This is a genomic window from Olsenella uli (assembly GCF_016900775.1).
Lineage (GTDB): Bacteria > Actinomycetota > Coriobacteriia > Coriobacteriales > Atopobiaceae > Thermophilibacter > Thermophilibacter uli_A.
This window is the reverse complement of sequence record NZ_JACJKN010000008.1, coordinates 1-57671: the sequence shown is the minus strand read 5'-3', so window position 1 is coordinate 57671 and position 57671 is coordinate 1. Positions and strand designations below refer to the sequence as shown.

Below are 57671 nucleotides of genomic sequence, written 5' to 3'. Positions count from 1 at the left end.
GCGGGGCGTGCCGCAATCGCGGGGAGACACGCCAGTCGTCGGGCGCTCTCCGGACGTCGCCGACATGGAGCTCGGCGGCGCTGGTATTATCCCTACGAGGGGATGATTGCCATTCACGATCACGTCGACATCGGTGGCGAGAGGCGAGCGCGCGGGCGGCGACACGCCCCGCGGGCGGCGGCATGGGGCGACTTTCTCCTCTGCGCGCTGCTCGGGTGGTGCGGCGCCCACAAGTTCCGCGAAGGCAAGCCTGGGATGGGCGTGCTCTATCTCCTGACCGGCGGCCTCTTCTTTGTTGGCTGGCTCTCTGACGCGGGGCGCTACTACCGGATAGCCGTTGGCCGGCCTGACCCGGCGGCCACGCGCGGGCATGCGGCGTCGCCGTCAATCCCCGGCGGGACGCGGCGCCTCCTTCCCGTGGACCCGCTCCCCGTCGTGCCGACGAACGCGTTTCTCTCCCCCGGCGAGCGCTGCCATCTCTGCTGCCCGGCCACCTACTATGAGATCAGGAACGAGGTCGTCCGGCAGACGGGGCGCCTCTCGGGAGGGGCGGGGCTCGTCGGAAACGGGCTTGCCTACGAGCTTGGACGGAACGTCCATCTGGACCCCGTTAGGAAGGACATCGCGATTCCCACGCCCGGCACGCTCTCCGTGACCGACCGCCGCATCGTCTTCTCCGGCGTCAGGCGCGCGTTTGACGAGCAGGTGACGGCGCTCTCCTCGATAACCCCCGTCGAGTGGGGCTTTGCGCTTCAGTTTGGCAGCCGCCAGCACATCCTCAGGCTTGACGAGGCGCGATACGCGCTCGACGTAATCGAGCGCGTGATGAACGGCCCGGTGCCGGACGTGCCCGCGCAGGCGGGAGCCGTCAAGCCGCTTGAGGTTGCGCGTGGCCGCGAGCGGCGGGAGTAGCGGCTCGGGCTCGGGCCGCCCGGTTTGGTGCGGGCGCCAGTATGAGTGACGCGTTTCGGACGGATGGGGCGCTTTTGCGGGCCGCATTCGGCCGGATTCTGTCACTCACGCGGCTCACGGATGAGTGGGATCCTAGCAGCTCGCGGTGAGGACCTCCCCCGGGGCGAGGTCCCAGAGGGCGCCGTAGAGCTCGTTGCCGAGGAGCCAGCCGCTCTCGGTGGGCGCGAGCCGACCGTTCTTCTCGGCCAGAAGGCCGCGGGAGAGGAGGTCGGCCAGCGCATCGTTGAGCCGCGCGCCGAGCAGGTCACGGGCGCGCGAGACGAGCGCGGGGTCCAGCCCGTCCACGAGGCGCGCCCCGAGCATGAGGTCCTCGGTCGCCGCCTGCGCCTCCGTCAGGAACTCGAGCGACGCGGAGAGGGCTGCCAGCCGCGGGTCCGCCGCCAGCTCGCGGCGGCCCGTCGTGACGGTGAGGCGCGCCCGCGCGGTCCCCTCGGGCGGCTTCGGCAGTTGCGGAGCAACCTCACGAAATCTCAAGTATTCCTTGAGGTTGAGCATGCTTGAGGCTCCGGTTCCCAGGCCGAGATATGACAGGCCCGTCCAGTAGGCAATGTTGTGTCGGCATCGCTTACCTGCGGCGGCGTAGCTCGCCACCTCATAGCGGGCCAAGCCAGAACCTTCAAGCATCACCTGAGCCTCGCTCATGCGGGCGGCCTGCACCTCGTCGGAGTTCCAGGGGCACGGGTCATCCGCATAGCGGCGGTCGAGCGCCGTCCCCTCCTCTATCTGGAGCGGGTAGGCACTCACGTGGCCCACGCCGAGCGCGAGCGCACCCTCGAGCGTCCTCCTCCAGCTCTCGTCCGTCTGGCCCGGCGTCGCGCACATGAGGTCGACCGAGACGTCCAGCCCGGACGCCACGGCCGCCGCCACGCGCCCCCGCGCGCACGCGGCGTCGTGCAGGCGGCCCAGCTCGGCGAGCTCGCCGTCGTCGAGGCTCTGGACGCCGACGGAGAGGCGTGTGGCCCCTGCCGCGCGAAGGGCGTCGATGACGCCGTCCGTGAGGGAGTCCGGGTTCGCCTCGCAGCTGAGCTCCGCTATCCCCGGCGCCACGGAGCGGACGGCGGAGACGAGCGAGCCCAGGTTCTTCTCGCCCAGAAGCGTAGGGGTGCCGCCGCCCACGTAGGCCGTCTCGCAGCCCTCGACGAGGCCGAGCGCGGCCGCCTCCGTGAGCTGTTCCTCAAGGGCGCGGGCGTACGCGGCCATGAGCGGGTCGCCCGCGGGCGTGGCCCACGAGGAGAAGTCACAGTACGCGCACTTGCGCGCGCAGAAGGGTATGTGCAGGTAGAGGGCTTTGGTCATAACGTATCCGTTACTGAACGAGTGCTCGATTTGCATCCCTTGACGTGGGTCATATTCCCATGCTATGGCACTGGCATCATCATTGTATCCGTGAAGCCGCACCCTAGGGCATCGCATACAATGGGGCAAAGCAGGGCGGCTGAGACGGGAGGGCTCATGCGCAAATCAGGGGAGTCTTTCTCGTCCCTACCCATGGCCGAGATAATCTACAGAGCCTTCCACCCCATCCTCAGCCCGGACGTTGAGTCCTCGCTCTCGCGAGTCGCCGCGCTCACCGACGAGATGCGGCGGACATGAGCGCCACGCACCGATGCCGAGCGCGACGCCCTTGCGGGGTACGACCGCGACTTCCTGAGCCGCTTTGCCTACCACACGACTGCCATCGAGGGCTCCATGCTCACGCCCCTTGAGACCGAGCTCGTCCTTGAGGGAGAGTTCATTCCCACTGACGACAAGAGCCTGCAGGACCTCTTCTCGGTACGCGGCGTCGCGGAGGGCTACGACTACGCCCTGAGGCAGCCCTCCGAGGGACGCGAGCTCAGTGTTGCCCTCATCCAAGACATACATGAGCGCACCGCGCTCGATTGCCGGCCGAGGACGCGCGGTGCGCTCAGAATGGGCCCCGTCTACATCCGCGGCTCGCGGACCGCGCCGGTTGCCGCCGTCGAGGTTCGCGATGACCTCAAGAGCCTCGTCTACGCATATCAGCATCATGACCTGCACCCCGTATGTGCAGCGCTTGCGTTCCACGCCCTCTTCGAGGCCATCCACCCCTTTCAGGACGGCAATGGGCGCACGGGCCGCACGCTGCTCAACTGCATGCTTGTCTCTGCCGGATACCCGCCCGTCGCCATCAAGCACGACGACAGGGTCGGCTATTACACGTCGCTCGAGGCGTGGCAGGCGGACGGAGACGCCAACCCGCTCGTCGCACTTGGCTGCGCGTCCGTCCTCGCCGAGTGCAAGGGTCGGATTGCCTGCGTGCGGGAGACCCGGGAGAACGAGTCGGCCGCGGCGGGGGCGCAGGCGGTTTCCTGACAGACTGCCCTGACACCTTTGTCATGCTTCAGCCGTTGCGGAATGTGGGGCTGTGGCAGAGTCCGGCCTGCCATAGCCCCCAAAACCGCAACGCTCCGAGGAGAACGACCAGTTGGCGACCGGCGGCGATTGCCATGACCCCAAATCAGACAAAGCCGGAACAACGAAAGCTGCCATAACCCCCGATGTCGCAACGGGCCGCGCCCCCGCCCGCCGCCGAGCGGGTTTCCTGACAAACTACCCTGACACCTTTGTCAGGTACGCGCGGACGTCGGCGGCGACGGCGAGGAACTCCTCGGCGGTGACGCAGCTCATGGCGGCGTTTCTCCAGCGGGCGGCGTCGGGCATGCCCTTGAAGTACCAGCCCGCGAGGCTGCGGGCGCGCTTGAGGTGGGCGCCGGTGGCCGCGAGCAGACGCACGTGGCACTCGAAGGCGGCGATCTTCTCGGATACGCTCGGCTCGTGGCCCGAGAAGACCCACGGGTTGCCGTAGGTCCCGCGCGCCACCATCACGGCGGAGGCGCCGGTCTCGTCGAGCGCGCGCAGCGCCGCCTCGTGGGAGAGGATGTCGCCGGACGCGATCACGGGCACGGAGACGGCGTCCGCCACGCGGTCGATGACGCCCCAGTCGGCCTCGCCGTGGTACATCTGCGTGGCAAAGCGGCCGTGCACGGCCACGGCGGCGGCGCCGGCGTCCTCCATCGCGCGCGCGAACTCGGGCGCGACCTCCTGCCCCGCGTAGCGGCCGCGGCGGATCTTCACCGTCACGGCAACGCCCGGGGCGCCCGCGCGGCACGCGCGCACGATGTCCGCTGCGAGCGCGGGGTCCTCCAGCAGCGCGGAGCCCTCGCCCTTCTTGGTGACCTTGGGCACCGGGCACGCCATGTTGACGTCGATGAGCGCGAGGCGCTCGCCCAGCCGCGCCGCCACGCGCTCCGCGGACTCGCGGAAGAGCTCCGGCTTGGAGCCAAAGAGCTGCACGGCCACGTCCGGCTCCGCCGGGTCCGGGTCCACGAGCTCCCAGCTCTTCTCGCCGTAGTGGAGGCCGGCGCAGGAGACCATCTCGGAGTAGGCCAGCGCAGCGCCACCCGCGCGCGCCATGAGGCGGTACGCCGCGTCGGAGACGCCGGCCATCGGCGCCATGAGCAGCCTGCCCGAGAGGCGCTCCGCGAGAGAGACTTGCCTAAAAGGGGCCTGTCCCCTTTTAGGCATGTCGAGAGCGGCGGCGGGTGCGTAGGCGGCCAGGACCTCGGCGGCCGTCACTGGTCGTCCACCTTGAGGACGGCGAGGAACGCCTCCTGCGGCACCTCCACCGAGCCGATCTGCTTCATGCGCTTCTTGCCCTCCTTCTGCTTCTCCAGGAGCTTGCGCTTGCGCGAGATGTCGCCGCCGTAGCACTTGGCCAGCACGTCCTTGCGCACGGCCTTGACGGTGCTGCGGGCGATGATCTTGTTGCCGATGGCGCCCTGGATGGGCACCTCGAACTGCTGGCGCGGGATGATCTCCTTGAGCTTGTCGCAGAGGCCGCGGGCCATGGCGTAGGCCTTGTCGCGGTGCACGATGAAGCTGAGGGCGTCCACCTCATCGCCGGAGAGCAGGATGTCGAGCTTCACCAGGTCGCTCGGGCGGTAGTCGGAGAACTCGTAGTCCAGGCTCGCGTAGCCCTTGGTGCGGCTCTTGAGCTGGTCGAAGAAGTCCAGGATGAGCTCTGCCAGCGGAATGTCAAAGTGCATCTCAACGGACTTCTGGGAGAGGTAGACCATGTCCTGCGTGATGCCGCGGTGCTCGATGGCGAGCTGCATGACGGCGCCCGTGTACTCGGGCGGCACGATGACCTTGGCCTTGAGGTAGGGCTCCTCGATGCGCTCGATGCGCGTGGCGTCGGGCAGGTCCTGGGGGCTCCTCACCTCCAGCATCTCGCCGTCGGTCTTGTAGACGTGATAGTCCACCGAGGGCGAGGTGGCAATGAGCCCCAGGCCAAACTCGCGCTCCAGGCGCTCCTTGACGACCTCCATGTGGAGCAGGCCCAGAAAGCCCACGCGGAAGCCAAAGCCCAGGGCCACCGAGGTCTCGGGGCTCCAGGTGAGCGAGGGGTCGTTCACGCGGAGCTTCTCCAGGGCGTCGCGCAGGTTCTCGTAGTCCTTGTTGTCTATGGGGAAGATGCCGGTGTAGACCATCGGCTTGGCCTCGCGGTAGCCCGGCAGCGCCTCGGCGCAGGGGCGCGCGGCGTAGGTGAGCGTGTCGCCCACGCGCACGGCCTCGGGGTCCTTGAGGCCCGTGACCACGAAGCCGACCTCGCCCACGCCGAGCTCGTCCACGAGCTGCTCGGCCGGCCGCTTGACGCCCACGCCGTCCGCGAGAAAGCCGATCCCCGCCTGCATCATGGTGAGCCGGTCGCCCTTGCGGACGTGGCCGTCAAAGACGCGCACCGTGGCCACGACGCCGCGGTACTCGTCGAAGTAGGAGTCCAGGATGAGGGCCTTGAGCGGGGCGTCGTAGTCGCCCCTGGGGGGCGAGACCAGAAACACGATGGCCTCGAGCAGCTCGTGGATGCCCTCGCCCGTCTTGCCGGAGACGCAGACGGCGTCCTCGGCCGGGATGGCCAGCTCGTCCTCGATCTCCTGGCGCACGCGCTCGGGCTCCGCGCTTGGCAGGTCGATCTTGTTGATGGCCGGCACGATGTCCAGGTTGGCGTTCATCGCGAGGTTGGCGTTGGAGACGGTCTGCGCCTCCACGCCCTGCGTGGCGTCCACCACCAGCACCGCGCCCTCGCACGCCGCGAGGCTGCGGGAGACCTCGTAGGTGAAGTCCACGTGGCCCGGCGTGTCGATGAGGTTGAACTGGTAGGTCTCGCCGTCGTCGGCGTCATAGGTCACGCGGACGGCGTTGGACTTGATCGTGATGCCGCGCTCCCGCTCGATGTCCATCGTGTCCAGCAGCTGGGCCTCCATGTCGCGCTCCTCCACCGTGTGGGTGAGCTCGAGGATGCGGTCCGAGATGGTCGACTTGCCGTGGTCGATGTGCGCAACGATCGAGAAGTTGCGGATATGTGAGGTATCGTTAGTAGACATGAAGTGAATGATAGCGAACTCCCGGGCGATATGCTATATTCATCGGGTTGACCTCGCCGTGTCTCAGCACAGAGGCCTCACATAGTTAAGAACCGAAAGGAACTGCACGTGGCTAACATCAAGTCTCAGAAGAAGCGCATCATCACCGCTGAGAAGGCGCGTCAGCGCAACCGCGCGGTCCGCTCCGAGCTCAAGACCGCCGTCAAGAAGGTCCGCCTTGCTGTCGAGGCCAAGGACGCCGAGGCCGCCCAGGACGCCGCCAACAAGGCCGGCCGCCTGCTCGACAAGGCCGCTTCCAAGGGCATCATCCACAAGAACCAGGCCGCTCAGCGCAAGAGCGGCGTGCAGAAGCTCGTGAACACCATCAAGTAGCTTCTCCCTCATAGATCGTGCGAGCGGACCCGGGGTGCTGCCCGGGTCCGCTTTTTTCGTGCCGAGAAGGACCCGCTGCTTGCCGGTTCTTCTCGCCGCGCCCTCCCCGAGTGACAGCCTTCGGCCGGACGGGGCCCTTCCGGGGGCCTCATACGTTCGAAATCTGTCACTCGCCCGGCGGGGAGACCCAGAGGCGAGAAAAACGACGGCCCCCGGCCCGCCCCCGCGTGCAAAACGCCGCCCGCCGCCGCCAGGCCGCCGCCCGCGAAGTCGCCCCGGCGGCCGCGCCCCCTGCCACCTGCGGCGTCAGCGACGCGTCAGGGGCCGGGAAGACACCGCGGGCCGCCCCTCCCCTATCATCCCCGCTAAGGCGGAGAGGAGGGGCCGTGTGGCAGATCGTGGACCGTGAGATTGACATTTTCCTGCGGGAGGCGGAGCGGCGCGGCGCGTGCCTCGAGTCGTTCCCGGGGAGGCTCCATCGCGCGCTCGAGCGCCGCGTGGAGTCTGGCGAGCCCCTCTCCCCGCTCCCGCGGCTGTACGCGCGGGCAGAATCCTGGCGCTCCCTCGCCCGGAGCGAGCGGACGCTCTTCATGATGCGCGCCCTCCACGAGCTCCACCCGGACTGGGTGTTCTGCGGGACCTCCGCGGCCGTCGCCCACGGCCTCAGCGTGTCAAACCACCTCCAGACGCCCATCCAAATAGCCACGCCGTCGGGCGCGCGCAGCTATCACGGCGGGAGGGTCGTGGGGCTCCACGTCCGCGGCGAGGGCGCGACCACCGCGTCGGGCATTCCCGTGACAGGGCCGGAGCGCACGGTCTTCGACTGCGCGCGGCGGCTCAGCTTTTCCGAGGGGCTCGCGGTCGCCGACTCCTGTCTTCGCCTGGGCCTTCTTGGCGCCGACGAGCTGGTCTCGTACGTCGAGTCCATGGGCCCGCACTTCCGAGGGTTCCGGCAGGCGATAAGGACGGTCTCGTTTGCCGACCCGCGCCCGGAGAGCGGTGGCGAGTCAACCGCACGGGCGACCATGTACGAGCTGGGGTTTGCGATGCCCGACCTGCAGGTGCCCCTCCGCGACCCCATGAGCCCCGGCCGCGCCCTCCGCGTCGACTTCATGTGGGTGCTGCCCGACGGAACCGTCATCATCGGGGAGCTCGACGGCGGCGAGAAGGTCAGAAACCCGCTCATCAACGGCGGCAGCCCGCTCGTGGCGCTGCGACGCGAGCGGCGGCGCGAGTCCCGCATCACCATCGACCTGCCGAAGATCATCCGCTTCTCCCCCGAGGAGGTCGGCGACCTGTACGAGTTCAACCGCCTGCTCGAGACCTTCGGCGTGCCGCGCGACCACGAGCCGCTCGTCGACATCCCGGACGGCCCGGTCTGCGAGCTCGTTCCCCTTGAGGCATACGGGCTCGCATGAGCCGACCGCACTCGACCCCCGCGCAAAGTGACGGCTTTTGACCGAACGAGCGCCCCTGGAGGCTCCCATCCGTTCGAAACGGGCCACTCCGGCCGGAGGGGCGGCCGCGGCAACCGAGGCCCCAACGGCGGTCCGTCAGCCGAGTGACGGATTCTGGCCGGACGAGGCCCCCTCAGGGCCCCCGTTTGTTCGAAAGCTGTCACTCGCGGGAGGCACTCGCGCACGGCATTCGCGACAGGCCATGCCTTAACCGAACGCCCCCGCACGAAAGAGGGGTGCCCGGCGCATGGCAGTGACCGAGCACCCCCGAAAGGAGGAAGCGCTATCCAGGCGGCGCGGGCGCGCCGCGAAGCGACGCTACGAGAGCGACGCCTTGTACTCCGCGGGGATGTCCTTGACGTCCTTGTAGGTCTCGAGGGCCTTCTCGACGGTCATGCCGTCGGCGATGGCGTCCTTGCGGCAGGCGTTGACGGCCTGAATCTCCTTCATGCGCGGACCGGTGAGCTTGTAGCCCTTCATGGCGATGAGGGTGAGAATCCACGCGACGATGGGGATGATGCAGAAGAGGACGATCGTGAGCACGTTCATGCCCTCCATGTAGGGGGTGTCGGTGTCAGGCAGCGTGGCGAGGCCCACTGCGGTGATGGCGATGCCGACGACGGTCGTGGAAAGCGAGCTCACGAGCTTGTCAACGAAGGAGAAGAGCGTGCCCACGACGCCGGGCGCATAGTTGCCGGAGCGGAACATCTCGTAGTCGGAGACGTCGGCGACCATCGGGATGGCCATGTCGGCGGTGGAGTAGTACGCGCCGTAGCCCAGGCCGTAGAGCACGATAAAGATGAGGGTGTACGCGTTGAGCGTGAGGTGGAAGCCGCCCTCGGTGCTCCAGAGCGAGAGGCCAAACGCCGGATCGTTGGGGTTCCACATGCCAAGCAGCACGACGACGCCGATGTAGCAGATGAGAGCGACCGAGGTGAAGGTGACGAGCGTCTTCTTCTGGCCGAACTTCTGGCTGATGCGCAGGCCACCGATGAAGAACGGGGCGGAGAACACGTAGCCCATCACGTACATGGGCAGGTAGAACTGGTTGTAGTCGCCCATCATGCAGGCATAGAGCAGGACGCCGACAGTGGTGTTGGTGGCGACGGCGAAGGCGAACTTGGTGCCGGATGCCGCGACCATGAGGCGCTGGAGCTCCTTGTTGCCCTTGACGATCTCGACGTAGTCCTTGATCTTGAGCTGGGTCTTCTCGCCCTCGGACTCGCCGAAGCCCCAGTACTCCTTGCGGTCCTTGCCGGCAATGCCGATGACCGCGAGCGCGGTGAGGGCGGCGGAGAGAATGATGACAAGCGGGATGAGGAAGTTGAAGAAGGCCTCGGTGCCAAAGCCGACCTGGCCGCCCACGATGGAGGCGGTCGCCATGGTCACGCCCATGCCCACGAGCGAGGCGATGGTGTTGAACATCGTGAACGTCGGACGCTGGTTAGGATCGTTGGTGAGGCAGGTCTGGCCGGAGCGCGTGCAGGAGGTCTGCATGGCGTAGCCGACCATGAGAAGCATGTAGCAGAGGGTATAGCCCACGTACCGCAGCAGCTCCATGTCGGCGGGGATGAGGCGCGTGCCGTAGAAGAGCAGCAGCGACGAGACGGCCATGACCACGTTACCGAGGATGATGAACGGGCGGAACTTGCCGATCTTGGTCTCGGTACGGTCGATGAAGACTCCGATGAACGGGTCAATCACGGCGTCGAAGATGCGCGTGACCGTGACCATCGTGGTGGCGAAGGCCAGGAGCAGGCCCAGGACGCCGTTGGCGTAATACGCGATGTAGTTCATGAGGAGGACGTAGTACACGTTCGTCGCGCCGTTGTTGAACGGGAACAGGACGAGCTGGTACATCTTCGCCCGGTTTGTCGCGCCCGCACCGTGGTGCTGCGGCGCCTGAGCATTCTTCTCTGCCATACACTCTCCCCTATGTTGCGGCCCTTCTTTGGGGCTTCTCGCCCCTCTAACTGATATATCAGTTTAGCGTGAACAAGGCGCCGAATTCCCCAGAATCGGGCCTCTTCCGCGAGCGGCGCAAACGGCGGCGTGGGTGGTTCGGGCCGGGCGCGCCGGCGCGCGGGCGGAGCCATGCGCAGGCGCAATGTACAGAAGCTTTGGCCCTCCCACGCGGACATCAGGCGAAATGCCGTAGGAATAGGGAAACTTCTGTACTTTGCGCATCGGGCGGCCGCGAGCCGAGAAGAACGGTAGCGCGCGGCGCTCCAAAAAGGGCCCCGCGGGCGAGAAGCACCCGCGGGGCCCAGGGCGTCTGCCGACCGGCGACCGTGCGCCGGCCATGAAGACGCTAGCGACGCTTGAAGGTGGGCATGAAGCCGGCCACGGTGAGCAGCACGGCAGAGACCACCATGCAGCCCGCGGAGGCCGCGGCCGCATAGAACATGCTCCAGCCGGTGGTGTCGCCCGAGTTCCAGGAGAAGATCGCCGAGATGTTGAGGGCTCGGGACGCGACGACCTGGATTCCGGCATACGCCAGGATGAAGATGGCGACGCCCAGGGCGAGCAGGGACACGATGCCGGGGCCCTTGTCGGCGGGCTTGGCGTCGAGCGCGATCGAGACCACGACGAGCGCGATCGCGACGACCGAGAGAACGAGGTAGACGGGCATGTTGGGGAACTCGTAGCCAACGCCCATGCTGCCGCTCACGACCATGGCGACGATGCCGACGACGGCGAGCACCAGGGCGACGGCCTCGATGAAGAAGCCGATCCCCTTCTTAGCGGTAGTGGTGGACATCCCCCTACGCCTCCTTACTCTTCTTGGAGCTCATGGCCGCAGAGGCGGCGGCGCCGACGGCGAGCAGGCCGAACGCGGCGGCGGCCCCGATGTACGCGCCGCGCCACCAGGTGAACTGCGGCTCCATGTGCGTGGTGCTGTTGTAGCGGTTGGTGAGGTTGGACTGGGTCATGGCGTACAGGATCATGTGCGCGGACTCCTTGACGGCCTTCTGAACCGTGGCGTCGCCCTTGACCTTGTCCACGCCGATGGAGACGCCGTCGATCTGGTTGGCGAAGGTCGAGCAGTTCTCGAGCGTGGTGGAGTCATAGAAGCCGGAGATGCCGCGGGTGTCGAAGCAGGTGGTGCCGGAGACCAGGACGGCCGCCCAGAGGTCGGTGTCGTCGTAGATGTCCGTGACAGCGTAGCCGCGGAAGCCCCACTCGTTCTTGAGGATGTCGGTCATGAGGCCGGTGGAGCAGGTGCACTCGATCGGGCCGATCTTGGAGAACGACGTCATGAGGCCCGTCATGTTGGCGTTGCGGTCCTCGGTGTCGTAGTCGGTGGCCTCGAAGGCGATCTGCCAGCCGCGCAGCTCGCCCTCGCGGGCCTGCTGCTCGGTCATGTACGGCGCCACGCCGGAGCGGTTGGTCTCCTGGTCGTTGAAGGCGAAGTGCTTCGGCGACGCGATGAGGCCGTACTCGAGGGCGCCCATCGAGTACTCCATGGCGGTGTTGCCGCAGAGCACGGGGTCCTCGGAGTAGTACTCGCCGTTGCGGCCGTTGTACTGCTGACGGTGGATGTTGAGGCCCGGGCCCCAGAGCATCGCGATGCCGGTGAACAGCGACTCCTCGCCCATGAACTGGCCCATCTCGAAGTAGAGGGAGTTGTTGAACGAGGCGGCGGTCAGGGGCGCGTTGCCGAAGACCGCGCCGTTCCAGGCGCCGTTGGGGTCGTCAGCGCCGATGGTCCACGGGGCGTTGGAGTCCTGCGTGGCGTTGAGGGCGATGACGATGCCGTTGCCGGCGTTCTCGGTGAGGTAGTGCTCCTGCAGGCCGATCGACTCGACGCCGGGGATGGAGGGGCCGCCGAAGGTGGCGAGGTAGAGCGCCTCCTCGAGGGTCATCTTGTCGAGCAGCTCGTTCCAGGCGGGGTCGTCATAGGTCTTGCCGGCCATGTCCCAGATCATGAGGTCGGAGTCGGCGCCCCAGGTGATGCCGGAGAGGTCGTCGTCGGTCTTGACGTCGTAGTAGTGGCCGTTGAGGTAGTCGATGAGCTGCTCGTTCTCGAGCGTCATGTCGGCGTACTCGACAGGCCAGGTGCCCTCCCAGTCGGAGCGGGAGAGGTAGGTGACCTCGCCGGGCTGGAAGTAGTTCCAGTCGGCCGTCTCGAGGTGGTTGGAGACCTGCGCACCGTTCTTGGAGATCGAGAGCGCGGTGCGGGGCACCTCGGCGTCGGTGATGGCCATGGTCCAGACCTTGGCGGCGTCGCCGGTGCCGGCCAGTCGGGAGGCGTCGACGCCCTGGGCGAGAAGGACGTTGTTCACGGCCTCGTGCGCGCCGTTGCCGAGCGCGAAGTAATAGGTGCCTGGGTCGATGACGTAGGTGCCCTCGGTGCCGTCCTCGTTCTCGTGGGAGCTGTCCCAGCTCGCGATGTACTGGAGGTCGACCTTCACGGAGACCTGCTGGGAGGCGCCGGGCTCGAGCTCGTCGGTCTTCTCGAAGTTGAGGAGCTGGATCGCGGACTTCTCCACGCCGCCCGCGGTGTAGGGGGCCTGGCCCCAGATCTCGACGATGGACTTGCCCGCCGTGTCGCCGGTGTTGGTGACGTTGACGTTGAAGGTCACGTAGGCGGTGGTGGCGCCGTTGTCGAGCGTGGTCAGCTCGAGCTCGGGCTCGCCGACCGGCTCCTGGCTGAAGGTGGTGTAGGAGAGGCCGTAGCCGAACGGGTAGACCATCTCGTCGGCGTAGTTCCACGTGTCGCCCGCGGTGGCGCCAGCGGCCGAGGTCGCGTTGCCCAGGCCCATGACCTGGTCGAAGTAGCGGGTCTCGTAGTACTTGTACCCGACGTAGATGCCCTCGCACTCGATGAGGTAGTTCGAGGACAGGTCGCCGAACATGCCGCCCTTGCGGGTGAGGATGTCGGAGTTGGCGTAGTGGTAGTCGCCCATGTTCTGCATGGCGGGGGCGCTCATGTTGTGCGTGGCGTAGGTGTCCGTGAGGGCGCCCGAGGGGCTCACCTTGCCGCTCAGCACGTCGGCGACGCCGAGCATGCCGTAGCAGCCCGGGAAGCCGATCCACAGGATGGCGGAGACGTCCGGGTCGTCCGCGAGGTCCTTGATCTCGACCGCGTTGGCGGTGTTGAGGATCACCACGACGTTGCCGGAGCACTCCTTGGCGAGGTCGATCGCGGCGCGCTCGTTGTCGGTGAGCTGAAGCGGCTCGTCGACGCCGAGGCCGGCCACGACGCTGCCGGGCAGGTAGTCGATCGACTCGGCGGACGGGCGGGAGATGACCACGATCGCGGCGTCGCCGTACTCGGCGAAGCTCGAGCGGAAGTCGCCGTTGACGCCCTCGATGTCGGCGACGCCGGGCTCCTTCGGGTCGTACTCGGTAACCGTCATCTCGCACGTGGCGTGCGGGAAGGACTCCCCGAGCGCCTCATAGGCGTCGACCATCGTGGGGTTGACGTTGAAGCCGGCGCCGTCGAAGTCGAACTCGTCGCCCGACCAGCTGGAGATGGTCGGTGCGATCGCGCCCGTGCTGCGGTCGACGTTGGTGGTGATGGTGTTGGCGAAGTCGGTCTTGCTCTGGGTGAGCGCCTGCTCGAGCGTGATGCAGGGGCCGAAGAGCTTGAGGCCGAAGCTCGAGCCGAGCATGGGCATGTGGGACCTGATGCCGAGCAGGGTCACGTTGGAGCCCTCGGCGATCGGCAGGCCGCGCCCCTCCTCGGAGCTGTTCTTCAGCAGGACCGCGCCCTCGGCCGCCTGCTTGCGGTTGAGGTCGATGGCCTTCTGGATGAGGGCGTGGGAGTTGCCCGTGCCGTCCTCGTTCAGAACCTCGTCGGAGGGCTTGAACGCCTCGTAAAGGGGCTCGTTCTCCGTGCTCTCGGACGTGAGCTTCTCGCTCTGGGTGCCGAGGTTGGTGTCGAGCGTGGAGGCGAACTGCTCCATGACGCCACCCGCGCCCACGGCGACGGAGGCGCCGAGCGCGCCGAGGCCGAACAGGCCGCGACGTGTCACCAGCGTCTTGGGACGAGCTTCGTTGCTCATGAGAGATCCCCCCTCTGTGCGCTTTCCCTTACGTCGTGCATGTACCTTCCCTTCCTTTCTCTGCGTGCGTTCGCGTTGCATGCGCTCCGCGTCCTGCACGGGGTCCCCTTTCCCTCCGCAGGGCGGCCGGAAACTGATATATCAGTCTAACCGCAAATCCTTCACAGGGACAGGAGACAATCTCCGCAAAACCCGCCAACGGACGGTTCTTCTCGCCCTACGGTAGGTTTAGGCCCGACGTCCTTCTCGCCCGGGGCGAGGCAGGGGCGCGCGGGCCTCCCCTCCCCCGGGGCTCCCCTCCGGGTGCGTACACCTCGCCTCCGGGTACGTACGGGATTCAAAGTTTGATGTTCTTCTCGCACCGCCGCCTACCTGCGGGTTTATCAGGAGTGCGGCGTCCACGGCCCCCCGCGGGGTGTACGTACCCGGAGGGGGCGCGTACGTACCCGGAAGGGGCGGCTACCGAGAAGAACGGCAACGCCCCGACGCGCGCGGCGCCGGGGCGTTGCCGGGAAGGATGGACGGGGGTGGCCTACTCGTTGTCCGCCCAGTTGGACTTCTGGGTGCTCTTCTTCTGGAGCACGTAGTCGGGGTTGGGCGTGTCGACGCGGCGGATAGTGCCGGAGTCAGAGAGCTGGCCGGACGTGACCTCGATGCTGTTCTCGCCCTTCTTGAGCGGGACGAAGAACGTGAAGACGTGCGGGTTCTTGGGGTCCTCGCGACGGGTCTCCAGCTTGGAGCCGTTGACGAAGAGCGTGACCTCCTTCTGGTTGGAGTAGACCTTGACGCTCGTGGCCTCCTCGGCGCGGTCGACGTAGCGCTTGCCGCACAGGTGCACGAAGGGCTCGCTGCTCCACCAGGCCTTGTAGATGTAGAAGGAGTCCTTCTTGGTCTTTCGGTCGAAGGTGATGAGGCCCTTGTGGTTCATGCCTGGCTCGCCGCCCTGGTCGCGCGCGTCGGCGGCGAAGTCGAACATGTTCCAGACGTGCGTTGCCCACAGGTACGGGTGCTTGGCGAAGAACTTGAGCATGTACTCGTGGTAGACGCACTGGTACTCCTCGGTGTGGTCGTTGCGGCGCGGCCGCGAGGAGTGGAGGTTGGGCATGGCCTCGCAGCCGTACTCCGACATGCCGATGACGCGGTTGGGGTGCACGAGGCGGAAGAAGCCGAACCAGAGGTCGTTGAGGAAGAGGCCCGGCACGTACCAGCCGAGGTAGAGATTCCAGCTCACGACGTCGGTCACGAACGCGGACTTGTTGAAGGGCCCGCACATGGCGTAGCAGGCGAGCGTGGTGAAGCGGGTGGGATCGAGCTTGTGGCAGAGCTCGTCGAGGACGCGGTGGTTGTCAAGCATGTCCGCCTTGTCCTTGGTGGAGATGGTGATCTCGTTGGAGACGCCCCAGCACACGATCGAGGGGTGGTTGTAGCTCTGGGTGATGAGCTCGGTCATCTGCGAGATGGTGTTCTCGCGGCCGTTGGGCATGTGCTCGGAGATGTAGGGGATCTCCGCCCACACCACGATGCCGGCCTCGTCGCAGAGGTCGTAGAAGAACTGGGCCTGCTGGTAGTGCGCGAGGCGCAGCGTGTTGGCGCCGATCTCGCGGATGAGGGCCATGTCCTCGCGGTGCTCCTTTTCCGTGAGGGCGTTGCCGAGCGCCTTGCGGTCCTGGTGGCGGCACACGCCGCGGAGGGGGTAGCTGCGGCCGTTGAGGAAGAAGCCGCCCTTGGCGTCGTAGGAGAAGCTGCGCACGCCGAAGCGCGTGGAGACCTCGTCCACCACGGTGCCGGCGACGACGAGCTCGCAGCGGGCGGTGTAGAGGTACGGGTCGTCGAGGCCGTCCCAGCGGTGCGCGCCGGGCAGCGCCACGGTGACGTCGGTGCCGGTCGCGGTGCCCACCGTGGCGCCGGAGGCGTCGACGAGGGTCACGCGGACCTCGGCGGAGGCGGCCTCAGGCCCGTCCACCCAGGTCTGCACGCGCACGTCCGCGTCCTTCTCGCCGTCGGAGATCTTGGGCGTGACGGCGATGCCGGAGCCGCCGTGGTAGTCGAGCGAGAAGTGCGTGGCGTCGGCAACGAGCAGGCGCACGTCGCGGTAGATGCCGCCGTAGAAGGTGAAGTCGGCCTTCTGGGGGTAGACGCGGTCGTTCTTGGAGTTGTCAACGTGGACGAGCAGGCCGTTGTCGCCGGGCTTCACGAGCTCGGTGACGTTGGTGCGGAAGGTGGAGTAGCCGCCGTCGTGGTGGCAGCACGCGATGCCGTTGACCTCGACGTCCGCCGTGGCGTTGACGCCCTCGAACTCGAGGTAGACGACCTGCCTCTTGGGGTCGAACGCCGGGACCGTGAAGCGGCGCTCGTAGGCGCAGGTCCCGCGCCAGTAGTCGTTGCCGCCGTCCTGGCCGTCAAGGTTGTTCCAGGTGTGCGGGACGTCCACCGTGATCGGGGCGTCCCCCGGCTTGGTGAAGGTCCAGCCCGCGTTCAGGTTCGTATACGTGCGCATGCTCCCTCTTTCCTCGGCTCCCCGCCGCTCCAGTACGGCACTTCCAACTGATATATCAGTCTAGCGCATAACGGGGCCATGGCGTCGGCGCGCCCCCTGACCGGCCGCATTTCCCGTCCCAGCGGAGGGCGGGGCGCCGTGTCTCGGAGCCCGCCCGCGGGCCGCCCTCCCCCATCGCACGGAAGCTCGGCCACCCGCCTGCGGGCGAGCCTGCCCCTTGCGGCGGATGGCCGAGTCGCTGCGTTGTGTGGCGCGCCGGCACCTGGGGGCGCGACGCGTGGCGAGAGGGGCGCGCGGCGCTACCGCACCGTGGCCACGATGCCCATGGCCTCGCGGCAGAGTCGCTCGACCTCGTCGAAGCGGCCCTCCTTGATGAGGTTGGCCTTGACCATCCAGGTGCCGCCGCAGGCGATCACGTGAGGGCTCGCGAGGAACTCAGCCACGTTGGCCGGCGAGACGCCGCCCGTCGGCATGAAGCGGTGCCCCACGAAGGGCGCGGCGAGCGCGTTGATGGTGGAGAGGCCGCCGTACTGCGCGGCCGGGAAGAACTTGGTCACGTGGATGCCGAGCTTGCGGGCGGCGATGACCTCGGTGGGAGTGACGCAGGCCGGGAAGACCGGGAGCTCGCGCTCCATGCAGTGGCGGACAACCTCCTCGTCGAAGCCCGGGCTCACGATGAACTCGGCGCCCGCCTCGACGGCCTCGTCGACCTGATCGACGGAGAGCACGGTGCCCGCGCCCACCGCCATGTCCGGGTGCGCGGCGCGCATGGCGCGGATGGAGTCGGCCGCGGCGGCCGTGCGGAACGTCACCTCGGCCGAGGGCATCCCGCCGGCGACGAGCGCGTCGGCGAGCGGCTTGGCGTCGGCGGCGTCGTCCAGGACGACGACCGGGATGATCGCGAGCCTCTCGACCTTCTCGTAGTAGCTGTCCATGTACATGGGCTCCCCCTCACGTCTGCGAATTGGGGACAGTCCCCAATTTACATAATAGTTTGATATCAATCATATCTGCGAATCGGGGACTGTCCCCAATTCGCAGGCTAGCGCTTGACGTCAGCGCCGCTGGCCATGAAGTCGGTGACCTCGGCGGCCGTGAAGCGGTTGGCGTCGCCCGCCACGCTGTGCTTGAGCACGCTCGCCGCGGCCGCGAACTCGATGGCGTCGGCAGGCGCCATCTCGGCGAGAAGCCCGTGGAGCACGCCGCCGGCGAAGGCGTCGCCGCCGCCCACGCGGTCGACGATGGGCTCCACGTGCCAGGTGCGGGAGCGCGCGAGCGATCCCGCGGCGCCCGTGCCGTCGGCCGTGTAGAGGTAGCCGGTGAGGTCGTTCGAGCTGCTCGAGTGCGCGACGCGCCGCGTGCAGTAGATGGCGCGGACGCCCGGATGGGCGGCGACGAGCGCATCGTAGGCCGCGACCATGGCCTCCTCGCTCCAGGGCGTGCGCGCAAGGCCGAGGGCGCTCTGGACGTCGCCCCAGCTCGCGGCGAGGTAGGTGACGTAGGGCAGGACGTCGCGGAAGGCGTCCATGCACTCGTCCCACGTCCAGAGCTTGCCCCGGAAGTTGACGTCGTAGCTCACGGGGATGCCGCGCTCGGCCGCGGCGCGCACGAGCTCGAGCGTGAGCGCGCGCCAGGACGCGGAGAGCGCCGGGCAGATGCCCGTCACGTGGAAGAGCCCCACGCCCGAGAAGAGCTCGTCGACGTCCCATTCGCAGGACGCCATCGTCGCGAACGAGGAGCCGGCGCGGTCGTAGACGGCGACCGACCCGCGATTGGCGGTGCCGATCTCGAGGTAGTAGGTGCCGAGGCGCGCCCCGCCGCGCAGGACCTGCGAGGTGTCGACGCCGTTTCTGTGGAGGTGGCGCACCACCGCGTCGCCGAGCGGGTTCTCCGGCACCTTCGTGGCGAAGGTGGCCTCGTGCCCGAAGTTGGCGAGCGAGATGGCGACGTTGGCCTCCGCCCCGCCGTAGTGCGCGTCGAAGGACGCGGCGTCCGCCAGGCGCATCCCGCCGCCCACGGAGAGGCGGCACATGATCTCGCCGAGCGACAGGACCCTCCCGCTGCCCGTCACATCATCAGCCATGGTATCTCCTTGCCCCGTGATATATCACTAATGAGAACAGTGTATCCGCCGTGCGGCGGCCGCGCCACGGCCGTCCAGCGAGCGGCTTCGCAATTCGACGGGCGGCGGAGGCGGCCGGGCGCCGCCGCCCGGAACCCCGGCCCCCGAAATGCGTCGCCTGCGCCCCGCAACGCCACCGTGCGGGGCGCAGGCGACGCTTCCCGGAGCAGAAACGTCGCCGGGGCCCCGCAGATCCGCTCCGCGGGGCCCCGGCGACGAAGGGCGGGCGTCAGGTCGCCGGGCGCGCCTACTCGAAGAAGCCGAAGTAGTCGTGCGCGTTGTTGTAGCAGATGTCCTCAATGAGGCCGCCGAGGTAGGCCTCGTCCTCGGGGAGCCGGCCCATCTCGACCCACTCGCCGACGGTGTGGCAGAGCACGCGGCGGAAGTACTCGTGGCGCGGGTAGCTGAGGAAGCTCCGGGAGTCCGTGAGCATGCCGGTGAAGTTGGCGAGCAGGCTCTCCTGGGCGTACATCGTGAGCTGGCTCTTCATGCCCGCGAAGTGGTCGAAGAACCACCAGGCGCAGCCGAGCTGCAGGCGCTGGCGGCAGCCGCCCTGGAAGGACTGGATGAGCGTGGCGATGCCCATGTACTGGGACTCGTCAAGCGTGTAGATGATCGTCTTGGGCAGGGCGTCGGCGCTGTTGGCGGCGTCGAGGAGCAGGGCGAGCTGCCCCACAAGGCCCGGCTGGTCGCCGGCGGAGTCAAAGCCGGCGTCGGCGCCGAGCGCGGCGAAGCCGCGGGAGTTGGCGTTGCGGAAGACGTTGGCGTGCAGCTGGAGCGTCCAGCCGTGGCGCTCGTACTCGCCCATGAGGAAGAGCGTGAGCGCGCTCTGGTAGGCGTCCACCTCGGCCTTGCTCGGGGCCTCGCCCGCAAGGGCGCGCGCCACGATGCCGGCCACCTCGTCCTCGGTGGCGCCGGCGTAGAAGAACGAGTTCATGCCGTGGTCCGCGAGGCGGCCGCCGACCTCGTGGAAGTAGGCCACGCGCTGGGCGGCGGCGGCCTTCAGGCTCGCCCAGTCGGTGACGGCCACGCCAGAGACGTCCGCGAGGCGGCCGATGTAGGCGGCGAAGTCAGGCTTGTCGATGCCCATGAGGCCGTCGGGGCGGAAGGTCGGCAGGACCTTGAAGCCGTTCTCGGCCTCCTCGGCGGCGAGCAGCTTGTGCCAGGCGAGGTCGCTCGCCGGGTCGTCGGTGGTGCAGACGCAGCGCACGTCGAAGGCGCGGATGAGGCCCTTGGCGGAGAAGTCCGCCTCGGCGATGCGCTCGCCCGCGCGCCGCCAGATCTCCTCGGCGTTGGCGCGGCAGATCGTGAGGTCGATCCCGAAGGCGCGGCGCAGCTCCAGGTGGCTCCACTCGTAGAGCGGGTTGCCGGGCGCGCGCTCGATGGTGTCCACGTAGGCGAGGAACTTCTCGTAGGGCTCGCCGTCGCCGGTGATGAGGCGCTCGGGCGTCCCGTTGGCGCGCATGAGGCGCCACTTGTAGTGGTCGCCGGCGCCGTTGTCGCAGATCCAGAGCTGGGCGAGGTCCGAGAAGTGCACGTCCTCGTAGATCTGGCGCGGGTCGAGGTGGCAGTGGTAGTCGATGATCGGCATCTTCTCCGCGTGGTCGTGGAAGAGCCTCCTGGCCCACTCGGTGGTCAGCAGAAAGTCATCGTTCAGAAGCATGGAAGAATCCCCTTTCGCCCAGAACCCAGAGGGTGGGAATCGCGCGGGAGCAACCGAGAAGGGCGCTTGAGCCACCAGCCCCGCCGTCGCATATGTCCCGCGCGAGTTCTTTGCGAAGCAAAGCTGTCCGAGCGCGGGATCATATGCGGCGGCGGGGCCGAGAGGACCTACGCGCCCTTCTCGATGGCCTCCCACATTCCGTTGATGTAGGCGATGCCGAGCGCGCGGTCGTAGAGGCCGTAGCCCGGGCGTCCCGTCTCGCCCCAGATCATGCGGCCGTGGTCGGGCCTCATGTAGCCCGTGAAGCCGTTGTCGTGCAGGGCCCTCATCATCTTGTACATGTCGAGCGAGCCGCAGGGGCTGGGGTGCGGCGCCTCGTAGAAGTCCTTGTTGCCGGGCTCGTCGGGGTTGATGTACTTGATGTTGCGCATGTGCACGAAGTGGATGCGGCCGCGGCGGGTGAACTCGGCGAGGATGGAGTAGATGTCGTTGCCGGGCTCCTCGGCGATCGAGCCGCAGCACAGGGTGATGCCGTTGTAGGGCGTGTCCACCGCGGTGCAGAGCCAGTCGAGGTCCTCGCGGTTCTTGATGATGCGCGGCAGGCCAAAGAGCGAGTAGGGCGGGTCGTCCGGGTGGATGGCCATCTTGACGTCGCACTCCTCGCAGGTGGGCATGATGGCCTCGAGGAAGTAGACGAGGTTCTCGCGCAGCTTGTCGTCGTCGATGTCCTTGTAGGCGTCGAGGAGGGCCCGCACCTGCGCCAGGCGCTCCGGCTCCCAGCCGGGCAGCGTGAAGTCGCCCGAGCCGTTGGCCACGCGGTCGATGATGACCTGCGGGTCGTCGGGGATGTTCGCCTTGACGAAGGCGAGCGTGCGCGAGCCGTCGGGCAGGACATAGTCGAGGTCGGACTTCACCCAGTCGAAGACCGGCATGAAGTTGTAGCAGATGACCTTGACGCCCTCGGCGGCGAGGTTGCGGATCGTCTCCTTGTAGTTCTCGATGTGCTCGTCGCGCTTCTCGGTGCCGATCTTGATGTCGTCGGAGACGTTCACCGACTCGATGACCTTGAGCGTGAGCCCGTGGGCCTCGACCATCTCGCGCAGCTCGTGGATGCGCTCGCGCGGCCAGACCTCGCCTGCGGGGATGTCGAAGAGCGTGCCGACGATGCCCTTGCAGCCGGGGATCTGGCTGATCTCTTCGAGCGTGATCTTCTCCTCGTTGGGGCCGTACCAGCGGAAGGTGAGCTCCATGTCCCTCTCCTCTCTCTCCGGGCCCGTGCCCGGCTCTGGGTTGTCTAGCCGACGTAGCGCGCGATGGTGGCGGCCACGGCGCCGGGGCCGGCGTTGAGCTCGGCGAACATGCCCTCGATCTTCTCGCCGAGGCCGGCCTCGTAGAGGTCGAGCGAGAAGATCTCGGCGTTGGACAGGATGGGGCTCAGCGCCTCGTGGATCTTGGCGGGGTCGGTCTCGCCGAGCGAGATGCCGGAGAGCTGGGCCCTGAGGTCGGCGAGCAGCGGGTCGGGGCTCGGCTCGAAGGCCTCTCCCCTATCGTCGACGGCGAGCAGGTAGCGCATCCACCCCGCGATCACGAGCGGGATCGCCACGAGCCCGGAGACGTCACGCCCCGCCTCGAGGTAGGCGTTCAGGGTGTGGCCATAGCGGATGGGCACCTTCTGCGAGGTGTCGGCCGCGATGCGCTGCGGTGCGTCGGGCAGGCTCTTGTTGGGCAGGCGCTCGGCGAGCAGCTCGTCGATGAAGGTCTTGGGGTCGATGACCTTGGGGTCCACGACCACGGGCAGGTCCTCGTCGTAGCCGAGCCTCCTGATGAGCGCCACGAGGTCCGGGTTCTCCATCTCCTGCCAGATGCGGGTGTAGCCGAGCAGGCAGCCGTAGACGGCCAGGCACGTGTGCAGCGGGTTCAGGCAGGCGGTGACCTTCATGGTATCGGCGCGCTCGGCGGTTTCGCGGTCGCACATGATCACGCCGCCCTCCTCGAGGGCCGGCCGGCCGTTGGGGAACGAGTCCTCGATGACGAGGTAGTGGGCCGCCTCGGTGTTGGCGAAGCCGGCGAAGGTCGGGCCGGAGGTCGTGATGAGGTCGAGGTCCTCCCAGCCCTGCTCGCGCAGGGCGGCCTCGGTCTCGGGCGAGGGGTTGGGGGTGATGCGGTCGATCATCGACCAGGGGAAGCTCACGCGCGACTCGTCCGAGACGTAGTCCACGAAGTCCTGCGTGACGTGGCCGTGCTCGAGCCAGCCGCGGGCGATCGTGAGGATGGCCTCCTGGAAGCGGCGGCCGTTCTGCGAGAAGTTGTCGGTGGAGACCATGGCGATGGGCGCCGCGCCCGCCTCGAAGCGGTCGACGAGCAGCGCGCAGACGATGCCCATGGAGCTCGCGGCGTGCGCGGGGCCGGCCTCGATCTCGGCGGCCACGTAGGGCAGCAGCTTGCCGGAGGCGTTGGTGAGGCCGTAGCCCTTCTCCGTGATGGTGAAGGTGACCAGCTGGAGGTCGGGGCTCTCGAAGTAGCGGCGCGCGAGGGCGTAGTCGGTCGGGCGGTCGGCGTTGGCGAAGATGGCGCCGGCCGTGACGGCGAGCACGCGCTCGTCGAGCGTGCCGTCGGCGTTCATGACGACCTGCAGGATGTTGTTGTCATAGGGGGCGTAGACCTCGTCGATCGTGAACGGGCGGAAGGTCTCCGCCACCACGACGCCGCGGGAGAGCAGCCCCTTGTCCGCGAGGTCCTGCGCGATCTGGGCGTGGAAGGCGCGGTAGAGGTTGCCGCCGCCGAAGTGCATCCACACCGGCTGCTCGGCGCCCGCCTTGCGCAGGGCGTCGACGTCGCACTGGGGCAGGCGCACCCCCTTGCCCTCGAGCTCGTCGCGGCTCTCCTGCCAGTTCTTGAGTGTTGCCATGTACTCCTCCGTCCTTCTCGCCCGCGCCCGCGCGAGCGCGGTGCCGCAGGCCCCTTCGGTTCCCCCTAAACTGATATATTAGTTTGAGCGCCCCTCCAACTCAACCGGCGAGACGCGAGGTTTTGCGGGGAATCCGCCAGCGGTCGGTATTCGGCTTTGAGTGTCCGGAGGGCCTGGAGATTGCGTCGCGCTCGCGAATCGGACGGCCGGCGCGCGCGCCAACCCGTAAAATAAGACATTGCCTGACACCACGAGAAGCAAAGCGAGAAGGACGAGCATGCACGAGAAGGACACCCCCACCCTGCAGACCCAGGCCTACGAGGCCCTGCGGCGCGCGCTCGTGTTCTCGCGCTACAAGCCCGGGGAGCGCCTCGTGCCCAAGCGCCTCTGCGAGGAGCTCGGGCTCGGCCGCACGCCCGTGCGCGAGGCGCTCGTGCTCCTCCAGCAGCAGGGGCTCGTGAACACGGTGCCCCAGAGCGGCACCTACGTCTCCAAGATCGACATGCGCTCCTGCGAGGACGCGCGCTTCGCCCGCGAGTGCCTCGAGCGGCAGGTCGTCATCGAGTGCTGCGCCAAGGCCACCAAGGCCGACATCGCCGGCATCGACGCCATCATCGCGCAGCAGGAGGACGCCGTCGAGGCCGCCGACGAGCTCGCGTTCTTCGAGTCGGACAACCTCATGCACGAGACCTTCTTCGTCATCGCGGACCGCGCGCCGCTCTGGGACTGGCTCAACATGACCAACGTCCACTACGAGCGCTTCCGCTGGCTCGCGGTGCTGACCTCGGGCGTGGAGTGGGACGTCGTCATGGACCAGCACCACAAGATCCGCGACGCCATCGCCGCGCACGACACCAACGAGGCGTCCTACCTCACCTCGCGCCACCTGCGCAAGGCGCACATCGACTACCACCCCATCTCGGTCTCCCACCCGGAGTACTTCACGGAGAGCTAGCGCCGCCCGGCAGGAAGGGCGAGAAGAACGTCGCCGGGGCCCCGCAGGCTGGCTGCGCGGGGCCCCGGCGACGTTTTTTGCGCCGAGGTCTGTCGCCTCGGCGCCGCGCAGGCGCGCTGCGGGGGTCTGGCGACGATCCGGGAAGACGGGGTGTCGGGACGGCCCCGCGGGGCGCACTGCGGGGGTCTGGCGACAGTTTAGGCGGGCGGAACGTCGGAATGGCCCCGCAGGCTGATTGTGCGGTGGACTGGCGACGGTTCCGGCTGGCGAAACGTCGGGACGGCCCCGCGGAGAGAGGGTGCGGGGCCGTCCCGACGTTCTTCTCGCCCCGCGGAATCAGGCGGCGCCGCAGACGCGCGCGATGAGGGCGGGCATGACCTCGTCCGCCTCCACGCCGCTCTTGAGGGCGCGCTCGGCCTCGGCGCAGGCGCCGAGCAGGCGCTCGAGCTCGCCGTCGGCGAAGGCGCGCGCCCAGCGGCCGTGGTTTCTCACCTGCCAGTCCTGCTTCTTGAGCTCGGCGGCGAGCGCGTGGGCCTGCCCGCGCGCGGCGAGCGAGCGGGCGCAGACGAGCTCGCGCAGGCGGCCCGCCACGAGCGAGAGCAGCCCGAGCGCCGAGCCGTCCAGCAGCCGGTAGAGCGCGAGGGCGCGATGGGCGTCCCGGGCGGAGAGCCGGTCGAGGAACTCCCAGGGCTTGACCTCGGCCACGCGGGCGACGTTGGCCTCCACGAAGGGGGAGGTGATCGTCCCCGAGCCGCCGAGCAGCGCGGCGAGGGTCGCGACCTGCGTGTCGAGCATCGTCGTGGACTCGCCGACCCGCGCCACGAGCTCGCGCGCCGCATCGGGCGCGATGGAGACGCCGTGGGCCGCCGCGAGCTTCTGCACGTAGGGCGGCAGGTCGCGGCCCTTCTTGGCCGCGCAGTCGATCACCGTGCGGGGGCCGACCTTGGCGACGGCCTTGTAGAGGCGCGTGGTCCTTGCGAGCGTCGTGGCCACGAGCGCGAGCGTGCAGCTCGGGTTGGGGTTGTCGAGGTAGCCCACGACGGCCTCAGAGACGGGCTTGGGGAGCTTCTCGGCGTTCTCGATGACGACGACGCGGCGCTCGCCGCCCATCGGCAGCGTGTTGAGCGAGGCGAGCACGCCCACCGGCTCGAGGTCGCCCGGGGCGACGAGCTCCTCCAGGTTGAAGGCCGCGAAGGGCCCGTCCACGCGGGCCTTGAGGCGGGCGAGCGCCTGCTTGCGCTTGAGCTCGTCCGGCCCCACGATGAGGTAGGCCGCCAGAAGCGCGGGCTTGTCTGCCATCTTCTCCTCCCCTCGCGGCTAGAGCAGCCGCGCGTAGTCCTGAAGCGCGTGGAAGACGCGGGCGACCTCGACCGTGCCCGTATCGTCATTGACGCCGTAGAGCGCGACGTAGCTCCCGAACCCGGCCCTGCGGTAGCCGCCCGCGGCGAGCCTGCCTTCGCTAACGCGCGGGTACATCTCCGGGAACTGCGCCAGGTTGCCCGTCACGCGCTCGAGGCCGTCCAGGAAGCCCCGCGCGGCCGTCTGGTTCTGGAGCTCATGCAGCAGGTAGGAAGCGATCTGCTCCTTGTCCCGCCGGGCCGCATTGGCAAAGATAACATCATAGGCCATAGCGCTCACGCGTCCTTCGTATCGACTCGCGGGCGTCCACGACCCTACCCGCGCGGATGTCCTCCTCCGCCTCGTCAACGAGGCGGTAGAGCTCGGCGCGGGCGCGCTCCACGCGCATCGCGTCGAGCACCTCCATGGACATGGCCGCGAAGGCCTCGCGCCCGTTGCGGGTCACGATGACGGGCTCCGGCGACTCCTCGACGATCCGCGCGAACTCGACGGTGTTCTTGATCTCCTTGATGGGCACGCACCTTGGCATTTCACACCCCCTTTGGGCCACGATTGTGGCCCCTAGTGTAGCACTCATGGCATGCCTCCCTTCTGACAGGTGACAACCGGCCCGGACTCCCCCGGCTCGACCGTCACGTCCCCGCATTCGATGGTGCACAGGAAGAGCGACCCCGCCCCCTCGAGGGCCTCCACGCAGGCCGGGTCGGGGTGCCCGTAGGAGTTTCCCTCCCCCGCGCTCGCCACGCTCACCTCCGGGTCCAGCGCCCGGGCGGTCTCCATGCCGACGGAGGCGGCCGAGCCGTGATGGCCCACCTTGAGGAGGTCGACGTCGCCCACGTCGCCGCGCGCGAGGGCGGCCGACGTCTCGGGCTCCTCGGCATCCGCGGCGAGAAGCGCCGTGAGCTCGCGCCCGCCGTCGCGGAAGGCGACCAGGAGCTCGAGCGAGCCCTCGTTGCCGGAGCCGTCGGCCGGCTCGAGGGGCGAGACCACCTCGAGCGAGAAGCGCCCGACGGCGAGCGCGTCCCCGTGGCCGACCCACTCCACCGGCAGGCCGCCCGCCGCCGCGCCCGGCTCCGCCCCCTCGCCCACGATGACGCGGCCCACCGAGACGGCGCCGAGGACGTCAGCGAGGCCGCCGGCGTGGTCGTCGTGGAGATGCGTGAGCAGGACGGCGTCGAGGTGCGTGACGCCGGCGCGCGCGAGGGCGGCCACCACGGCGTCGCCGGGGCCGGTGTCCACGAGCAGCGACGCGGCGCCGTCCGTCACGAGGATCGCGTCGCCCTGCCCCACGTCCATGACCACGACGCGGGCCGGGGCGAGCAGGCGCCAGCGCAGGAGCCACGCGAGTGCGGCCGCCACGGCAAGCCCGAGGGCGGCGGCGATCGCCCGGCGCGAGGCGCGGGGCCACCAGACGAGCAGCGCCCCGGACGCGGCCAGCATGGCCGCGAGCGCCGGCCCCTCCTCCACGCTCACCGCCACGCTCGCGAGCGGGAGCCCGCCGAGCAGGCCGACGAGACGCACGATGGCCCCTCCCAGCGCGTCGGCCGCGAGGAGCGCGGGCGCCTGCAGGGCGGGCGCCCAGGCGAGGCACGCGGCGACGAGCCCCGCGCCGAGAAACGGCGTGAAGAGCGGGGCGAGAAGGACGTTGGCGAGCGGCGCCACGAGCGAGAGCTGGGAGAACGCGGCGCAGGTGAGCGGCATCGTGACCGCCTGGGAGACGAGCGTGAGGGCGAGCGCGTCTGTAGCCTCCGAGCCCAGGCGGCAGAGCGCCGCGCGGGCGCGCGCGGGCAGGGCCGCGGGGAGGCGCGGCGCGGGGAGAAGGACGCGCACGAGGTAGCGTGCGTAGCCGCCGAGCGCGCAGATGCCGCAGACGCAGGCAACGGACAGCAGGTAGCCGAGCTGGCCCGTGACGCCGGGGTCGGCGAGCGCCATCGCGAGGGACGCCAGGCTCACCGAGGAGAGCGGGTGGGCGCGCCTCCCCAGGAGGCGCGCGAGCGCGGCCACGAGCGACATGGCCCACGAGCGGACGGCCGAGGCGGGCGCCCCGCAGAACGCGACGAAGAGCCCCGTGAGGGCGAGCAGGGCCGCGGCGCGCCCGGCGGGCCCCAGGCGAAAGCGCCCGAGCGGGGCCGCCACGAGCGCGCAGACGAGCGCGAGGTGACCGCCCGAGACGGCGACGAGGTGCGAGACGCCGCAGCGCGCGAACGCGTCGTCGAGGCCGCGCTCGGAGATGGCCGCCATCGAGCCGCAGACGCTGCCCGCGAGCAGAGCGCGCTCGTCCGAGGAGCCCGCGTCGAGGCTCGCGAGGACCGCGGAGCGAAGGGCCAGGACGGCACCCGAGAGCCCGCCCGCCGGCTCCGCCGAGAGGGCGCGGACCGCGCGCACGGTGCCGCAGATCCCCTGCGCGCGCGAGGAGGCGCCCCAGTCGTCGTCCCCGTTCGGCTCGAAGCGGCCGACGCAGGAGAGGCGCGTCCCCTGCTCGAGTGGCTCGTCCGCGAGCAGCCAGACCTCGCCCGCGGGCCCGCCCGCGCACGAGGCCACCGCACGCCCGCGCCACGCGTTCGCCCCGCGCGACATGTCCCCGACGAGGCGCAGCTCCCACGACGAGACGGAGCTCGTCGAGAGGGCCTGGGCGAGCGCGGCCTGGCGGGAGAGCTCGGCCGCGCAGGAGAGGCCCGAGGCCGCGAGCGACGCGAGGAGCACCGCCGCGAGCGGCAGGGCGAGCGCGGCGCGCCCCGGGCGGGCCAGCGCGAGCGCGAGGGCGGCGAGCACCGCCGACGCGGCGGCGAGCGCGGCGGCGCCCGGCGCGAGGGCGAGGGCCGCGCGCTCGGCGGCGAGCGCGGCGAGCAGGGCCCAGAGCGCGTGGGGAAGCGCCGGGCGCGGCGGCAGGGCGACCGACTCAGACACAGACGAGTCCCTCGAGCTTCTCGAACTTCTTCTCCCCGATCCCCGAGACCCGCATGAGGTCCTCGGGCGACGAGAAGGGCCCGTTCTTCTCGCGATCCTCGAGGATGGCGCGCGCCGTCGCCTCGCCGACGCCGGGAAGCTCGTCGAGCTCCTCGAGCGTGGCGGTGTTGAGGTTCACGAGGCCGCCCGCCCCCTCGCCCGCGCCCGGCGCGGAGGGCGCGGGCGAGGGCTGGGACTCGCCTGCGAGCGGCACGTGGACCTTCTCTCCGTCCGAGAGGGGCGCGGCGAGGTTGAGCCCGGAGGTGTCCGCCCCCTCCGCGAGGCCGCCCGCGGCCATGATGGCGTCGTTCACGCGCGGGGAGCCGGGAAGCTCGTAGACCCCCGGCGCGCCCACGGCCCCGTCGACGTGCACCACCACGACCCCCTCCGCGGTGGCCTCCCCCTCGGCCGGGGCCGCGGGGCCCTCCTCGCCGGGCGCCTCCCCGCCCTCGGCCGGGACCTCCTGCCGCGCGGCCGCGGCCCCCTCGTCGCGCGCGACCTCGACGCCGCCCATGGTCGAGAGGCCGAGGGCGGCGGCCCCTCCGGCAGCGAGCAGCGCGATGACGAGCGCCACCGCTGCCGCGCGCCGCCCCGTCACGCCGTACCGCGTCGCCAGCCTCCCGAGCGCGCCCGGGCCCCTCCGATGATTCCTCTGCGCCATTCCGCATCGCCTCCCGCATCCAGCGTGGCACCCCTCGGTCGTTCCGGGCGCGGGATGGGCGAACTTCTCGCCAGGGCGCGCGCACGAAGCTGACGCGTCGCTGACGAAAAGGCGGCACGCCCCAGCTCAAAGGGGGCGTGCCGCTACAGGGTTTGATATGAGGTCGCCCTTTGGGGGCGCCGCTCGCGGGACGGGGGCCTACCGCTCGCCGCCCATCCAGGGGGAGAGCTCGCCATGGTGCTCGCGCAGGCCTCCCTTGGGCGCGTGATACGAGGGGCACTGCGTGAAATCACGCCACTCGACGTCCCTCACGAGGCCCTCCACCATGGCCTCGTGGTCGAAGGACTCCCAGGCCTCGAGGACCTGCTCGAGGCGGGCGTGGGTCTCCGGGCGGCGCGGCATGAAGAGCGTGCAGCAGTCGGGCGCGGTCTGGCACGAGATGTCGTAGGTCCCGATCTCCTGCGAGCGGGCGATGATCTCCTGCTTGTCCGAGCCGATGAGCGGGCGGAGCACGGGCATGGTGACGGCCTCGTTCACCGCGGCGATGTTGTCGAGCGTCTGGGAGGCCACCTGCCCCAGCGACTCGCCGGTGACGAGCGCCTTTGCGCCCTCGAGGCGCGCGATGCGCTCGGCGACCTGCATCATGACGCGACGGTACATGATGATGCGCAGGCCCTGGGGCACCGCGAGCGAGATCTCGCGCTGGCGCTCGCCGAAGGGCACCACGTAGAGGCGGCCGACGATGCCTGCGGGCGCGAGCGCCTCGACGACGTCCTGGCAGAGCCACTCGCTCGTGTCCGAGGTCATGGGGCGGCCCGAGAAGTGCACGGGCACGCAGGTGGCGCCGCGGCGGCCCACCATCCAGGTGGCCACGGGCGAGTCGAACCCGCTCGAGAGCAGGGTCACGACCTTGCCGGCGGTGCCCACGGGAAGGCCGCCCACGCCAGGCGCGGAGGCCGCGTAGACGTAGGTGGAGCCCTGGACCACGTGGACGACGACCGTGACGTCGGGGGTGTGGACGTCGACCTTCTTCTCGGGGAAGGCCTCGCAGAGGGCGGCCCCCACGAGGCGGTTCATGTCAAGGCTGTGGAGCTCGTAGGTCGTCGACGAGCGGCGGGCGTGGACCTTGAAGCTCCCGAACTCCCCCGCCTCGCCGAGGGCGCGGATGGCCGCGGCCGTGTACTCGCCCGCGTCGAGGCCGCACTTGTAGGCGAGCGAGACGCGCGCCACGCCGGGCACGCGCCGGATGGCGGCGGCGAGCTCCTCGCTCGCGCGCCCGTCGGCGACCTCGACCACGAGGTGGCCGGACACGCGCGCGATCCTCGAGGGCTCGAAGGCCCTGAGCGCCCGGTGGAGGTTCGTGACGAGCTGGTTCTCGAAGGTCGAGCGGTTCTTGCCCTTGAGGCCGATCTCGTGGTAGTGGACGAGGCAGAGTCTCTCCGTCATGGGACTCCTACAGGGCGATCGTGTTGGCGCCCCGGATGTCCTCGTCGAAGTCCTCCTTGACGAAGCTCAGGGTGCCGTCCTCGATCTCCTGCATGGCAACGGACACGGGGTCCTTGCCCGAGACGACGGTCGTGATGTCGTCGAAGTCCTGGATGGCGGTCACGCGCAGGTGCTGGCCGCGCACCATGTTGTTGATGTCGCAGGCGCGCTTGGACGCGATCGAGCAGAGCAGGAAGGGGTTGTGCTCGGTCTTCTCGAGCAGGGCGTCAATCTCGGGCTTGGTCACAGACATCGTTCGTGGGACCTCCGTTTGTCTCAAAGCGTTCAATAACACTGGCGAGCTCGGCCACGGCGCGCTCGAGGTCGTCGTTGACGACGCGCGCGTCATAGTCGCCGGCGCGCGCCATCTCGCTGCGGGCGTTGGCGAGGCGGCGCTCAACGGACGCCTCGTCCTCGGTCCCGCGGCCGCGCAGGCGGCGCTCGAGCTCGTCCATGCTGGGCGGCTCGATGAAGACGAGGACGGCGTCGGGGTGGGCAGCGCGCACGCTCATACCGCCCTGCACGTCTATCTCCAGCACGACCGAGCGGCCCTCGGCGAGCAGCCGCTCGGCCTCGCTCCTGAGCGTGCCGTAGCGGTGCCCGTGCACCCAGGCCCACTCGAGGAACTCGCCCGCCTCGACGCGGCGCTCGAACTCGTCGTCATCGAGGAAGTAGTAGGACACACCGTCCTTCTCGCCCGGTCGTGGCTCCCTCGTCGTGGCAGAGACCGTCAGGCCCAGGCGCGGGAGCCTCTCGCGAAGGAGCGAGACGAGCGTTCCCTTGCCCACGCCTGACGGTCCGGATACGACGAAGAGCCTGGCTCTCCTCGCCACCTACTTGGAGAGAGCCTCGACGAGCTGCTCGCGCTGGCGGGCGCCAAGGCCCTTGACGCGACGGGTGGCGGAGATGCCGAGCTCGTCCATGATCTTGGAGGCCTTGGCCTTGCCGTAGCCGGGGAGCGACTCGATGAGGGTGGAGACCTTCATGCGGCTGGCGATGGGGTCGTCGGAGTCGAGGACGTCCTCGAGGGCGACCTTGCCGCTCTTGATCTTCTCGCGGAGCTCGGCGCGCTCGTGACGAGCCTGGGCGGCCTTCTCGAGAGCGGCCTTGCGCTGCTCGTCGGTAAGCTGGGGTAGAGCCATGTGTTCCTCCATTTCAATCCGTTGAGCCGCAGGGCACCGCCCGACGGCTTCGCAAGAAACTAGTGTGCCCATTTAGCTCCGCTTTTGCAAGCCTTCTTCACCAAAGGTGCAGGTCAGAGGGCAGACCTTCACACGAACGCCGCGCGGGCGACGGGAGGGCCCTCAGCAAAAGCGCAGCTCAGGGGCTCCGCGGTCCCTACGCCATCAGCTCGGCGCAGATGGCGTCGAAGGCGGCCACGGGGTCCTCGGCGGCCGTGATGGGGCGGCCGATGACGAGCTTGGACGCGCCCGCCGCGATCGCGGCGGCCGGCGTGGCGATGCGCTTCTGGTCGCCCACCTCGGCGCCCGCCGGGCGCACGCCCGGGGTGACGATCAGGGCATCCGGGCCGAGAAGCGCGCGCATCTCGGCGGCCTCCTGCGGCGAGCAGACGATGCCGTCGGCGCCGGACCCGTAGGCGAGGCTCGCGAGGCGCGCCACCTCCTCGGCGACCGGCGACTCCACGCCGATCTCGGCGAGCGCCGCCTGGTCCATGCTCGTGAGCACGGAGATGGCCACGAGGCGCGTGCGCTCGCCGCCGCGCAGCTCGGCCGCCTCCTCGGCGCCCTTGCGCGCCGCGGCGATCATGGCCGAGGAGCCCAGGCCGTGGATGGAGAGGATGTCCGCGCCCGTGAGGGACGCCGCGCGCACGGCTCCCTGCACCTGGAACGGGATGTCGTGGACCTTGAGGTCGAGAAAGACGCGCAGGCCGCGCTCGCGCATGGCGTCCACGATGGCGGGGCCCTCCGCGTAGAAGAGCGTCATGCCCACCTTGACCCACGTGGCCTTGCCCGCGAGCGCGTCAGCCAGCTCGAAGGCGCGCTCCTTGGAGCAGTCCAGCGCGATGATGACCTTGTCGCTTGCCTCTTCGTACGTCAGCATTCGAAGGCTCCAATCAGCTCGTTGATGTCCGTGACGCCCTGCTCGGCGGCCCAGGCGGCGAGGCCGTCCACGATGTCTGCCGCGCAGGCGGGGTCGTAGAAGTTGGCGGTGCCCACCGTGACCGAGGTGGCGCCGGCGAGGATCATCTCGGCCGCGTCCTGCCACGTGGCGATGCCGCCCACGCCGTTGATGGGGATCTTGACGGCCTGCGCCGCCTCCCAGACCATGCGCACGGCGATGGCGTGGATGGCGGGGCCGGAGACGCCGCCCGTGGGCTTGGAGAGGCGGCTCCTGCGCGTGCGCACGTCGATGGACATGCCGTTGATGGTGTTGATGAGGGAGAGGGCGTCCGCGCCCTCGGCCTCGCAGGCGCGCGCGACCTCCGGCACGCGGACCGGGGCCATCTTGACGAGCAGCGGTCGCTTGACGCGCGGGCGCACCGCGCGCACGACCTCGGCGGCGCTCTCGGGCGTGCCGCCGACGAGGGCGCCGCCGCGGGCGATGTTGGGGCAGGAGATGTTCATCTCCACGCCGCTCGCCCACGGGCAGAGCTCCTCGATGAGCTCGACGGCCGCCACGTACTCCTCGACCGCGTGGCCGGCGGCCTGCACGATGACACGGCAGCCGCGCCCCTCGAGCCCGGCGAGGTACTCGCCGTAGCTCTCGACCATCCCGCGGACGCCGGGGTTGGCAAGCCCCACCGTGTTCATCATGCCGCTCGGCACCTCGCACATACGGGGCGCGGGGTTTCCGGGCCAGGGCTCGGCCGAGCAGCCCTTGAGGGTGATCGCGCCGAGGCGCGCCACGTCGAAGAAGTCCTCGAAGACCGAGCCGAAGGCGAAGGTGCCCGACGCGGTGTTGACGGGGTTCTGCATGCGCACGCCGCCGAGGTCGACCGCCATGCTCACGTCCCGGGCGCCCAGGTTCTTCTCGCCCATTACCACGCCACCTCCTCGGCGTCGAAGACGGGTCCGTCCTTGCAGCAGGACTTGTAGGTGCCGTCGGCCATGGCCACGTTGCAGGTGCCGCACGCCCCAAAGCCGCAGCACATCATGCGCTCCATGGAGACGCGGCACGCCACGCCCGCCTCATGGCAGATCCGGGCCACGCCGGCCATCATGACCTCGGGGCCGCAGGCGTAGACGACGTCGTAGTCGCCTGCGGCGAGAAGGTCGGCGAGGGCGTCGGTGGTGAAGCCGCGACGCCCCGCGCTCCCGTCGTCGGTGGTCACGGCGACGGTGCCGGCGCCGAGGCCCGCGAGCGCCTCCGCGCCCCAGAGCCTGCCGGCGGTCTGCGCGCCCACGACGGCGTCGAAGGCCACGCCCGAGGCGGCGAGCATGCGGGCGCAGGCCACGACGGGCGTGACGCCCACGCCGCCGGCCACGACGCACGCGCGCCGGGCGCCCTCGACCGCGGGCCACGGGTTGCCGCAGGGCCCGACGGCCGTGGAGCGCTCCCCCGCCGCCATCTCGGAGAGGCGGCGCGTGCCGTCGCCCACGACGGCGTAGACGATCTCCACGGTCCCGGCCGCGGCGTCCGCGCAGCTGAAGGACAGCGGGATCCGCAGGACCTGGCTCGCGTCGCCGGGCACGTGAATGTTCACGAACTGGCCCGGTCTGAGCGCGGAGGCGAGCTCGGGCGCGGAGAGGACGATGCGCACGAGCCCGTCCGCCACGGGCTCGTTGGAGACGACGGAGAAGTCGTGGACGGCGAGCCCGGCGCTCATCGCAGGACCCTTCTGACCGGGGTGACCTCGCCGTTCGTGAGCGTGTGGCGGCCGGCGACGAAGACGTCGCACGCGGCGCCCGTGAGGGTCTTGCCGAGCCACGCGGAGTTCTTGGAGCGGCTCTGGAGCCAGTCCTCGGTGACCGTGACCTCGGCCGCCGGGTCGATGAGCGTGAGGTCGGCGGTGCTTCCGGCCTCCACGCGGACCTCCGGCAGGCGCAGGCAAGCGCGCGGGTTCACGGCCATGACCTCGACGAGACGCGACCAGCTCATCGTGCCCGGCAGCACGAGGTTGGTGAGCATGAGCGGCAGCGACGTCTCGAGGCCCACGATGCCGAAGAAGGCGATCTCCCACTCGCAGTCCTTCTCGTGCGGGGCGTGCGGGGCGTGGTCGGTCACGATGCAGTCAATCGAGCCGTCGAGGATGCCCTCGCGCAGGGCCGCGGCGTCGGCGGCGGTGCGCAGCGGCGGGTTCATCTTGAGGTTGGTGTCGTAGGCGTCGGTGATGTCGTCCTCGCAGAGGAACAGGTGGTGCGGGGCCACCTCGCAGGTCACGGGCAGGCCCTCGGCCTTGGCGGCGCGGACGAGCTCGAGGCCCTTCCCGGTGGAGATGTGGGCGATGTGCAGGGCGCAGCCGGTCATGCGGCAGAGCTCGATGTCGCGGTAGATCTCGAGCTCCTCGCCGAGCGCGGGCCAGCCGAACATGCCGAGGCGCGTGCTCGCGCGGCCCTCGTTGATGACGCCGTGCGTGGTGAGCGACTCCACCTCGCAGTGCGCGGAGACGACCTTGTCGAACTGGCTCACGTACTCCATGCAGGTGCGCATCATGCCGGCGCTCTGAACGCCGTGGCCGTCGTCTGAGAAGGCGACCGCACCCTCCACGACCATGTCGCCGATCTCCGCGAGCGTCTGGCCCTTCTCGCCCACCGTGAGCGCGCCGATGGGGCGCACGTGGCAGAGGCCGGCGTGGCGCGAGCGGTCGATCTGGTAGCGGACCTCGGCGCCGTTGTCGGTGACGGGATCGGTGTTGGGCATCGTGGCCACGTCGGTGAAGCCGCCGTGCGTGGCCGCGCGGGCGCCGGTCTCGATGGTCTCCTTGTACTCGAAGCCGGGGTCGCGGAAGTGCACGTGCATGTCGACGAGGCCGGGCACGAGGTACTTGCCGGCGGCGTCGATGACCTCCGCGCCCGCGGGCGCCTCGAGGCACTCCCCCACCGCGGCGATCTTCTCGCCCTCGATGAGCACGTCGCGGACGTCGTCGAGGCCCACCTGGGGGTCGACGACGTGGGCACCCTTAAGCAGAAACGCCATTGTTCTCTCCTCCCAGAAGCAGGTACATCTCGGCCATGCGCGTGAGGACGCCGGCGTTCACCTGGTCGAGGATGCGCGAGCGCGCGCAGTCGGCCACGTCGGCGTTGATCTCCATGCCGCGGTTCATGGGACCGGGGTGGCAGATGATGGCCTCGGGCTTCATGCGGTCCACGCGCGCCATGTCGAGGCCCCAGAGGCGGTTGTACTCGCGGCGGGACGGAATGGCCGCGCCCTCCATGCGCTCGAGCTGGACGCGCAGCATGTAGACGACGTCCATCTCCGGGATGACGGCGTCGAGGTCGGCCGTCTGGGGCACGCCGTAGTAGTCGGGGTCGTCCACCTGGAAGGTGGGCGGGCCCACGAGCGTGACGTCGGCGCCCATGGTCTTGAGCGCGGGCACGAGGCTGCCGCAGACGCGGCTGTGGGAGAGGTCGCCCACGATGGCGACCTTGAGGCCGTCGAGGTGGCCGAAGTTCTCCCGGATGGTGTAGAGGTCGAGCATCGCCTGGGTGGGGTGCTGGTGCTTGCCGTCGCCGGCGTTGATGACGATGGCGTCGGTGTGCTCGGTGATCTTCTGCGGCGTGCCGGCGAGCTTGGCGCGGCAGATGAACATGTCGACGTTCATGGCGTCGATGGTCTCGATGGTGTCGGCCAGGCTCTCGCCCTTGACCACGGAGGACGTGGCGCCGCCCATGGAGAGGGAGTCGGCCGAGAGGCGCTTCTCGGCGAGCTCGAAGGAGCTCTTGGTGCGCGTGGACGGCTCGAGGAAGAGGTTCACGATCGTGCGGCCGCGAAGCGCGGGGACCTTCTTGATCGCGCGCTTGTTGACCTCGGAGAACGAGCGCGCCGTGTCGAGGATCTGCGTGATGTCGTCGGCAGTGAGGCTCGTCGTGTCGATCAGGTGCTTGACGGACAGCATGTGCGGGGCACCTCCTGTGCTACTCGGTGGGCTTGGTCCAGATGGAGACCGAGTTGGTCTCGTCGTACGGGGCGATGGTTACGCGGACGTCCTCCTCGTGCGAGGACGGGACGTTCTTGCCCACGTAGTCGGCGCGGATGGGGAGCTCGCGGTGCCCGCGGTCGATCATGACGGCGAGCTGCACGGTCCTCGGGCGGCCGAGGTCGATGAGCGCGTCGAGGGCGGCGCGGATGGTGCGGCCGGTGTAGAGGACGTCGTCCACGAGGATGATGTCACGGTCGTCGACGCCGAAGGGGATGTCGGTGCCAAACTCCACGGGCGCAATCTTGCGGCGGACGTCGTCGCGGTAGAAGCTCACGTCGAGCGTGCCCACGGGCGGGCGCGTCCCCTCGATCTTCTCGATCTCGTCGGCGAGCAGCGGCGCGAGCGCGGCGCCGCGGCGCACGATGCCCACGAGCGCGATGCCCTCGGCCCCCTCGTTCTTCTCGATGATCTCGTGGGCGATGCGGGTGAGCGCGCGGCTCATGGCCTGCTCGTCCATAATCTGGGCCTTGAGCTGTGGCTGTTCCATGGGACTCCCTTCTCACAAAAAGACGCCCTGCCGTATGCCGGCACGAGCGTCGAGATAAGGCTATGAGAGCGTCCCCGGGAGGACCTGACCTTGCTGGCGTCTCGCACCGGCTTAAAGAATCCCCCACAGTGTACACCATTCGGCCGCGCCGGGGCGCTGCCGCGCGGACCTCCTACCCGAACTGCCGCTCGTACGCCTCGACGACCTCCTCGACGGGACCGTCCATCCGCTGGACGCCCTTCTCGATCCAGATCGCGCGCTCGCAGATGCGCTCCACCTGCTTCATGGAGTGGGACACGAAGAGCACCGTGACGTTGCCCGAGTCGATGAAGCTCTGGATGCGGCGCTCGCACTTCTCCTGGAAGAAGACGTCGCCGACGGAGAGCGTCTCGTCGACGATGAGGAGGTCCGGCTCGGTCACCGTGGCGATGGCGAAGGCGATGCGCGCCACCATGCCGGAGGAGTAGTTCTTGAGCGGCATGTCCATGAAGTCCTGGAGCTCGGCGAAGTCGATGATCTCCTGGAGGTGCTCGTCGACGAACTCGCGGGAGTAGCCGAGCAGCGACCCGTTGAGGTAGATGTTCTCGCGGGCGGTGAGCTCGGGGTCGAAGCCCGCTCCGAGCTCGATGAGCGGGGCGATGTTGCCGCGCACGACGATCGAGCCCTCGGAGGGCTCGAGCACGCCGGCGATGCACTTGAGCATCGTGGACTTGCCGGAGCCGTTGGTGCCCACGAGGCCCACGACCTCGCCGCGGCGCACCTTGAAGCTCACGTGGTCGAGCGCGCGGAACTCCTTGAAGAAGAGCTCGTGCCTCATGATCTTGATGAAGTACTCCTTGAGGTTGTTGAGCTGCTCGCTCGCGATGTTGAAGATCATCGAGACGTCGTTGACCTCGATCGCGTACTCGGAGCCGGTGGTGTCAGCCATGGGGATACCGCCCTAGATGAAGAGGATGAACTTGTGCTCGGTCTTGCGGAAGACGAAGTAGCCGATGACGAGCATGAGCAGCGCCCAGAATACCGCGAGCAGGAGCACCGTCGTGGTGGGGCTCGACTGGTACACGATGGCGCAGCGCATCATCTCGAGGTAGTTGTACATGGGGTTGGCCTTGACGACCCACACCACGAACTGCGGCGCGCCGGCGTTGGTGAGCAGCGAGAGGTCCCAGAAGATCGGCGTGAGGTAGGTCCAGGCCGTGAGGGCCACGCTCCAGAGGTGGATCATGTCGCGGAAGAAGACGGCGGCGGCGCCGATGAGCAGGCTGATGCCGATGCAGAAGAGCATGAGCAGGAAGAGCGCCGGGATCATCCACACGACGTGCCAGGTGGGCACGACCTGGAAGAACAGCATGACCACGACGACGGCGATGAGGGAGAACCCGAAGTTCATCATCGCCGAGAAGACCTTCTGGACCGGGAAGACCCAGCGGTCGACCTTGACCTTCTTGAGCAGCGGCGCGGCGCTGATGATGGAGGTGAGCCCGCCGTTGGTGGCCTCGCTCATGAGCGAGAAGGTGATGTTGCCCACGATGAGGTAGAGCGGGTAGTTCTCCACGTTGGAGCCGCGCAGGAAGTACGAGAAGACGAAGCTCATGATCATCATCATGAGCAGCGGGTTGAGCACGCTCCAGATGACGCCGAGGACCGAGCGGCGATAGCGCAGCTTGAAGTCCTTGGTCACGAGCTGCTGCAGGATGAAGCGGTCCTTGGCGAGCGCGCCGGTGACGTGCGCGGCCTTGTCGGCCGCCTCGATGGTGTGGCTCACGGTTCCTCCCGGCATGCGGATGGGCTGTTGCGTTGAAATCCTAACACAGGGCGCCGGGGGTCATAGAAACGGCAGAGGGGGCGGAGGCATAGCAAAAGGGCCGGCATCTCTGCCGGCCCCTGCATGTCCTGGCTCCCCGGGTAGGATTCGAACCTACGACACGCTGATTAACAGTCAGCTGCGCTACCACTGCGCCACCGGGGAATGTGATGTGCGCGTTCGCACAAGAGAAGAGTATACAGATTCTTGGATGGCATGCAAGTGGAAATCTCAGATTTCTTTTCCGGGGCGGGCCGCGGGCCGATTCGGCGCGAGGCGGGGCCGCCATCCCGGGCGTTGCCGAGCATGCCCCCGCGCACGGTTTGCCGCCCTGAGAGCTCGATTCCGTGCGCGGGGGCATGCTCGGTGGTTCCGTGCGCGGGGGCATGCTCGCGGGAGCCTCAGGCGCGCCGTTCTTCTCGCCGGGCGCCCTCGGGCATGCGCGGCGAGAGGGCCTCACGGAAAGCGGCCCCGCGCCGGGAGAGGCGCGGGGCCGCGAGACAGGTTGAGAAGGACGACCTAGTCCTCCATGTAGTCCTTGAGGCGCCCCGAGCGGCTCGGGTGGCGCAGCTTGGCGAGCGTCTTGGACTCGATCTGGCGGATGCGCTCACGGGTGACGCCGAACTCGCGGCCGACCTCCTCGAGCGTGCGCGGGTGGCCATCCTCGAGGCCAAAGCGGAACTTGATGACCTTGCGCTCGCGGTCGGCAAGGCCGTCGAGCACCTGGTCGAGCTGCTCGCGGAGCATCGAGTCAGAGGCGGCCTCGGGCGGGGCCACGGCGGTGGAGTCCTCGATGAAGTCGCCGAGCTGGGAGTCCTCCTCCTCGCCGATGGGCGTCTCCAGGGAGACGGGCTCCTGGCTGATCTTCTGGATCTCGCGCACGCGGTCCGGGCTCATGCCCATCTCGGCGCCGATCTCCTCGGGGGTGGGGTCGCGCCCGAGGTCCTGGAGCAGCTGGCGCTGCACGCGGATGAGCTTGTTGATGGTCTCGACCATGTGGACCGGGATGCGGATGGTGCGGGCCTGGTCGGCGATGGCGCGGGTGATGGCCTGGCGAATCCACCACGTGGCGTAGGTGGAGAACTTGAAGCCCTTGGTGTAGTCGAACTTCTCGACGGCGCGGATGAGGCCGAGGTTGCCCTCCTGGATGAGGTCGAGGAAGAGCATGCCGCGGCCCACGTAGCGCTTGGCGATGGAGACCACGAGGCGCAGGTTGGCGCTGATGAGCTGCTGCTTGGCGTCGAGGCCCACCTGCTCGATGCGCATGAGGCGGCGCTGCTCGGCGCGCGTGAGCTGCACCTCGCCGGCCTCGGCGGCCTCGAGCTTCTCGGTGGCGTCGGTCCCCGCCTCGATCTTCATGGCGAGGTGAACCTCCTCGGAGGCCGTGAGCAGGTCGACCTTGCCGATCTCCTTGAGGTACATGCGCACCGGGTCGCCGGTGAGCATGACCGTGGAGGTGTCCTGCCTGCGGGCGCGGGCGCGGCTGGAGCGCTTGGGCTTGGCGGCCTTTGCCTTGGGCACGGAGCGCAGGGCCTCCTTGACGGCCTTGGCCTCGGCCGCGCTCTCCGACTCACCCTCCTCGTCCTCGAACTCGTCGCCCGAGACGTCATCGTCGTCGAAGTCGTCCTCGGCGTCGTCGCCCGAGGAGAACTCCTGGCCCGAGGACTCGGTGCTCGTGATGTCGACCCCCTTCGCGCGCAGCGCGTCGTACAGGTCGGAGAGCTCCTCCGAGTCGACGTCGATGTCCCTGATGGCGAGCTGGATGTCGTCCTCGGAGACGCTTGCGGGCGCCTTGGCGCCGCCGGCGAGCTCGTCGAGGACGCGGGTCAGCTCCTCGGAGAGCTTGCTGCCTGACTTCTTCTTGCTTCCTGCCACGTATCTCCCCTTCGACGCATGAACTTCGAGATTATACCCGAAACCTACTCGGACGATACCGAGGAAAGTGCCCCGACCAACTCGTTCACCCGGCGCTGAAGCTCGGTCGCCTCGCGGAAGAGCGCCTGGGACTCCTCGTCCGGGCGCGAGGAGGAGCCGAGCGCCGCGCGGATCTGGCGGATCCGCCTCCGGCACGAGCAGAGCTCGGCGGTGTCCACGATGAAGTCGAGCTTCTCGGCGTCCGAGAGCTCGTCGTCGTCCATCACGCGCCCGCCCGAGAGGATCGAGGGCGCCTCGCTCACCACCGAGCTCGCCGCCGCCACGGCCTCGGCGGGGCTCGTGCCCTCCGGCGTGGAGAGCATCGCCCACGCCATCGCCTCGTGGCGGGCGTCCGACCAGGAGAGCCCGGCGATGCGCTCGGCGTAGGGCCTCAGGGCGTCCGGGCGCTGCGCCATGGCGCCGAGCAGCTCGCGCTCGGCCGCGACCTGCATGCGGTCGTCGGCGGAGAGCGCGCGGTACCCGGCGGCGCGCGCGGGGCGAGGGGGGCGGGTGGCCGGGGGCGCGGCCGGCGCGGCGTCATAGGCGTCCGCGGGCACGTAGTCGTCGGGCACGTAGGCCCCCTCGTCGTCGTAGGCGGGCGCGGGGGGCATCGCCTGTGCCGCGGGGGCCGGCGCCGTGCGGGCGGGCCGCCGGGACGCCGGGCGCGCGGGGGCGCGGTCCTCCTCGACCTCCGCGACCTTGGCCTCGCGAATGGCGCGCTTGGTCTCGTCGACGTCCATCCCGAGGGTGTCCGCGAGCCGCGTGGCGTACTCGTCGAGCAGGACCGAGTGCTTGAGCGGCGCCAGGAGCTGGGCCATGTCCGCGAGCGCGCGGACGCGCAGGCCCGGGGCCGAGAGGTCGAGGCCCGCCAGGCGCTTCTCGAAGACGAAGTCCATGAGCGGGCGCGCCGCGGCGAGGATGGGGCGCAGCGCTTCGGCGCCGCGCTCGGAGAGGAACTCCATCGGGTCGAGGTTGTCCGGCAGCACCACGCACATGAGCGCCGCCGAGGTCTTGTCGATGTAGCGCACCGCGCGCTCGGCCGCCCGCTGCCCCGCGGCGTCCCCGTCGAAGAGGCAGACGATGCGGCTCACGCGCTGGCGCTCCATGAGCCGCACGTGGTCCAGCCGGAAGGCCGTGCCGAGCGCGGCCACGGCGTTGGTGAACCCGGCCTCGTGCATGGCGATGACGTCGGTGTAGCCCTCGCAGACGATGGCCTCGCCGGTGGCGGCCATCCCCTCCTTGGCCCGGTCGTAGGCGAAGAGGTGCTTGCCCTTGTTGAAGGCGGCCGTGTCGCGCGTGTTGACGTACTTGGCCACGTTGTCGCGCTTGGGCCCGATGACGCGGCCGCCGAAGGCGATGGTGCGGCCCTGCTCGTCGTGGATGGGAAACATCACGCGGTCGTAGAAGCGGTCCACGACGCGCCCCGAGCGCTCCTGCGCGAGGTCGGCCGCGATGAGCTCGGCGGGGGTGAAGCCCTGGGCGCGCAGCCGCGCCACGAGCTGCCCGCGCCCCGGGGCGAAGCCGAGCCCCCAGCGCCGGCAGACGGCCGAGCCGAAGCCGCGGCCGGCGAAGTAGCGCCGCGCCTCGTCCGGGCCCGGGCCCTTGCCGCGCATGAGCATGGTGTGGTAGTACTCCTCGGCGGCGCCGAGCGCCTCCATGAGGCGCGTCTTCCGGGGCCCGCGCCGGCCGCCGCGCTCCTCGGCGAGCTCGATCCCGGCGCGGTCCGCGAGGTAGCGGATGGCGTCGGGGAAGTCGAGGTTCTCGCGGCGCTGCACGTAGGAGAAGACGTCGCCGCCGTCCCCGCAGCCAAAGCAGTGCCACAGGCCCGTCGCCGGGTTCACCTTGAAAGACGGGCTCTTCTCGCCGTGGAAGGGGCAGCACCCCCAGAACTCCTGGCCGCGCTGCCTGAGCTCCACGGTCTCGGCCACGAGCTGCACGAAGTCCGTGGCCTGGCGGACCCGCTCCTTGTCCTCGTCGGTTATCACGCGCGCCTCCCGGAAAGCTCGACCCCCCGCACCCCGAGGGTAGCACGCACCCAGGACACGTTGCCGAGCACCACGCGCTCGAGCTCGTCGAGCGAGGGGAACGTCCGCGGCTCGCGGAGCCACCGGACAAAGACCACGCGCACGACCGCGCCGTAGAGGTCGCCCCCGAAGCCGAGCAGCGTCGCCTCGAGGAAGGGCTCGCCCTCCTCGCCCGGCGAGAAGGACCTCGGCTTGCCCACGTTGATGGCCGCCGGGTAGGCGACCTCGCCCACGTGGTCGGTGCCGAGGGCGCTGCCCACGACGACGAACCCCGCGTAGACGCCCTCGGCGGGGAGGCACGCGCCCGCGTCCACGCGCACGTTCGCCGTGGGGAAGCCAAAGCCCGTGCCCTCGCCGCGCCCGTGCTCGACCGTGCCCGCGACAAAGTGGCAGCGGCCCATGAGCGCAGACGCCTCCTCGACGCTCCCCCGCCCTATGAGGCCGCGGATGCGCGTGGCGGTGATGGGGGCCCCGCCCTCGCTCGCAAGCGGCACGCCGATGACGTCGAAGCCGTCCGCCCGGCCGAGCTCGCGCAGGGCGGGGACGGTGCCCGCCCCCCGGGCGCCCAGGCGAAAGTCCTCGCCCACCACGATGGCGCGGACGTCGAGAAGAGAGCCCAGTCCCTCGCGCACGAAGCGCTCGTACGGCACGGCCGCGAGCTCGGGGGTGAACGAGAAGACGAGAAGGGCGTCCGCCCCGGAGTCGACGAGGGCGTACTCGCGATCGTCGGCGGAGAGCAGCTCGTCGGGCGCGGCGTCCGGCGAGAGGACGCGCGCGGGGTCGGGCGAGAAGGTCACGACGGCCAGGCGGCAGCCCCGGCGCCCGGCCTCGGCGCGGGCGCGGGCGAGAAGCGCCCGGTGCCCGCGGTGCAGCCCGTCGAAGGCGCCGATGGCGCAGACGAAGCGCCGGTCCTCGCCGAGCGCGCGCCTCTCCGAGAGGAGCGGGTCACAGGCGGGCTCGGGGCCCTCCCCCACGGCCACGGCGGAGAACGGCGCGCGGTAGGGCACGTCGAGCGCGCACTCGACGGCCCCGTCGAGCAGGCGCATGCCAAAGCCGCCGCGATACGCGCGGCCCGCGGGGACGCAGGCGCGCACGAGCGCGCGGACGCCGCGCTCGTCGAGCGGCGACTCGGGAGAGAGCGAGCGGGCGTCGACGGGCGCGCGCACGCCCTCGACGGCCTGCGGGAAGTTGGTCTCGCAGACGAGGTGGCGCCCGTCGCGGCGCCAGATGCCGGCCAGGCCGCCGCCCAGGGTGAGCGCCACGCGCTCGCCGGGGGCGGGGGCGCGCACCACGCAGTCGTCACGCACCTCGCCAAGCGAGATCCTGCGCCCGTTCATGACGTCGACGACCTCATCGAGCGAGAGGGCGCGCTCGGGAAGGCCCAGGACGCCGACCGGGTCGAGGCAGCGCTCGTGGACGAGCTCGGCGCCGCGGGCCTCGAGCTCCTCGAGCGTCAGGCAGTCGGCGAGCGCCACGGGGCCGGAGAAGGTGCGCCTGAGGGCCGAGACGTGCGCGCAGCAGCCCAGGCGGCGCCCGAGGTCGCGCGCGAGGCTGCGCACGTAGGTGCCCTTGGAGACGTCGAGCGAGAGCTCCCAGCTCCTGGCCGCGGCGTCAACGCCGAGGAGGCGCGCGTCATAGACGCGGACGCGCCGGGCGGCGAGCCCGAGCGCCTCGCCCGAGCGGGCGGCGTCGTAGGCGCGCCGGCCGCCCACCGAGACGGCGGAGAAGGCCGGGGGCACCTGGTCCTGCTCGCCCGCGAGGCTCGAGACCTCGAGCTTGGCGACCATGGGGTCGAGCAGCTCGCCTGGCACCTCGGCCGTGCGCGTGATGTCGCCCTCGGCGTCGTCCGTGGTGGTCTCGGACCCGAGCTGGAAGGTCGCGTCGTAGCCCTTGCGGTCGAGCGTGAGCAGGCCCAGGAGCTTAGTGGCCTGGCCGATGCCCACCACGAGCACGCCGGTGGCGGCCGGGTCGAGCGTGCCGGCGTGGCCCACGCGGCGCTCCCCCACCGCGCGGCGGACGCGGGAGACGACGTCGTGGCTCGTCATGCCGGCGGGCTTGTCGATGGCGATGAGCGCCGAGAACGCGCTCGGACGGCGGGCCAACGTCAGCCCTCCGCCGGGGCGTACAGGGCGCGGAGCTTGGGCAGGACGACGGCGAGCGCCTCGTCGATGTCGCCGTCCACGGTGAAGCCCGCCGCCGCGGCGTGCCCGCCGCCGCCCATCTCGCGCGCGATCGAGGAGATGTCGCGCGAGGACTTGGCGCGCAGGTTCCCGCGGACCTTGCCGCCGGGGACCTCCTTCAGGAAGAGCGCCACCTCGCAGCCGTCGACCCGGCGCACCAGGTCGACGAGGCCGTCGCACTCCGCCACGGGCACGCCCGTGGCGGCGAAGTCGGCCGCGGTGGCATAGCTGTAGGCGATCTTTCCCTGCTCGAAGGTGGTGATGCGGCTCATGACGGTGGCGGAGAGGTGGATGTAGGCGAGCCGGTCGCTCTGGTAGACGTGGAGCGACACCTCGGAGGGCGAGGCGCCGGCCTCGACGAGCGAGCTCGCGACGCAGAACGCCTCGCCGTTGGCGTTCTGGTACTGGAAGCAGCCCGTGTCCGTCATGAGGGCGCAGAGCAGGTTCTGCGCGATCGTGGGCGTGAGCTCGCAGCCCACGTGGCGCGCGAACTCGGCGACGATGATGCCGGCCGCCGCGGCGTCCGGGCGCACCACGCCGGCGTCCCAGCCCGGCTCGCCGCCCGGATGGTGGTCGAGCACCACCGCGTGCGCGGAGCGCTCGAGCACGGCGCGCGCATCGGCGAGCCGGCCCGGCTGCGAGAGGTCCACACAGACGAAGAGGTCGGGCGAGCCCTCGTAGGCGCAGGCGCGCACGAAGGAGTCCGCGCCCGGCAGGAAGGCGTAGGTGCGCGGCACCACGTCGTCGTCGGCGAGCAGGCTCGTGACCTCGCGGCCCGGCCAGGTGCGTTCGATGACCTCGGCCAGGGCGAGCCCCGAGCCGAGCGCGTCGCCGTCGGGCGAGGTGTGCGCGCAGACGACGATGCGCCGCGCCGCCTCGATCAGGCGGGCGATCGCGTCGAACTGCGCGGCCTGTTCGGCGGGAATGGCTCCCCCCAGCATGCGGACCCCCTACTCCTCGTCGTCCTTCTCGCCCGCCGCCGCGGGCACGTCGGCCACCGGGTAGCCGAACTCGTCCTTCTCCACGCCGAGCGTGGGGGGCACGTCCTCGAGGGCGCGCGCGATGCGCTCGGCCTCGTCGGTCGTGGTGTCGATGCGAAAGTCGAGCTCCGGGGTCACGCGCCAGCCGAGCGAGCGGCCCAGAAGCGAGCGGATGCGGCCCTTGGCGCGCGCGAGCGCGGCCGTGACCTCGTCATAGCGCTCGGCGTCGCAGCTCACGAACGCCCGCAGGAGCGACTTGTCGACGGAGACCTCCACGCCCGTGACGGTCACGAGCGCCAGCGCGGGGTCGGAGACCTCGAAGAGCAGGATGTAGCTGAGCTTCTCCCGCGCGAGCGCGTTGGTCCTTCTCGAATACTGGTTCTGCTTCATTGGTCATGCTCCCAAGCGGGGGCGGGGCCGCACGGCCCCGCCCCGTCCGCGGTGAACTACTCGGTGCGCGCCACCTGGTCGATGCGGTAGCCCTCGATGATGTCGCCGGGCTTGACGTCCTGGAAGTTCTCCAGGCCGATGCCGCACTCGAAGCCCGCCTTGACGCTCTTGACGTCGTCCTTGTAGCGCCTGAGCGACGCGATCTTGCCGTCGTAGACGACGATGCCGTCGCGCACGAGGCGGACCTTGTCGTCGCGGGAGATCTCGCCGTCCTGGACCATGCAGCCCGCGGCGATGCCGACCTTGGGCACCTTGAAGGTGTCGCGGACCTCGGCCGAGCCCGTCTGGACCTCGATCTCGGTGGGCTTGAGCATGCCGATGCGGGCGGCGTCGATGTCCTCGATCGCCTTGTAGATGACGCTGTAGGTGCGGATCTCCACGCCGTCGCGCTCGGCGGCCGCGCGGGCCTTGGCCTCCGGGCGCACGCCGAAGCCGATGATGATGGCGTTGGAGGCGTCCGCGAGGACGACGTCGGTCTCGGTGATGGCGCCCACGGCCGAGTGGATCGTGTTGATGCGGACCTCGGACTGGTCCATCTTGTCGAGGGAGTCCTGGAGCGCCTCGATCGAGCCCTGGACGTCGGCCTTGATGATGAGGTTGAGCTCCTTGACCTCGGCGTCGGCCATGGTGTCGAAGAGGTTCTCGAGCGTCACGTGCTTGACGCGGTTCTGCTCCTCGATGCGGGCCTTGAGGGCGCGCTGGTCGGCGAGGTCGCGGGCGTCGCGGTCGTCCTGGAAGACGCGGAACTCGTCGCCGGCCATCGGCACGCTCTGCAGGCCGAGGATCTCCACGGCGTCCGAGGGGCCGGCGGTCTCGACGGAGTTGCCCTTGGGGTCGAGCATCGCGCGGACGCGGCCGTAGGACATGCCGGCCACGAGCGCGTCGCCGATGTGCAGCGTGCCGCGCGTCACGAGGACCGTGGCCACGGAGCCGCGGCCGCGGTCGAGCTTGGCCTCGAGGACGTTGCCGGAGGCGAAGGTGTCCGGGTTGGCCTTGAGCTCGAGGACGTCCGCCTGGAGAAGGACGGTCTCGAGCAGCTCGTCGATGCCGATCTTCTGCTTGGCGGAGATGTTGACGAACATGTTCTGCCCGCCCCACTCCTCGGGGATGACGCCGTACTCGGTGAGCTCCTGGCGCACCTTGTCGGGGTTGGCGCCCGGCTTGTCGATCTTGTTGACGGCCACGATGATGGGGACGCCCGCGGCCTTGGCGTGGTTGATGGACTCCACGGTCTGCGGCATGACGCCGTCGTCGGCCGCCACGATCAGGATGACGATGTCGGTCACCTTGGCGCCGCGGGCGCGCATGGCCGTGAAGGTCTCGTGGCCCGGGGTGTCGATGAAGGTGATCGTGCGGCCGTTGATCTTGACCTGGGAGGCGCCGATGGCCTGCGTGATGCCGCCGGCCTCGCCCTCGGCCACGCCCGTGTGGCGGATGGCGTCCAGAAGCGAGGTCTTGCCGTGGTCGACGTGGCCCATGACGGTGACCACCGGCGGGCGCGGCTTGAGGTCGGCCGGGTCGTCGTAGAACGTGAAGGAGTTTTCCTCCTCCTTGGTCATGACCTTGACGTCGCGCCCGAGGTCGTCGGCCACGAGCTCGATGAGCTCGTCGGACATGGACTCGGTCAGCGTGAGCGGGGTGCCCAGCAGGAAGAGGCGCTTGATGATGTCGTTGGCCGGCACGCCGAGGAGCTCGGCGAGCTCGCCCACGGTGGAGCCCTGCGGGACCCTCACGGTGTCGAGCTGCGAGAGGTCCTGGTCGTTGGCGATGGCCTCCTCGATGCGGTGCTGCTCGGCGGCCTGCTCGGCCTGCTTCTGGCGGCGCTCCTTGCGGCGCTTGCGGCGCCCGGTGGACTCGCGGGACGCCTCCTCGACGGCCACGCGGGCCTCCTCGAGGACGCGGCTCCTGTTATAGGCCTCGGCCTCGCGCGCCATGCGGCTGTAGCGGTCCTCGCCGCCCTCGCCGCGACGGCCCTTCTTGCCGCGGCGGCCGCGGCCGGCGTCGTCGGACGCCGGCGCGCTCGGGCCGGGCTGCGCCGCGGGCGCGGGGCCGGAGCCGCGGCGCCCGGCCGGGCGGGCGCCCTCGGCGCGGCGGCCGTGCCCGCCCTTCTCGGCGGCCTTCTTCTGCGCGGCCTCCTCGGCCTGGCGCTTGAGGACCTCCTCCTGCTGCGCGATCTGGTCGAGCAGGGACGAGAAGGACGGGACGGACTTCGGCGCGTTGTCGCGCACGCGGTTCTTCTCGGCCTCCTCGCGGGCCTTGCGCTCGGCCTCGGCGCGGGCCTCCTCCTTGGCCTTGCGCTCGGCCTCGGCGGCGGCGCGGCGGCGCTCCTCCTCGGCGCGCTCGCGCTCGCGGCGCTCCTCGGCGGCGATGCGCTCGGCCTCGGCCTGCTCGGCGGCGATGCGGGCCTCCTCGGCCTTGGCCTCGGCCTCGGCGCGCTTGGCGGCCTCGATCTCGGCGGCGCGGGCCTCGAGGATGGGCTTGAGCTTCTTGCGCACGATGGAGACGTAGGCGTCCTCGAGCGTCGAGGAGGCCGACTTGGCCGGTATCTTCATGTCGGCGAGGTGCCCGAGCATCTCCTTGCTCGACATCCCGTATTCCTTCGCGAGGTCATGTACGCGCGTCTTTGCCATGTGACCTACCTTCCAAACCTTCGGGCACGCGCCCGTCTGCTAGTTCCTGCGGGTACCCTAGATGAGCGAGTCGGGGTCGGAGCTGACCTCGGCGCCGGCGATCGCCTCGTGGATGCCGCAGAAGCGCGAGCCGGGGCGCGCCATGTTGCGGCACTGGACGCCGTTGGCGCCGACGAACTCGCAGCGGTGCGCCTCGCCGTCGTCGAGCAGGTCGTCCTCCGCGGCGGCGCGCGGCAGGTCGCGCAGGACGCCGGCCGCGAGCGACTCGTTCTTGATGTCGATGTGCATGCCCGTGAGGCGCGCGGCGAGCCGGGCGTTCTGGCCCTCCTTGCCGATGGCGAGCGAGAGCTGGTCGTCGGGGACGATGACGGTGGCGTAATCGGTCTCCTCGTCGATGATCACGCGGGAGACGCGCGCCGGCGAAAGCGCCGAGGCCACGCGGCGGGCCGGGTCGTCGCTCCAGAGGACCACGTCGACACGCTCGCCGCGCAGCTCGGAGACCACGGTGCGCACGCGGCTGCCCTTGGGGCCGACGCAGGCGCCCACCGGGTCGAGGCGCGGGTCGTTGGAGGAGACGGCCACCTTGGAGCGCACGCCGGGCTCGCGGGCGATGCTCCTGACCTCGACGACGCCGTCATAGACCTCGGGCACCTCGAGCTCGAAGAGGCGGCGCAGCAGGTCCGGGTGGGTGCGGGAGACCACGATGGGCGGGCGCTGGCGCTCGCCGCGCACCACGGGCTGCGTGGAGTTGGGGTCGCGCACGTCGATGATGATCGCGCGGATGCGCTGGTTGTGGGCGTAGCGCTCGCCGGCGGGGCGCTCGTTGCGCTCCTCGGGGAAGCGGCGCTGGTCGAAGTGCGGCAGCTCCGCCTCGACGCCCTCGCGGATCTTGATGATCGTGAAGTCCGAGGTGGTCTGCAGGACCGTGCCGGTGATGATGTCGCCCACGCGCTGCGAGAACTCCTCGTAGATCTGGACGCGGGCGGCGTTGCGCACGATGGCCTTGATCTCGGCCTTGGCGTGCTGGGCGGCGATGCGGCTCGTGTCGGCGGGGGTCACATCGACCTCGTCGAACTCGGAGTACTCGCCGGTCTCCGGGTCCTCCTCGCCCTTGGGGACGAGCTCGTAAACGTAGACCTTGCCGGTCTGGCGGTCGATCGTGACGCGGGCGCCGAAGGGCAGGTGCAAGACGTCGGCGTAGCTCTTCGCGAGCGACTGCTCGAGCCGGTCGAGCAAGTAGAGCTGGTCGATGTGGCGCTCCTGGCAGAGCAGCTCGAGGGCTTCCATCATCTGAGAGGCCATGGGTTTCTCCTTACTTCCTCCTGCCCGGGGCGCAGGCGTCGGCCTCGCCGAAGTCGGGCTTGATCGTGCACTTCCTGATGTCGTCGAGCGAGAGCTCCACGCGCTCGCCGTCGACCTCGAGGGCCACCGTCTGGCCCTCGATGCCCAGGAGGGTGCCTGTGTAGCGGCGCCTCCCCTCCCCGGGCACGAGGCTCACGGCCACCGTCTGGCCGGCGAAGCGCGCGAAGTCGCGCGGGCGGCGCAGGGGGCGCGCCATGCCCGGGCTCGACACCTCGAGGGTGAAGCTCGAGGGGATGGGGTCGAGCTCGTCCAGCGCGGCCGAGATCCACTCCGTCTCCTCCGTCACCTCGTCGAGCGTGATGGTGGGCGCGGACTCGTCCGCGTGGTCGATCCGCACGCGCACGCAGGGCGCCTTGCTCGCGCCGACGACCTCGACGTCCACGACGTCGATGCCGCGCTCCCCGGCGCGGGGCTCCAGCGCGTCGATGATCGCCTGCTCGAGACCTTGCTTGGGCATCGCCCCTCCCGTCTTCATACAGAAAGGAAGCGGGGCGAGAAAATCCACCCCACTTCCTACGGTTACAGCTTCGAATACGCTGCTAGTCTACGGTTTTTCTCGCCCCGCGTCAAAACGCCTCCACGAGAACCCCACATCGCGCATCGGCGGGCGGACGGCGCGACGGAGCGCGCGGCCGGGTTAGAAAGTGGCGCGCGTTGCGCGCGCCATGCTGTCGCCGCTTAGAAAAACGCGGCCGTCGCACCACGTCGCGCGCACGGAGCTAGAGATTCGCGGCCGCTGCACGCGGCAGCGCCCCTCCCGCTTGGGAAACCGGGCCCGTTGCGCTCAAAGGCGAGAAGAACGGCCACGCGCCCTTCTCGCCTCCCGCAACGGGCCCGCCTTTCTAAACCCGACGGCCGTCCCGTGCGCAACGACCCCAGAAACCTAACCGCCCCACTCCGGCGGCAGCACGTGCGGGCCGAGACGCGCGGATCCCCGCCTCTTCCGGAGAGAAGTTCCGCGCAGCGCACTTCTCGGAGGAAGAGGCGGGGGTCCGCCCCCACACGTGAGAGCCTACACCGCCACGATGTTGACCAGGCGGCCCTTGATGACGATGACCTTCTTGATCTCCTTGCCGGCGAGCTGCTCGGCCACGGCGGCCTTGGCGGCCTCCTCGAGCTCGCCGTCGGAGGCGTCGGCGGGAACCGTCACGCGGCCGCGGACCTTGCCCTTGATCTGGACGGCAATCTCCACCTCGTCGGCCTTGGCGGCCGCGGCGTCGAACTCGGGCCAGGCGGCGTTGTAGACGGAGCCCTCCTGCGCCAGCGCCTTGTGCCAGAGCTCCTCGGCCCAGTGCGGGCAGATCGGCGCGAGCATGGTCACAATCGCGTGCGCCACGGCGAAGCAGAGCGCGGGGTCGCGCTGCTCGGGCGCCACGTCGTTCACGTACTTGGACGCCGCGTTGGTAATCTCCATGACGGCGGAGATGGCGGTGTTGAACTGGCCGCGGTCGAAGTCGGCGGTGCACTTGAGGCCCATGCCGTTGAGCGTGCGCCACAGCTCCTTGCCCGCAGCGTCGAGCGTGCCCGCGTCCACGGCCCCCGCGGCCGCGCCCTGGCTGAGCAGCCAGACCACGCGCCAGGCGCGCTTGATGAAGCGGTTGGCGCCGGCGACGGCCTCCTCGTCCCAGTTGAAGTCCTTCTCGGGCGGGGCGATGAAGAGGATGGCCAGGCGCATGGTGTCCGCGCCGTAGGGCTCGATCACCGAGGACGGCGGCACGACGTTGCCCTTGGACTTGGACATGGTGTCGCCGTTGGCGTCCTTGACCATGCCCTGGCAGAGCAGGTTCTCGAAGGGCTCGTCGATGCCGATCATGCCGAGGTCGCGCAGGACCTTGGTGAAGAAGCGGCTGTAGAGCAGGTGCAGGATGGCGTGCTCGATGCCGCCGATGTAGTTGTCCACCGGCATCCAGCGGTCCACGGCCTCGCGCGAGAAGGGCAGCTCCTCGTTGTGCGGGTCGCAGTAGCGCAGGTAGTACCAGCTCGAGCACGTGAAGGTGTCCATGGTGTCGGTGATGCGCTTGGCGGGCCTGCCGCACTTGGGGCAGGTGGTCTCGTAGAAGGGCGCGTACTCCGCGAGCGTCTCGCCGGCGCCGAGGTCGAGCGTGTCCGGCAGCGTGACGGGCAGGTCCTCATAGGGCACCGGCACGTCGCCGCAGCAGTCGCAGTGGATCATCGGGATGGGGTTGCCCCAGTAGCGCTGGCGGCTGATGAGCCAGTCGCGCAGGCGGAACTGCACCGTCTTGCGGCCGAGCCCCTGCTGCCCGAGCCAGTCGATGATGGCGTCCACGGCCTCGGAGTGCTTGCCGCCCTTCATGCCGGTGAACGGGCCGGACTGCACGAGGTAGCCCTCGGCCTCCATCGCGTGGTCCCAGTCCACGGAGGTCACCACGAGCTCGCGCTCGTCCTTGAGCCGCTCGTAGAGCGGGTCGTCCTTCTCGCAGATGATCGGGGCGATCTCGAGGCCGTACTTCTTGGCGAAGTCGAAGTCGCGCTGGTCGCCGCAGGGCACGCCCATGACGGCGCCGGTGCCATAGTCCATGAGGACGTAGTCGGCGACCCAGATGGGGGCCGGGCGGCCGTTCACCGGGTTGATCACGTAGCGGCCGGTGAAGACGCCGTGCTTCTCGCGCTCAGAGCCCTGGCGGTCGACCGAGGAGACCTTCTCCGCCGCGGCCTTGAGCTCGAGGAAGGCCTCCTCGTGCTCTGTGCCAGCCACGAGCTCGGCGGCAAGCGGGCTCTCGGGCGGCAGCAGGAAGAAGGAGACGCCGAAGAGCGTGTCCGGGCGCGTGGTGAAGACGGTGATCTTGGTGTCGGTGGGGGTCACGCCGTCCTCCGCGGCCAGCGCGAAGTCGATCTCGGCGCCCTCGGAGCGGCCGATCCAGTTGGCCTGCATCGCGCGGACGCGCTCGGGCCACTTGCCCTCGAGCTTCTTGAGGTCGTCCAGGAGCTCCTGGGCGTAGTCGGTGATCTTGAAGTACCACTGGCTGAGCGCGCGCTTCTCGGGCACCGAGCCGCAGCGCCAGCACTTGCCGTCCACGACCTGCTCGTTGGCAAGGACCGTCTGGCAGCCGGGGCACCAGTTCACCGGCGAGTTGTCGCGGTAGACCAGGCCCTTCTCCCACATCTTGAGGAAGATCCACTGGCCCCACTTGTAGTACTCGGGGTCGCAGGTGTTGAACATGCGGTCGTAGTCGTAGGAGAAGCCCATGCGGCGCATGGTCTTGGTGGCCTGCGCGATGTTCTGGTGGGTCCAGACGCTCGCCTGCGTGTTGTGCTTGATGGCGGCGTTCTCCGCGGGCAGGCCAAAGGCGTCGTAGCCCATCGGGTGCAGCACGTCAAAGCCGCGCATGCGGGCCTGGCGGGCCATGGCGTCGCCGATCGTGTAGTTGCGCGCGTGGCCCATGTGCAGGTCGCCCGAGGGGTACGGGAACATCTCGAGCACGTACTTCTTGGGCTTCTCGGGGCTCTCCTCGGTCTTGTAGAGCTCCTCGGCGTCCCAGGCAGCCTGCCAGCGGGTCTCGATCTCCTCGGCGTCGTAGGCCGGGACCTCGAAGTTCTTCTCGGCGTCGCTCATCTGCGTGGCTCCTTCGTGTGCGATGGTCAACCGCTTGATTGTAGCAGCACCTCGGCTCGGGCGGTCGAACGTTCCTCCGAGAAGCGTGCTGCGCGGAACTTCTCTACGGAACGTCCGGCCGCCGCGAGGAGGCTCCAGCAACGAAAGGCCTCCCGGGCGTCTCGGAGAGAAGTTCCGCGAAGCGCACTTCTCGAAGAGACGTCCGGGAGGCCGTCGGCCGCAGGCTCTTCTCGCCTAGCGGTAGCTCACCGAGTGCTGGGAGTCCTTGACCACGACGTCGTGCGCGCCGCCCTCGACGATCGAGGTCGAGCTCACGAGCGTGAGGCGCGCCTTCTGCTGCAGCTCCTTGATCGTGAGCGCGCCGCAGTTGCACATCGTGGACTTGATCTTGTAGATCGTCTGGCCCACGCCCTCCTTGAGGGAGCCCGCGTAGGGCACGTAGGAGTCAACGCCCTCGACAAAGCCCAGCTTGGAGGCGCCGCCCTGGTCGTAGCGCTGCCAGTTGCGGGCGCGCGCGGAGCCCTCGCCCCAGTACTCCTTCATGTACTGGCCGTTGACGTTCACGCGCTCGGTGGGCGACTCGTCGAAGCGGGCGAAGTAGCGGCCGAGCATCATGAAGTCGGCGCCCATGGCAAGGGCGAGCGTCATGTGGTAGTCGTAGACGATGCCGCCGTCGGAGCACACGGGCACGTAGATGCCGGTCTCCTCGTAGTACTTGTCGCGCGCGCGGCAGACGTCGATGACCGCCGAGGCCTGGCCGCGGCCGATGCCCTTGGTCTCGCGCGTAATGCAGATGGAGCCGCCGCCGATGCCCACCTTCACGAAGTCCGCGCCGCAGTCGGCGAGGAAGCGGAAGCCGTCCTCGTCCACGACGTTGCCGGCGCCCACCTTGACCGAGTCGCCATAGTTGGCGCGCACCCACTCGAGCGTGCGCTTCTGCCACTCGGAGAAGCCCTCGGAGGAGTCGATGCAGAGCACGTCGGCGCCGGCCTCCACGAGCAGCGGCACGCGCTCGGCGTAGTCGCGGGTGTTGATGCCCGCGCCCACCATGTAGCGCTTGTTGGCGTCCAGGAGCTCGTTGGGGTTGGACTTGTGCTGGTCGTAGTCCTTGCGGAAGACGATGCCCACCAGGTGGTCGTTCTCGTCCACGACGGGCAGGGCGTTGAGCTTGTTGTCCCAGATGACGTCGTTGGCCTTCTTGAGCGTGATGTCCTTGTCGCCCACGATGAGACGCTCGCGCGGGGTCATGAACTCGCGGACCCTCTTCTGGTGGTCGTCGCGGCTGGGGCGGTAGTCGCGGCTGGTCACGATGCCGAGGAGCTTGCCGCGCGAGGAGCCGTCGTCGGTGACGGGCATGGTGGAGTGGCCAGTGCGCTCCTTGAGGTCCATGACCTCGGCCATCGTCATGTCCGGCGTGAGCGTGGAGTCAGACTCCACGAAGCCGGCCTTGTGGTCCTTGACGGCCTTGACCATGGCCGCCTCCTGCTCGGGCGTCTGGTTGCCGTAGATGAAGGCCAGGCCGCCCTCGATGGCGAGCGCCACGCCCATGTCGACGCCGGAGACGGACTGCATGATGGCCGAGACCATGGGGATGTTGAGGCTGAGCGCGGGCTCCTCGCCGCGGCGAAACCTCACGAGCGGGGTCTTGAGCGACACGTTGGCGGGGATGTTCTCCGCCGAGGAGTATCCGGGGACGAGCAGGTACTCGGAAAAGGTGTGGGACTCCCCCTCGAAGAACGTTGCCATGTGCCGGCTCCTCTCCCCGCCCGCGGCGGAAAACTTCCCCGTAACTTAATTTGAGCCATTGTAGCATCCGCTCACGGGTTTTTCAGAGGCCGTTTGCCGAGAAGTGCCGCAGCCTGGCCTGCCCTACAATGGGTGCGTCGAAGGGAGCGCCATGGACGGTGCGCGCATTGCCGCGGCGGTGCGGCAGATCGTGGACGAGACGGGCAGGCGCGAGCCGCGGGCGGGGCGCAACGTCCTCATGCTCGCGTGGCTCGAGGGCGAGCTGGACGGGCTACCGCCCAACCCCGGCGACTTCGACATCATCTCGGCGGCCGTGCCGCTCGACAGGCTCACCGGGGAACGCGAGGAGGGGGATGCCTGCCGGAAGGTGTTTCTTGCCCTCTACTTCAGGACCAAGCGGTTCGTGCAGAGCCTCATGCCCATCGCGGACGAGGGGTCGCCGCTCTTTCGCATGCTCACCACCTCCGCCACGAAGCTCCACCCCGTGCACCGCGTCAGCACGCCCGACCCCGACAGCGAGCTCATGGCCGACCTCTTTGCCGCCGCGGCGGTGACGTACGTGGAGCGGCGCGACGGCTGGGAGCAGGTGGTCGAGGCGCTCGGCGTCGCCATCACGGCCCTGGTCTCCCCCGTCGTCCCCGAGGAGGGGCCCAAGGGGGCCGACGAGGTGCTCGCCGTGATCTTGCAGGACATCGCCGCGCGTCCGGAGAGCGCGAGCCTCGCGGAGCTGGCGCGGCGCTACTCCTACAGCACCACCTACCTCTCCGAGCTCATCCACGAGCGCTGCGGCATGACGTTCACCGAGCTCGTGACCAAACAGCGCATGGAGCGCGCGGCGATGCTACTGCGCGCGACGAGCCTCCCGGTGCGCGAGGTGGCGCGGCAGGTGGGCTACGCCGGGACGAGCAACTTCTACCGGGCGTTTCGGGCGCAGTTTGGGTGCGGGCCGGCCGAGTGGCGGGAGGCGGCGCGAAATTAATCCGCCCTGGCGGCCCGTCGGCTCATGCTCAACTGGGCTTTTCTAAAACATCGGAGCCACAGGGCGGATTAATTTGGGGCGCTTGGCCGAGCGGCGGGCGGGGGACGCGCGAGGGTTCCGGCGCGCGAGGGGTCCCGGCCCCCAAGCGGCCCCCAAGCCGGCACTCATGAGTGCCGGCTCTTCGGGAGCCCGGGGCCGGCACTTCTCGGCAAACGCCAAATGGATGCCGACACTCCCCTCTCCCAGCATACGAAAATGCCCGCACTCCCCGCCGGCACTCATGAGTGCCGGCGGGGAGTGCGGGCCGATTCGAGAAGGATCGGCGTGACGCGCCTACTTGACGCGCGCCAGGCGCCCGTCGCGGATCTCGTAGATGCGGTCCGCCGCGGCGTCGAGCTCGCCCGAGTGCATGATAGCGACGACGGTGCGGCGCCCGCGCAGGCCGCCGAGGTACGCGCACAGGCGCGCCCGCACCTCGGCGTCCAGGTTCGTGAGCGGCTCGTCCAGGAGCACGACCGGCTCCGGGCGCGAGAGGGCGCGCAGGAGCCCCAGCTTCTGGCGCTCGCCGAGCGAGAGGTTGAGCGGCTGGTCCGTGATGGCGCGCCCGGGCAGGTCGCCCAGGTCGAGC

Annotated in this window: 46 protein-coding genes, 1 tRNA gene and 2 pseudogenes; 6 read left to right on the top strand and 43 right to left on the bottom strand. The window is 69.6% G+C overall.

All coding sequences use genetic code 11. The features are described from left to right. The first annotated feature begins 102 nt into the window (after positions 1-102). A complete protein-coding gene (locus tag H6A23_RS06425) occupies positions 103-912 on the top strand; it encodes a TM2 domain-containing protein (RefSeq protein ID WP_204831374.1) in 810 nt (269 codons plus the stop codon). Between the two features lie 132 nt (positions 913-1044). Here the strand turns inward: H6A23_RS06425 and H6A23_RS06420 are convergent, their stop codons facing one another. Further along, the gene (locus tag H6A23_RS06420; RefSeq protein WP_286165866.1) at positions 1045-2268 is read right to left on the bottom strand and encodes a coproporphyrinogen-III oxidase family protein; all 1224 of its coding nucleotides are present in this window, start codon (positions 2266-2268) and stop codon (positions 1045-1047) included. Between the two features lie 393 nt (positions 2269-2661). Between H6A23_RS06420 and H6A23_RS06415 the strand changes: the two genes are divergently transcribed. After that, positions 2662-3306 carry a Fic family protein gene (locus H6A23_RS06415; RefSeq protein WP_204831372.1) on the top strand — a complete coding sequence of 215 codons (645 nt, stop codon included), beginning with the start codon at positions 2662-2664 and terminating at the stop codon, positions 3304-3306. Positions 3307-3543: 237 nt separating this feature from the next. On the opposite strand, the gene H6A23_RS06410 is transcribed toward H6A23_RS06415, so the two are convergent. Then, complete coding sequence (locus H6A23_RS06410; RefSeq protein WP_353653026.1) at positions 3544-4449, bottom strand: tRNA dihydrouridine synthase; 906 nt, start codon at positions 4447-4449, stop codon at positions 3544-3546. A gap of 116 nt (positions 4450-4565) precedes the next feature. Further along, positions 4566-6377 carry a translation elongation factor 4 gene (gene lepA / locus H6A23_RS06405; RefSeq protein WP_204831371.1) on the bottom strand — a complete coding sequence of 604 codons (1812 nt, stop codon included), beginning with the start codon at positions 6375-6377 and terminating at the stop codon, positions 4566-4568. Positions 6378-6485: 108 nt separating this feature from the next. On the opposite strand from lepA, the gene rpsT reads away from it, so the two are divergent. Both rpsT and H6A23_RS06395 read left to right on the top strand, forming a co-directional pair. Continuing rightward, entirely contained in the window at positions 6486-6749 is a 264-nt protein-coding gene (rpsT, locus tag H6A23_RS06400) for a 30S ribosomal protein S20 (RefSeq protein WP_204831370.1), read from the top strand. 386 nt (positions 6750-7135) lie between these two features. Further along, a complete protein-coding gene (locus H6A23_RS06395) occupies positions 7136-8167 on the top strand; it encodes a type IV toxin-antitoxin system AbiEi family antitoxin domain-containing protein (protein WP_204831369.1) in 1032 nt (343 codons plus the stop codon). Positions 8168-8524: 357 nt separating this feature from the next. Here the strand turns inward: H6A23_RS06395 and H6A23_RS06390 are convergent, their stop codons facing one another. The 11 genes and pseudogenes from H6A23_RS06390 to H6A23_RS06350 form a co-directional block, all read right to left on the bottom strand. After that, positions 8525-10129, bottom strand: coding sequence for an MFS transporter (locus H6A23_RS06390; protein ID WP_204831368.1), 1605 nt, complete (start codon positions 10127-10129; stop codon positions 8525-8527). Positions 10130-10517: 388 nt separating this feature from the next. Beyond that, complete coding sequence (locus H6A23_RS06385; RefSeq protein ID WP_204831367.1) at positions 10518-10967, bottom strand: hypothetical protein; 450 nt, start codon at positions 10965-10967, stop codon at positions 10518-10520. 4 nt (positions 10968-10971) lie between these two features. Then, positions 10972-14217 carry a glycoside hydrolase family 3 C-terminal domain-containing protein gene (locus H6A23_RS06380; RefSeq protein ID WP_204831366.1) on the bottom strand — a complete coding sequence of 1082 codons (3246 nt, stop codon included), beginning with the start codon at positions 14215-14217 and terminating at the stop codon, positions 10972-10974. Between the two features lie 532 nt (positions 14218-14749). Beyond that, positions 14750-15145: a DUF4982 domain-containing protein gene (locus H6A23_RS11800; protein WP_394805977.1), complete on the bottom strand. Its 396-nt coding sequence runs from the start codon at positions 15143-15145 to the stop codon at positions 14750-14752. After that, positions 15131-15880: pseudogene (locus H6A23_RS11795) on the bottom strand (glycoside hydrolase family 2 TIM barrel-domain containing protein); the annotation flags it as partial. The pseudogene H6A23_RS11795 and the gene H6A23_RS11800, both read right to left, overlap by 15 nt. A 93-nt stretch (positions 15881-15973) precedes the next feature. Continuing rightward, positions 15974-16714: pseudogene (locus tag H6A23_RS11790) on the bottom strand (sugar-binding domain-containing protein); the annotation flags it as partial. Between the two features lie 299 nt (positions 16715-17013). Beyond that, positions 17014-17655, bottom strand: coding sequence for a bifunctional 4-hydroxy-2-oxoglutarate aldolase/2-dehydro-3-deoxy-phosphogluconate aldolase (gene eda / locus H6A23_RS06370; RefSeq protein WP_286165865.1), 642 nt, complete (start codon positions 17653-17655; stop codon positions 17014-17016). Between the two features lie 101 nt (positions 17656-17756). Next, positions 17757-18797: a sugar kinase gene (locus tag H6A23_RS06365; RefSeq protein WP_204831364.1), complete on the bottom strand. Its 1041-nt coding sequence runs from the start codon at positions 18795-18797 to the stop codon at positions 17757-17759. A 286-nt stretch (positions 18798-19083) separates the two neighbouring features. Further along, positions 19084-20499, bottom strand: a complete 1416-nt coding sequence (gene uxaC / locus H6A23_RS06360) for a glucuronate isomerase (RefSeq protein ID WP_204831363.1) — start codon at positions 20497-20499, stop codon at positions 19084-19086. A gap of 167 nt (positions 20500-20666) precedes the next feature. Beyond that, positions 20667-21749: a mannonate dehydratase gene (uxuA, locus tag H6A23_RS06355; protein WP_204831362.1), complete on the bottom strand. Its 1083-nt coding sequence runs from the start codon at positions 21747-21749 to the stop codon at positions 20667-20669. Positions 21750-21793: 44 nt separating this feature from the next. Next, positions 21794-23407: a mannitol dehydrogenase family protein gene (locus tag H6A23_RS06350; RefSeq protein WP_204831361.1), complete on the bottom strand. Its 1614-nt coding sequence runs from the start codon at positions 23405-23407 to the stop codon at positions 21794-21796. A 277-nt stretch (positions 23408-23684) separates the two neighbouring features. On the opposite strand from H6A23_RS06350, the gene H6A23_RS06345 reads away from it, so the two are divergent. Next, the gene (locus tag H6A23_RS06345; RefSeq protein WP_204831360.1) at positions 23685-24362 is read left to right on the top strand and encodes a GntR family transcriptional regulator; all 678 of its coding nucleotides are present in this window, start codon (positions 23685-23687) and stop codon (positions 24360-24362) included. Between the two features lie 336 nt (positions 24363-24698). Here the strand turns inward: H6A23_RS06345 and holA are convergent, their stop codons facing one another. The 28 genes from holA to H6A23_RS06205 form a co-directional block, all read right to left on the bottom strand. After that, positions 24699-25661: a DNA polymerase III subunit delta gene (gene holA / locus H6A23_RS06340; RefSeq protein WP_204831359.1), complete on the bottom strand. Its 963-nt coding sequence runs from the start codon at positions 25659-25661 to the stop codon at positions 24699-24701. 18 nt (positions 25662-25679) lie between these two features. Next, a complete protein-coding gene (locus H6A23_RS06335) occupies positions 25680-25991 on the bottom strand; it encodes a type II toxin-antitoxin system RelE/ParE family toxin (RefSeq protein ID WP_204831358.1) in 312 nt (103 codons plus the stop codon). Beyond that, complete coding sequence (locus H6A23_RS06330) at positions 25981-26250, bottom strand: type II toxin-antitoxin system Phd/YefM family antitoxin (protein WP_204831357.1); 270 nt, start codon at positions 26248-26250, stop codon at positions 25981-25983. The genes H6A23_RS06335 and H6A23_RS06330 overlap by 11 nt, the downstream gene beginning before the upstream one ends. 44 nt (positions 26251-26294) lie before the next feature. After that, entirely contained in the window at positions 26295-28628 is a 2334-nt protein-coding gene (locus tag H6A23_RS06325; protein ID WP_204831356.1) for a ComEC/Rec2 family competence protein, read from the bottom strand. Then, positions 28621-29328: a ComEA family DNA-binding protein gene (locus H6A23_RS06320; RefSeq protein WP_204831355.1), complete on the bottom strand. Its 708-nt coding sequence runs from the start codon at positions 29326-29328 to the stop codon at positions 28621-28623. Before H6A23_RS06320 ends, H6A23_RS06325 begins: the two co-directional genes overlap by 8 nt. A 198-nt stretch (positions 29329-29526) precedes the next feature. Continuing rightward, positions 29527-30774: a tRNA uracil 4-sulfurtransferase ThiI gene (gene thiI, locus H6A23_RS06315; protein ID WP_204831354.1), complete on the bottom strand. Its 1248-nt coding sequence runs from the start codon at positions 30772-30774 to the stop codon at positions 29527-29529. 7 nt (positions 30775-30781) lie between these two features. Continuing rightward, complete coding sequence (locus H6A23_RS06310; protein WP_204831353.1) at positions 30782-31066, bottom strand: DNA-directed RNA polymerase subunit omega; 285 nt, start codon at positions 31064-31066, stop codon at positions 30782-30784. Further along, entirely contained in the window at positions 31041-31646 is a 606-nt protein-coding gene (gene gmk, locus H6A23_RS06305) for a guanylate kinase (RefSeq protein ID WP_204831352.1), read from the bottom strand. The genes H6A23_RS06310 and gmk overlap by 26 nt, the downstream gene beginning before the upstream one ends. Next, positions 31647-31955, bottom strand: coding sequence for an integration host factor, actinobacterial type (gene mihF / locus H6A23_RS06300; protein WP_075280074.1), 309 nt, complete (start codon positions 31953-31955; stop codon positions 31647-31649). It abuts the gene before it with no gap. A 196-nt stretch (positions 31956-32151) separates the two neighbouring features. After that, positions 32152-32874, bottom strand: coding sequence for an orotidine-5'-phosphate decarboxylase (pyrF, locus tag H6A23_RS06295; protein ID WP_204831351.1), 723 nt, complete (start codon positions 32872-32874; stop codon positions 32152-32154). Then, positions 32868-33812, bottom strand: coding sequence for a dihydroorotate dehydrogenase (locus tag H6A23_RS06290; RefSeq protein ID WP_286165864.1), 945 nt, complete (start codon positions 33810-33812; stop codon positions 32868-32870). Before H6A23_RS06290 ends, pyrF begins: the two co-directional genes overlap by 7 nt. Next, a complete protein-coding gene (locus tag H6A23_RS06285) occupies positions 33812-34600 on the bottom strand; it encodes a dihydroorotate dehydrogenase electron transfer subunit (RefSeq protein WP_204831350.1) in 789 nt (262 codons plus the stop codon). Before H6A23_RS06285 ends, H6A23_RS06290 begins: the two co-directional genes overlap by 1 nt. Further along, on the bottom strand, positions 34597-35910 hold the full coding sequence (locus tag H6A23_RS06280) for a dihydroorotase (protein WP_204831349.1): 1314 nt from the start codon (positions 35908-35910) through the stop codon (positions 34597-34599). Before H6A23_RS06280 ends, H6A23_RS06285 begins: the two co-directional genes overlap by 4 nt. After that, positions 35894-36829 (bottom strand): aspartate carbamoyltransferase catalytic subunit, encoded by a 936-nt coding sequence (locus H6A23_RS06275; RefSeq protein WP_204831348.1) that lies wholly within the window; start codon positions 36827-36829, stop codon positions 35894-35896. Before H6A23_RS06275 ends, H6A23_RS06280 begins: the two co-directional genes overlap by 17 nt. 19 nt (positions 36830-36848) lie before the next feature. Further along, positions 36849-37400: a bifunctional pyr operon transcriptional regulator/uracil phosphoribosyltransferase PyrR gene (pyrR, locus tag H6A23_RS06270; RefSeq protein ID WP_204831347.1), complete on the bottom strand. Its 552-nt coding sequence runs from the start codon at positions 37398-37400 to the stop codon at positions 36849-36851. Between the two features lie 172 nt (positions 37401-37572). Continuing rightward, on the bottom strand, positions 37573-38328 hold the full coding sequence (locus tag H6A23_RS06265) for an ABC transporter ATP-binding protein (RefSeq protein ID WP_075280068.1): 756 nt from the start codon (positions 38326-38328) through the stop codon (positions 37573-37575). Positions 38329-38340: 12 nt separating this feature from the next. Next, positions 38341-39165, bottom strand: a complete 825-nt coding sequence (locus H6A23_RS06260; protein ID WP_353653025.1) for an ABC transporter permease — start codon at positions 39163-39165, stop codon at positions 38341-38343. Between the two features lie 129 nt (positions 39166-39294). After that, a tRNA-Asn gene (locus tag H6A23_RS06255) sits at positions 39295-39369 on the bottom strand. 354 nt (positions 39370-39723) lie between these two features. Beyond that, positions 39724-41079 carry an RNA polymerase sigma factor RpoD gene (gene rpoD, locus H6A23_RS06250; RefSeq protein WP_204831345.1) on the bottom strand — a complete coding sequence of 452 codons (1356 nt, stop codon included), beginning with the start codon at positions 41077-41079 and terminating at the stop codon, positions 39724-39726. Between the two features lie 44 nt (positions 41080-41123). Continuing rightward, positions 41124-43103, bottom strand: coding sequence for a DNA primase (gene dnaG, locus H6A23_RS06245; RefSeq protein ID WP_204831344.1), 1980 nt, complete (start codon positions 43101-43103; stop codon positions 41124-41126). Further along, on the bottom strand, positions 43100-45244 hold the full coding sequence (gene truB / locus H6A23_RS06240) for a tRNA pseudouridine(55) synthase TruB (protein WP_204831343.1): 2145 nt from the start codon (positions 45242-45244) through the stop codon (positions 43100-43102). The genes dnaG and truB overlap by 4 nt, the downstream gene beginning before the upstream one ends. A 2-nt stretch (positions 45245-45246) precedes the next feature. Then, entirely contained in the window at positions 45247-46263 is a 1017-nt protein-coding gene (locus tag H6A23_RS06235; RefSeq protein ID WP_204831342.1) for a DHH family phosphoesterase, read from the bottom strand. A 9-nt stretch (positions 46264-46272) separates the two neighbouring features. Further along, positions 46273-46692 carry a 30S ribosome-binding factor RbfA gene (gene rbfA / locus H6A23_RS06230; RefSeq protein ID WP_204831341.1) on the bottom strand — a complete coding sequence of 140 codons (420 nt, stop codon included), beginning with the start codon at positions 46690-46692 and terminating at the stop codon, positions 46273-46275. A 56-nt stretch (positions 46693-46748) separates the two neighbouring features. Next, a complete protein-coding gene (gene infB / locus H6A23_RS06225; protein ID WP_204831340.1) occupies positions 46749-49382 on the bottom strand; it encodes a translation initiation factor IF-2 in 2634 nt (877 codons plus the stop codon). A 57-nt stretch (positions 49383-49439) separates the two neighbouring features. After that, positions 49440-50684 carry a transcription termination factor NusA gene (gene nusA / locus H6A23_RS06220; protein WP_204831339.1) on the bottom strand — a complete coding sequence of 415 codons (1245 nt, stop codon included), beginning with the start codon at positions 50682-50684 and terminating at the stop codon, positions 49440-49442. A 10-nt stretch (positions 50685-50694) separates the two neighbouring features. Continuing rightward, positions 50695-51201 carry a ribosome maturation factor RimP gene (rimP, locus tag H6A23_RS06215; RefSeq protein ID WP_204831338.1) on the bottom strand — a complete coding sequence of 169 codons (507 nt, stop codon included), beginning with the start codon at positions 51199-51201 and terminating at the stop codon, positions 50695-50697. A 555-nt stretch (positions 51202-51756) separates the two neighbouring features. After that, a complete protein-coding gene (gene leuS / locus H6A23_RS06210; RefSeq protein WP_204831337.1) occupies positions 51757-54318 on the bottom strand; it encodes a leucine--tRNA ligase in 2562 nt (853 codons plus the stop codon). A 234-nt stretch (positions 54319-54552) separates the two neighbouring features. Beyond that, positions 54553-56064 (bottom strand): IMP dehydrogenase, encoded by a 1512-nt coding sequence (locus H6A23_RS06205; RefSeq protein WP_204831336.1) that lies wholly within the window; start codon positions 56062-56064, stop codon positions 54553-54555. A 151-nt stretch (positions 56065-56215) separates the two neighbouring features. Between H6A23_RS06205 and H6A23_RS06200 the strand changes: the two genes are divergently transcribed. Further along, a complete protein-coding gene (locus tag H6A23_RS06200; protein WP_204831335.1) occupies positions 56216-57043 on the top strand; it encodes a helix-turn-helix domain-containing protein in 828 nt (275 codons plus the stop codon). A 333-nt stretch (positions 57044-57376) separates the two neighbouring features. Here H6A23_RS06200 and H6A23_RS06195 read toward each other — a convergent pair. Next, the coding region (locus H6A23_RS06195) for an ATP-binding cassette domain-containing protein (protein ID WP_204831334.1) at positions 57377-57671 on the bottom strand (295 nt) is incomplete at its 5' end.

Coding starts and splice junctions, on each gene's coding strand:
- H6A23_RS06425 (WP_204831374.1), top strand. CDS start 103: ATGATTGCCATTCACGATCACGTCGACATCGGTGGCGAGAGGCGAGCG.
- H6A23_RS06420 (WP_286165866.1), bottom strand. CDS start 2,268: ATGACCAAAGCCCTCTACCTGCACATACCCTTCTGCGCGCGCAAGTGC.
- H6A23_RS06415 (WP_204831372.1), top strand. CDS start 2,662: ATGCTCACGCCCCTTGAGACCGAGCTCGTCCTTGAGGGAGAGTTCATT.
- H6A23_RS06410 (WP_353653026.1), bottom strand. CDS start 4,449: ATGGCGCCGATGGCCGGCGTCTCCGACGCGGCGTACCGCCTCATGGCG.
- lepA (WP_204831371.1), bottom strand. CDS start 6,377: ATGTCTACTAACGATACCTCACATATCCGCAACTTCTCGATCGTTGCG.
- H6A23_RS06390 (WP_204831368.1), bottom strand. CDS start 10,129: ATGGCAGAGAAGAATGCTCAGGCGCCGCAGCACCACGGTGCGGGCGCG.
- H6A23_RS06385 (WP_204831367.1), bottom strand. CDS start 10,967: ATGTCCACCACTACCGCTAAGAAGGGGATCGGCTTCTTCATCGAGGCC.
- H6A23_RS06380 (WP_204831366.1), bottom strand. CDS start 14,217: ATGAGCAACGAAGCTCGTCCCAAGACGCTGGTGACACGTCGCGGCCTG.
- H6A23_RS11800 (WP_394805977.1), bottom strand. CDS start 15,145: ATGAACCACAAGGGCCTCATCACCTTCGACCGAAAGACCAAGAAGGAC.
- eda (WP_286165865.1), bottom strand. CDS start 17,655: ATGTACATGGACAGCTACTACGAGAAGGTCGAGAGGCTCGCGATCATC.
- H6A23_RS06365 (WP_204831364.1), bottom strand. CDS start 18,797: ATGGCTGATGATGTGACGGGCAGCGGGAGGGTCCTGTCGCTCGGCGAG.
- uxaC (WP_204831363.1), bottom strand. CDS start 20,499: ATGCTTCTGAACGATGACTTTCTGCTGACCACCGAGTGGGCCAGGAGG.
- uxuA (WP_204831362.1), bottom strand. CDS start 21,749: ATGGAGCTCACCTTCCGCTGGTACGGCCCCAACGAGGAGAAGATCACG.
- H6A23_RS06350 (WP_204831361.1), bottom strand. CDS start 23,407: ATGGCAACACTCAAGAACTGGCAGGAGAGCCGCGACGAGCTCGAGGGC.
- H6A23_RS06345 (WP_204831360.1), top strand. CDS start 23,685: ATGCACGAGAAGGACACCCCCACCCTGCAGACCCAGGCCTACGAGGCC.
- holA (WP_204831359.1), bottom strand. CDS start 25,661: ATGGCAGACAAGCCCGCGCTTCTGGCGGCCTACCTCATCGTGGGGCCG.
- H6A23_RS06335 (WP_204831358.1), bottom strand. CDS start 25,991: ATGGCCTATGATGTTATCTTTGCCAATGCGGCCCGGCGGGACAAGGAG.
- H6A23_RS06330 (WP_204831357.1), bottom strand. CDS start 26,250: ATGCCAAGGTGCGTGCCCATCAAGGAGATCAAGAACACCGTCGAGTTC.
- H6A23_RS06320 (WP_204831355.1), bottom strand. CDS start 29,328: ATGGCGCAGAGGAATCATCGGAGGGGCCCGGGCGCGCTCGGGAGGCTG.
- thiI (WP_204831354.1), bottom strand. CDS start 30,774: ATGACGGAGAGACTCTGCCTCGTCCACTACCACGAGATCGGCCTCAAG.
- H6A23_RS06310 (WP_204831353.1), bottom strand. CDS start 31,066: ATGTCTGTGACCAAGCCCGAGATTGACGCCCTGCTCGAGAAGACCGAG.
- mihF (WP_075280074.1), bottom strand. CDS start 31,955: ATGGCTCTACCCCAGCTTACCGACGAGCAGCGCAAGGCCGCTCTCGAG.
- pyrF (WP_204831351.1), bottom strand. CDS start 32,874: ATGCTGACGTACGAAGAGGCAAGCGACAAGGTCATCATCGCGCTGGAC.
- H6A23_RS06290 (WP_286165864.1), bottom strand. CDS start 33,812: ATGGGCGAGAAGAACCTGGGCGCCCGGGACGTGAGCATGGCGGTCGAC.
- H6A23_RS06285 (WP_204831350.1), bottom strand. CDS start 34,600: ATGAGCGCCGGGCTCGCCGTCCACGACTTCTCCGTCGTCTCCAACGAG.
- H6A23_RS06280 (WP_204831349.1), bottom strand. CDS start 35,910: ATGGCGTTTCTGCTTAAGGGTGCCCACGTCGTCGACCCCCAGGTGGGC.
- H6A23_RS06275 (WP_204831348.1), bottom strand. CDS start 36,829: ATGCTGTCCGTCAAGCACCTGATCGACACGACGAGCCTCACTGCCGAC.
- pyrR (WP_204831347.1), bottom strand. CDS start 37,400: ATGGAACAGCCACAGCTCAAGGCCCAGATTATGGACGAGCAGGCCATG.
- H6A23_RS06265 (WP_075280068.1), bottom strand. CDS start 38,328: ATGGCTGACACCACCGGCTCCGAGTACGCGATCGAGGTCAACGACGTC.
- H6A23_RS06235 (WP_204831342.1), bottom strand. CDS start 46,263: ATGCTGGGGGGAGCCATTCCCGCCGAACAGGCCGCGCAGTTCGACGCG.
- rbfA (WP_204831341.1), bottom strand. CDS start 46,692: ATGAAGCAGAACCAGTATTCGAGAAGGACCAACGCGCTCGCGCGGGAG.
- infB (WP_204831340.1), bottom strand. CDS start 49,382: ATGGCAAAGACGCGCGTACATGACCTCGCGAAGGAATACGGGATGTCG.
- nusA (WP_204831339.1), bottom strand. CDS start 50,684: ATGGCCTCTCAGATGATGGAAGCCCTCGAGCTGCTCTGCCAGGAGCGC.
- rimP (WP_204831338.1), bottom strand. CDS start 51,201: ATGCCCAAGCAAGGTCTCGAGCAGGCGATCATCGACGCGCTGGAGCCC.
- leuS (WP_204831337.1), bottom strand. CDS start 54,318: ATGAGCGACGCCGAGAAGAACTTCGAGGTCCCGGCCTACGACGCCGAG.
- H6A23_RS06205 (WP_204831336.1), bottom strand. CDS start 56,064: ATGGCAACGTTCTTCGAGGGGGAGTCCCACACCTTTTCCGAGTACCTG.
- H6A23_RS06200 (WP_204831335.1), top strand. CDS start 56,216: ATGGACGGTGCGCGCATTGCCGCGGCGGTGCGGCAGATCGTGGACGAG.